At 61.6% G+C, this 53,572-nt stretch carries 60 protein-coding genes, 1 tRNA gene and 11 pseudogenes (2 of these 72 cut by a window edge); 49 read left to right on the forward strand and 23 right to left on the reverse strand.

Annotated elements, in window-relative coordinates; translation table 11 throughout:
* The 3 genes in view from ACQVLG_RS08870 to ACQVLG_RS08880 are tightly spaced (each overlapping or abutting the next) and all read left to right on the forward strand, a layout consistent with a single transcriptional unit that may run on beyond the window.
* Positions 1–143 carry the final stretch of a hypothetical protein gene (locus tag ACQVLG_RS08870; protein WP_474294047.1) on the forward strand. The gene continues 160 nt to the left of window position 1, outside the view, so 143 of the gene's 303 nt are visible here — the last part of the coding sequence; the start codon falls outside the window, past its left edge; the stop codon is at positions 141–143.
* The gene (locus ACQVLG_RS08875) at positions 133–1,566 is read left to right on the forward strand and encodes a pilus assembly protein TadG-related protein (protein ID WP_474294049.1); all 1,434 of its coding nucleotides are present in this window, start codon (positions 133–135) and stop codon (positions 1,564–1,566) included. Before ACQVLG_RS08870 ends, ACQVLG_RS08875 begins: the two co-directional genes overlap by 11 nt.
* On the forward strand, positions 1,563–2,045 hold the full coding sequence (locus ACQVLG_RS08880) for a TadE/TadG family type IV pilus assembly protein (protein WP_230540245.1): 483 nt from the start codon (positions 1,563–1,565) through the stop codon (positions 2,043–2,045). Before ACQVLG_RS08875 ends, ACQVLG_RS08880 begins: the two co-directional genes overlap by 4 nt.
* On the opposite strand, the gene ACQVLG_RS08885 is transcribed toward ACQVLG_RS08880, so the two are convergent.
* Positions 2,038–2,178 carry a hypothetical protein gene (locus tag ACQVLG_RS08885; protein ID WP_474295927.1) on the reverse strand — a complete coding sequence of 47 codons (141 nt, stop codon included), beginning with the start codon at positions 2,176–2,178 and terminating at the stop codon, positions 2,038–2,040. The two genes, ACQVLG_RS08880 and ACQVLG_RS08885, sit on opposite strands and share 8 nt — an antisense overlap.
* Between ACQVLG_RS08885 and ACQVLG_RS08890 the strand changes: the two genes are divergently transcribed.
* The 7 genes and pseudogenes from ACQVLG_RS08890 (at position 2,134) to ACQVLG_RS08920 (ending at position 8,300) form a co-directional block, all read left to right on the forward strand.
* On the forward strand, positions 2,134–2,379 hold the full coding sequence (locus tag ACQVLG_RS08890; RefSeq protein WP_474295587.1) for a hypothetical protein: 246 nt from the start codon (positions 2,134–2,136) through the stop codon (positions 2,377–2,379). The genes ACQVLG_RS08885 and ACQVLG_RS08890 overlap by 45 nt on opposite strands.
* Positions 2,319–2,642: a hypothetical protein gene (locus tag ACQVLG_RS08895; RefSeq protein WP_474294051.1), complete on the forward strand. Its 324-nt coding sequence runs from the start codon at positions 2,319–2,321 to the stop codon at positions 2,640–2,642. The genes ACQVLG_RS08890 and ACQVLG_RS08895 overlap by 61 nt, the downstream gene beginning before the upstream one ends.
* A 52-nt stretch (positions 2,643–2,694) precedes the next feature.
* A pseudogene (locus tag ACQVLG_RS08900) lies at positions 2,695–3,863 on the forward strand (CpaE/TadZ family protein).
* Positions 3,864–3,920: 57 nt separating this feature from the next.
* Positions 3,921–5,267, forward strand: coding sequence for a TadA family conjugal transfer-associated ATPase (locus ACQVLG_RS08905; protein ID WP_077408925.1), 1,347 nt, complete (start codon positions 3,921–3,923; stop codon positions 5,265–5,267).
* A gap of 14 nt (positions 5,268–5,281) precedes the next feature.
* Positions 5,282–6,262, forward strand: a complete 981-nt coding sequence (locus tag ACQVLG_RS08910) for a type II secretion system F family protein (protein ID WP_474294053.1) — start codon at positions 5,282–5,284, stop codon at positions 6,260–6,262.
* Positions 6,263–6,275: 13 nt separating this feature from the next.
* Positions 6,276–7,216, forward strand: a pseudogene (locus ACQVLG_RS08915) (type II secretion system F family protein).
* A 97-nt stretch (positions 7,217–7,313) separates the two neighbouring features.
* Positions 7,314–8,300: a LytR C-terminal domain-containing protein gene (locus ACQVLG_RS08920; RefSeq protein ID WP_474295589.1), complete on the forward strand. Its 987-nt coding sequence runs from the start codon at positions 7,314–7,316 to the stop codon at positions 8,298–8,300.
* A gap of 70 nt (positions 8,301–8,370) precedes the next feature.
* On the opposite strand, the gene ACQVLG_RS08925 is transcribed toward ACQVLG_RS08920, so the two are convergent.
* Positions 8,371–9,360 (reverse strand): EDSAP-1 family PEP-CTERM protein, encoded by a 990-nt coding sequence (locus tag ACQVLG_RS08925; protein ID WP_474294055.1) that lies wholly within the window; start codon positions 9,358–9,360, stop codon positions 8,371–8,373.
* 211 nt (positions 9,361–9,571) lie between these two features.
* On the reverse strand, positions 9,572–9,946 hold the full coding sequence (locus tag ACQVLG_RS08930; RefSeq protein WP_474294057.1) for a hypothetical protein: 375 nt from the start codon (positions 9,944–9,946) through the stop codon (positions 9,572–9,574).
* 161 nt (positions 9,947–10,107) lie between these two features.
* Between ACQVLG_RS08930 and ACQVLG_RS08935 the strand changes: the two genes are divergently transcribed.
* Entirely contained in the window at positions 10,108–10,419 is a 312-nt protein-coding gene (locus ACQVLG_RS08935) for a hypothetical protein (RefSeq protein ID WP_070289468.1), read from the forward strand.
* Between the two features lie 18 nt (positions 10,420–10,437).
* On the opposite strand, the gene ACQVLG_RS08940 is transcribed toward ACQVLG_RS08935, so the two are convergent.
* The 6 genes from ACQVLG_RS08940 to ACQVLG_RS08965 form a co-directional block, all read right to left on the reverse strand.
* Entirely contained in the window at positions 10,438–10,644 is a 207-nt protein-coding gene (locus ACQVLG_RS08940) for a dodecin (RefSeq protein ID WP_092798646.1), read from the reverse strand.
* A 141-nt stretch (positions 10,645–10,785) separates the two neighbouring features.
* Positions 10,786–11,502 (reverse strand): immunity 52 family protein, encoded by a 717-nt coding sequence (locus ACQVLG_RS08945; RefSeq protein WP_474294060.1) that lies wholly within the window; start codon positions 11,500–11,502, stop codon positions 10,786–10,788.
* 19 nt (positions 11,503–11,521) lie between these two features.
* A complete protein-coding gene (locus ACQVLG_RS08950; protein WP_474294062.1) occupies positions 11,522–12,109 on the reverse strand; it encodes a Tox-REase-5 domain-containing protein in 588 nt (195 codons plus the stop codon).
* Positions 12,110–12,146: 37 nt separating this feature from the next.
* Complete coding sequence (locus ACQVLG_RS08955; RefSeq protein ID WP_474294064.1) at positions 12,147–12,458, reverse strand: hypothetical protein; 312 nt, start codon at positions 12,456–12,458, stop codon at positions 12,147–12,149.
* Positions 12,445–12,948: a DUF4123 domain-containing protein gene (locus tag ACQVLG_RS08960; protein ID WP_474294066.1), complete on the reverse strand. Its 504-nt coding sequence runs from the start codon at positions 12,946–12,948 to the stop codon at positions 12,445–12,447. The genes ACQVLG_RS08955 and ACQVLG_RS08960 overlap by 14 nt, the downstream gene beginning before the upstream one ends.
* A 2-nt stretch (positions 12,949–12,950) precedes the next feature.
* A complete protein-coding gene (locus tag ACQVLG_RS08965) occupies positions 12,951–13,367 on the reverse strand; it encodes a PAAR domain-containing protein (protein WP_474294068.1) in 417 nt (138 codons plus the stop codon).
* 470 nt (positions 13,368–13,837) lie between these two features.
* Here ACQVLG_RS08965 and ACQVLG_RS08970 point away from each other — a divergent pair, with 470 nt between their 5' ends.
* The 10 genes from ACQVLG_RS08970 (at position 13,838) to ACQVLG_RS09015 (ending at position 20,668) form a co-directional block, all read left to right on the forward strand.
* On the forward strand, positions 13,838–15,145 hold the full coding sequence (locus ACQVLG_RS08970; RefSeq protein ID WP_465049477.1) for a tyrosine-type recombinase/integrase: 1,308 nt from the start codon (positions 13,838–13,840) through the stop codon (positions 15,143–15,145).
* Between the two features lie 114 nt (positions 15,146–15,259).
* The gene (locus ACQVLG_RS08975; RefSeq protein WP_474294070.1) at positions 15,260–15,721 is read left to right on the forward strand and encodes a hypothetical protein; all 462 of its coding nucleotides are present in this window, start codon (positions 15,260–15,262) and stop codon (positions 15,719–15,721) included.
* A gap of 208 nt (positions 15,722–15,929) precedes the next feature.
* Complete coding sequence (locus tag ACQVLG_RS08980) at positions 15,930–16,067, forward strand: hypothetical protein (RefSeq protein ID WP_474294072.1); 138 nt, start codon at positions 15,930–15,932, stop codon at positions 16,065–16,067.
* A 335-nt stretch (positions 16,068–16,402) separates the two neighbouring features.
* The gene (locus tag ACQVLG_RS08985) at positions 16,403–16,807 is read left to right on the forward strand and encodes a hypothetical protein (protein ID WP_465049481.1); all 405 of its coding nucleotides are present in this window, start codon (positions 16,403–16,405) and stop codon (positions 16,805–16,807) included.
* 112 nt (positions 16,808–16,919) lie between these two features.
* Entirely contained in the window at positions 16,920–18,437 is a 1,518-nt protein-coding gene (locus tag ACQVLG_RS08990; RefSeq protein WP_474294074.1) for a plasmid recombination protein, read from the forward strand.
* Positions 18,434–18,742 (forward strand): hypothetical protein, encoded by a 309-nt coding sequence (locus ACQVLG_RS08995; RefSeq protein ID WP_474294076.1) that lies wholly within the window; start codon positions 18,434–18,436, stop codon positions 18,740–18,742. The genes ACQVLG_RS08990 and ACQVLG_RS08995 overlap by 4 nt, the downstream gene beginning before the upstream one ends.
* 91 nt (positions 18,743–18,833) lie before the next feature.
* Positions 18,834–19,472 (forward strand): DUF6651 domain-containing protein, encoded by a 639-nt coding sequence (locus ACQVLG_RS09000; protein ID WP_474294078.1) that lies wholly within the window; start codon positions 18,834–18,836, stop codon positions 19,470–19,472.
* A gap of 111 nt (positions 19,473–19,583) precedes the next feature.
* A complete protein-coding gene (locus tag ACQVLG_RS09005) occupies positions 19,584–19,892 on the forward strand; it encodes a hypothetical protein (protein ID WP_474294080.1) in 309 nt (102 codons plus the stop codon).
* A 39-nt stretch (positions 19,893–19,931) separates the two neighbouring features.
* Positions 19,932–20,291: a DUF2280 domain-containing protein gene (locus ACQVLG_RS09010; RefSeq protein ID WP_474294082.1), complete on the forward strand. Its 360-nt coding sequence runs from the start codon at positions 19,932–19,934 to the stop codon at positions 20,289–20,291.
* A 53-nt stretch (positions 20,292–20,344) separates the two neighbouring features.
* On the forward strand, positions 20,345–20,668 hold the full coding sequence (locus tag ACQVLG_RS09015) for a hypothetical protein (RefSeq protein WP_474294084.1): 324 nt from the start codon (positions 20,345–20,347) through the stop codon (positions 20,666–20,668).
* Between the two features lie 1,461 nt (positions 20,669–22,129).
* Here the strand turns inward: ACQVLG_RS09015 and ACQVLG_RS09020 are convergent.
* On the reverse strand, positions 22,130–23,167 hold the full coding sequence (locus ACQVLG_RS09020) for a hypothetical protein (RefSeq protein ID WP_474294086.1): 1,038 nt from the start codon (positions 23,165–23,167) through the stop codon (positions 22,130–22,132).
* Positions 23,168–24,347: 1,180 nt separating this feature from the next.
* Between ACQVLG_RS09020 and ACQVLG_RS09025 the strand changes: the two genes are divergently transcribed.
* The 6 genes from ACQVLG_RS09025 (at position 24,348) to ACQVLG_RS09050 (ending at position 27,073) form a co-directional block, all read left to right on the forward strand.
* Complete coding sequence (locus ACQVLG_RS09025) at positions 24,348–24,623, forward strand: hypothetical protein (RefSeq protein WP_474294088.1); 276 nt, start codon at positions 24,348–24,350, stop codon at positions 24,621–24,623.
* Complete coding sequence (locus ACQVLG_RS09030; RefSeq protein ID WP_474294090.1) at positions 24,620–24,904, forward strand: hypothetical protein; 285 nt, start codon at positions 24,620–24,622, stop codon at positions 24,902–24,904. The genes ACQVLG_RS09025 and ACQVLG_RS09030 overlap by 4 nt, the downstream gene beginning before the upstream one ends.
* Complete coding sequence (locus ACQVLG_RS09035) at positions 24,901–25,131, forward strand: hypothetical protein (protein ID WP_474294092.1); 231 nt, start codon at positions 24,901–24,903, stop codon at positions 25,129–25,131. The genes ACQVLG_RS09030 and ACQVLG_RS09035 overlap by 4 nt, the downstream gene beginning before the upstream one ends.
* A gap of 105 nt (positions 25,132–25,236) precedes the next feature.
* Positions 25,237–25,587, forward strand: coding sequence for a hypothetical protein (locus tag ACQVLG_RS09040; RefSeq protein WP_474294093.1), 351 nt, complete (start codon positions 25,237–25,239; stop codon positions 25,585–25,587).
* Positions 25,584–25,901 carry a hypothetical protein gene (locus tag ACQVLG_RS09045; protein ID WP_474294094.1) on the forward strand — a complete coding sequence of 106 codons (318 nt, stop codon included), beginning with the start codon at positions 25,584–25,586 and terminating at the stop codon, positions 25,899–25,901. The genes ACQVLG_RS09040 and ACQVLG_RS09045 overlap by 4 nt, the downstream gene beginning before the upstream one ends.
* Complete coding sequence (locus ACQVLG_RS09050) at positions 25,898–27,073, forward strand: AAA family ATPase (RefSeq protein ID WP_474294096.1); 1,176 nt, start codon at positions 25,898–25,900, stop codon at positions 27,071–27,073. The genes ACQVLG_RS09045 and ACQVLG_RS09050 overlap by 4 nt, the downstream gene beginning before the upstream one ends.
* 130 nt (positions 27,074–27,203) lie before the next feature.
* Here ACQVLG_RS09050 and ACQVLG_RS09055 read toward each other — a convergent pair whose 3' ends face one another.
* Positions 27,204–27,974 (reverse strand): hypothetical protein, encoded by a 771-nt coding sequence (locus tag ACQVLG_RS09055; RefSeq protein ID WP_474294098.1) that lies wholly within the window; start codon positions 27,972–27,974, stop codon positions 27,204–27,206.
* 218 nt (positions 27,975–28,192) lie between these two features.
* On the opposite strand from ACQVLG_RS09055, the gene ACQVLG_RS09060 reads away from it, so the two are divergent.
* Positions 28,193–28,759, forward strand: a complete 567-nt coding sequence (locus ACQVLG_RS09060; protein WP_474294100.1) for a recombinase family protein — start codon at positions 28,193–28,195, stop codon at positions 28,757–28,759.
* A 41-nt stretch (positions 28,760–28,800) separates the two neighbouring features.
* On the opposite strand, the gene ACQVLG_RS09065 is transcribed toward ACQVLG_RS09060, so the two are convergent.
* The 7 genes and pseudogenes from ACQVLG_RS09065 to petA form a co-directional block, all read right to left on the reverse strand.
* Positions 28,801–29,094 carry a hypothetical protein gene (locus ACQVLG_RS09065; protein ID WP_474294102.1) on the reverse strand — a complete coding sequence of 98 codons (294 nt, stop codon included), beginning with the start codon at positions 29,092–29,094 and terminating at the stop codon, positions 28,801–28,803.
* Between the two features lie 166 nt (positions 29,095–29,260).
* Positions 29,261–29,336: transfer RNA gene (locus tag ACQVLG_RS09070), tRNA-Thr, on the reverse strand.
* 26 nt (positions 29,337–29,362) lie between these two features.
* Complete coding sequence (locus tag ACQVLG_RS09075) at positions 29,363–29,875, reverse strand: ClpXP protease specificity-enhancing factor (protein ID WP_474294104.1); 513 nt, start codon at positions 29,873–29,875, stop codon at positions 29,363–29,365.
* Between the two features lie 213 nt (positions 29,876–30,088).
* Positions 30,089–30,704, reverse strand: a pseudogene (locus tag ACQVLG_RS09080) (glutathione S-transferase N-terminal domain-containing protein).
* Between the two features lie 120 nt (positions 30,705–30,824).
* Positions 30,825–31,591, reverse strand: a pseudogene (locus ACQVLG_RS09085) (cytochrome c1).
* A gap of 36 nt (positions 31,592–31,627) precedes the next feature.
* Positions 31,628–33,042, reverse strand: a pseudogene (locus tag ACQVLG_RS09090) (cytochrome b).
* Positions 33,043–33,044: 2 nt separating this feature from the next.
* A complete protein-coding gene (petA, locus tag ACQVLG_RS09095) occupies positions 33,045–33,653 on the reverse strand; it encodes a ubiquinol-cytochrome c reductase iron-sulfur subunit (protein ID WP_034753009.1) in 609 nt (202 codons plus the stop codon).
* A 412-nt stretch (positions 33,654–34,065) separates the two neighbouring features.
* On the opposite strand from petA, the pseudogene mscL reads away from it, so the two are divergent.
* The 4 genes and pseudogenes from mscL (at position 34,066) to ACQVLG_RS09115 (ending at position 36,801) form a co-directional block, all read left to right on the forward strand.
* Positions 34,066–34,520: pseudogene (gene mscL / locus ACQVLG_RS09100) on the forward strand (large conductance mechanosensitive channel protein MscL).
* Positions 34,521–34,561: 41 nt separating this feature from the next.
* Positions 34,562–35,722 (forward strand): Do family serine endopeptidase, encoded by a 1,161-nt coding sequence (locus ACQVLG_RS09105; protein WP_230540256.1) that lies wholly within the window; start codon positions 34,562–34,564, stop codon positions 35,720–35,722.
* A 95-nt stretch (positions 35,723–35,817) separates the two neighbouring features.
* Complete coding sequence (locus ACQVLG_RS09110; protein ID WP_474294106.1) at positions 35,818–36,441, forward strand: DUF2461 domain-containing protein; 624 nt, start codon at positions 35,818–35,820, stop codon at positions 36,439–36,441.
* Between the two features lie 15 nt (positions 36,442–36,456).
* The gene (locus ACQVLG_RS09115; RefSeq protein ID WP_227742087.1) at positions 36,457–36,801 is read left to right on the forward strand and encodes a cupin domain-containing protein; all 345 of its coding nucleotides are present in this window, start codon (positions 36,457–36,459) and stop codon (positions 36,799–36,801) included.
* 18 nt (positions 36,802–36,819) lie between these two features.
* On the opposite strand, the pseudogene ACQVLG_RS09120 reads toward ACQVLG_RS09115, so the two are convergent.
* From ACQVLG_RS09120 to ACQVLG_RS09140, 5 genes and pseudogenes are all read right to left on the reverse strand, one after another.
* Positions 36,820–37,861, reverse strand: a pseudogene (locus ACQVLG_RS09120) (NAD(P)H-dependent glycerol-3-phosphate dehydrogenase).
* Positions 37,862–37,897: 36 nt separating this feature from the next.
* Positions 37,898–38,359, reverse strand: a complete 462-nt coding sequence (locus tag ACQVLG_RS09125; RefSeq protein WP_474294109.1) for an SH3 domain-containing protein — start codon at positions 38,357–38,359, stop codon at positions 37,898–37,900.
* Positions 38,360–38,443: 84 nt separating this feature from the next.
* On the reverse strand, positions 38,444–38,920 hold the full coding sequence (gene secB, locus ACQVLG_RS09130) for a protein-export chaperone SecB (RefSeq protein WP_474294110.1): 477 nt from the start codon (positions 38,918–38,920) through the stop codon (positions 38,444–38,446).
* Positions 38,921–39,080: 160 nt separating this feature from the next.
* A pseudogene (gene grxC, locus ACQVLG_RS09135) lies at positions 39,081–39,345 on the reverse strand (glutaredoxin 3).
* A 25-nt stretch (positions 39,346–39,370) separates the two neighbouring features.
* Positions 39,371–39,787: a rhodanese-like domain-containing protein gene (locus tag ACQVLG_RS09140; RefSeq protein ID WP_046681994.1), complete on the reverse strand. Its 417-nt coding sequence runs from the start codon at positions 39,785–39,787 to the stop codon at positions 39,371–39,373.
* Positions 39,788–39,893: 106 nt separating this feature from the next.
* On the opposite strand from ACQVLG_RS09140, the gene gpmA reads away from it, so the two are divergent.
* From gpmA to gspE, 17 genes and pseudogenes are all read left to right on the forward strand, one after another.
* Positions 39,894–40,640 carry a 2,3-diphosphoglycerate-dependent phosphoglycerate mutase gene (gene gpmA, locus ACQVLG_RS09145; RefSeq protein ID WP_034753030.1) on the forward strand — a complete coding sequence of 249 codons (747 nt, stop codon included), beginning with the start codon at positions 39,894–39,896 and terminating at the stop codon, positions 40,638–40,640.
* A gap of 177 nt (positions 40,641–40,817) precedes the next feature.
* Positions 40,818–41,867 carry a murein hydrolase activator EnvC family protein gene (locus ACQVLG_RS09150; RefSeq protein WP_474294113.1) on the forward strand — a complete coding sequence of 350 codons (1,050 nt, stop codon included), beginning with the start codon at positions 40,818–40,820 and terminating at the stop codon, positions 41,865–41,867.
* The gene (locus ACQVLG_RS09155; RefSeq protein ID WP_474294115.1) at positions 41,800–42,180 is read left to right on the forward strand and encodes a murein hydrolase activator EnvC family protein; all 381 of its coding nucleotides are present in this window, start codon (positions 41,800–41,802) and stop codon (positions 42,178–42,180) included. Before ACQVLG_RS09150 ends, ACQVLG_RS09155 begins: the two co-directional genes overlap by 68 nt.
* Before the next feature lie 51 nt (positions 42,181–42,231).
* Positions 42,232–43,724, forward strand: a pseudogene (locus ACQVLG_RS09160) (S41 family peptidase).
* An 8-nt stretch (positions 43,725–43,732) separates the two neighbouring features.
* Entirely contained in the window at positions 43,733–44,494 is a 762-nt protein-coding gene (locus tag ACQVLG_RS09165; RefSeq protein ID WP_474294117.1) for a HesA/MoeB/ThiF family protein, read from the forward strand.
* A 93-nt stretch (positions 44,495–44,587) separates the two neighbouring features.
* A complete protein-coding gene (gene gspG / locus ACQVLG_RS09170; protein WP_035823835.1) occupies positions 44,588–45,040 on the forward strand; it encodes a type II secretion system major pseudopilin GspG in 453 nt (150 codons plus the stop codon).
* A gap of 21 nt (positions 45,041–45,061) precedes the next feature.
* On the forward strand, positions 45,062–45,547 hold the full coding sequence (locus tag ACQVLG_RS09175) for a GspH/FimT family pseudopilin (RefSeq protein ID WP_474294119.1): 486 nt from the start codon (positions 45,062–45,064) through the stop codon (positions 45,545–45,547).
* The gene (gene gspI, locus ACQVLG_RS09180; protein WP_474294121.1) at positions 45,544–45,939 is read left to right on the forward strand and encodes a type II secretion system minor pseudopilin GspI; all 396 of its coding nucleotides are present in this window, start codon (positions 45,544–45,546) and stop codon (positions 45,937–45,939) included. Before ACQVLG_RS09175 ends, gspI begins: the two co-directional genes overlap by 4 nt.
* Entirely contained in the window at positions 45,939–46,574 is a 636-nt protein-coding gene (locus ACQVLG_RS09185) for a PulJ/GspJ family protein (protein WP_230540265.1), read from the forward strand. Before gspI ends, ACQVLG_RS09185 begins: the two co-directional genes overlap by 1 nt.
* Positions 46,571–47,545 (forward strand): type II secretion system minor pseudopilin GspK, encoded by a 975-nt coding sequence (gspK, locus tag ACQVLG_RS09190; RefSeq protein WP_474294123.1) that lies wholly within the window; start codon positions 46,571–46,573, stop codon positions 47,543–47,545. Before ACQVLG_RS09185 ends, gspK begins: the two co-directional genes overlap by 4 nt.
* 19 nt (positions 47,546–47,564) lie before the next feature.
* The gene (locus tag ACQVLG_RS09195) at positions 47,565–47,930 is read left to right on the forward strand and encodes a hypothetical protein (protein WP_474294125.1); all 366 of its coding nucleotides are present in this window, start codon (positions 47,565–47,567) and stop codon (positions 47,928–47,930) included.
* Positions 47,813–48,793 (forward strand): type II secretion system protein GspL, encoded by a 981-nt coding sequence (gene gspL, locus ACQVLG_RS09200; protein ID WP_474294127.1) that lies wholly within the window; start codon positions 47,813–47,815, stop codon positions 48,791–48,793. Before ACQVLG_RS09195 ends, gspL begins: the two co-directional genes overlap by 118 nt.
* Positions 48,790–49,323, forward strand: coding sequence for a type II secretion system protein GspM (gene gspM / locus ACQVLG_RS09205; protein ID WP_474294129.1), 534 nt, complete (start codon positions 48,790–48,792; stop codon positions 49,321–49,323). Before gspL ends, gspM begins: the two co-directional genes overlap by 4 nt.
* On the forward strand, positions 49,320–50,096 hold the full coding sequence (locus ACQVLG_RS09210) for a type II secretion system protein N (protein ID WP_474294131.1): 777 nt from the start codon (positions 49,320–49,322) through the stop codon (positions 50,094–50,096). Before gspM ends, ACQVLG_RS09210 begins: the two co-directional genes overlap by 4 nt.
* 11 nt (positions 50,097–50,107) lie before the next feature.
* Entirely contained in the window at positions 50,108–51,859 is a 1,752-nt protein-coding gene (gene gspD, locus ACQVLG_RS09215; RefSeq protein ID WP_474294133.1) for a type II secretion system secretin GspD, read from the forward strand.
* Positions 51,805–51,993, forward strand: a pseudogene (locus ACQVLG_RS09220) (hypothetical protein); the annotation flags it as partial. The gene gspD and the pseudogene ACQVLG_RS09220, both read left to right, overlap by 55 nt.
* Positions 51,994–52,350: 357 nt before the next feature.
* Positions 52,351–53,572, forward strand: a pseudogene (gspE, locus tag ACQVLG_RS09225) (type II secretion system ATPase GspE) (it continues 205 nt past the right edge of the window).

Here is a 53,572-nt window from a genome sequence, read left to right on the forward strand (position 1 = left end):
CCGTCAATCGCACGCCGGCCGATGGCCTCGACGGCGCCAGCGCGCACGCCGTCATGCAGCGCTACCGCGCCTCGTTTGCGGAACCGAACGGCCAGGCGCCCCAGCCCGTGCAATTCATGCTCGGAGGCGGCAATGGCAAGTAGACGCCAGGGCCAGCGCGGGGCGATGCTGATCGCCTTTGCCGTCCTGCTCATCCTGGTGCTGGGCTTTGTCGGCCTGGCGCTGGACGTGGGGCAAGTCATCGGCCGCCGCAAGACGGAATTGCAGAACCTGGCCGACAACGCGGCGATGGCGGCGGCGGCGGAACTGGTGGGCACGCCCGAAGGCTTGCTCGCTGCCGTGGACAAAGCCAAGCACAGTGCGGCCGACCGCAGCGCCTGGCGCCGCCGCATGGAGGGCGCCGTCCTGTCGGATGCCAGCATCCGCTTCGCCAGTGCGCCCGACGCGCCCGCCAGCGCATGGCATGCGGCGGGCAGTGTGCCCGATCCCGCCACGGCGCTGTTCGTGCGCGTCGATACGCAGGCCAATGACCCATCGCTGGGGCGGGTGGCGACGGCCTTCCTCGGTGCCTGGTCGCCCGCGCTGCGCACCCTGGACACGGGCGCGCGTGCCGTGGCGGGCCATACCAGCCTGCGCCTGATGCCGCTGGCCATCTGTGCCTTGTCGTCCAGTGCGGCCAGTCCGCGCACGAATACGGCATTGCTGCCGGCCGTCGAGCTGCTGGAATATGGTTTTCGCCGCGGCGTGGCGTATAACCTGTTGAAGCTCAATCCGCACGGCCCGGGGGCCGAACATTTCGTGCTCAATCCGCTGGGCCAGCCGGGCGTGGTGGGGTCGTCGCTGCAGGTCAGCGACGCGAGCGTGTTGCCGTTTGTCTGCAGCGGCATGGTGCTGTATCCGCGCATCGGCAGCGCCCAGGTGCACGTGCACCGGCCGTTTCCCGCCACCATGTGGCCGGCCTTCAACGCGCGCTTCAACCAGCATGCGGGCAGCGGCTGCGATCCTGTCGTGGCGCCGCCCGACACGAATATCCGCGCCTACCCGAACACGGCCGCGAACTGGTGGATGACGAACACGCCCGATGCGCCCAGCGCCCTGAGCACGGGCAACCCGCTGTTGTCCGTGGCCGATCCGGAATCGAACGCCACGCCACCCAGCGTCGGCAGTTATGGCCCGCTATGGTCGTTTGCCAGGGCGGTGAAATACAGCAGCCCGAAGCCGGCCGGCGGTTATCTGCCGTTTGCCACCAGCGACTGGCCCAAGCTGTATCCCGCTACGCCGGCGGCGCCGGCCGCCAAGTCCAATTATCCGACCGATAAATCGCCATACCTGACGCCAGCCTACCAGACGGCGCCGACCAGTAACACGGGCGTGGCGCAGCGCCGCCTGCTGCACATTCCCCTGCTGGCCTGTCCCGTGCCGGCCGGCAGCGACGTGCTGGCCCAGGTGCGGGGCATCGGCCGCTTCTTCATGACGGCGCCGGCCAGCAATGGCGTGCTGAGCGCCGAATTTGACGGCCTGGCGGCCGAGGGCACGCTGGCCGGTCCCGCGGAGCTGCTGCAATGAGGCCGCCCTGCCGCGCGGCGCGCCGCCAGGGTGGAGTCGCCGCCATCGAGCTGGCGCTGATCCTGCTGTTTTTCATGGCGCTGCTGCCCTTCGTGCTGCTGTTCGGTCGCGCGTTCTTCGCCTATACGGCCTTGCAGAAGGGCGCGCATGACGCGGCGCGCTACCTGGCGACCTTGCCGCTGTCGCAGATGGCCAACGGCGATGCTATCGTGCAGCACAGCGATTTTGCCCGTCAGCTGGTGCTCGATGCGATGGTCGAAACGGCGCCGCACATGAAAGCGCTCAGCGTCAGCCTCGATTGCATCTATGCCGACGATTTCTATAACTGCGGCAGTTATCCGAAGGCGCCGCTGCAGGTGCGCGTCAAGGTCACCATGGAAATACCCACCGGCTTTCTGCCTGACCTGACGCGCGCGTGGCTGCCGCAGCTGGCGTCCATCCCCTTGCGTGCGAATGCGACCTTGCGCTATGTCAATTAACCCGCCTCCACGCCGGCAGCGCCAGGGCGGCGTTTTCGCCGTCGAGTTCGCCATGCTGGCGCTGCTGTTCTTCCTCTTCCTGTTCGCCATGCTGGAAATGGCGCGTGCCGTGTACGTGTGGAACATGGTGCATGAAATCACCCGGCGCGCGGCGCGCGCTGCCGCCGTCACCGATTTCAGCAATGCCGCAGCCTTGCAGCCGTGCGCACGCAAGCCGTGCTGCGCGCCACACCGGGTGCGCTGCCGCTGGGCGGCGGCCTCGGCGACGCGCATGTGCGCATCGATTATTTGTCGGAGGACAGCGGTGGCGCCGCGCTGGCGGCGGTGCCGGTGACGGTGATGCCGGGCTGCCCGCAACGCAACCGCATCAATTGCCTGAACGATCCGCATGGCGCCAGCTGCATCCGCTTCGTGCGCGCGCGCCTGTGCCAGCCGGGTGTCGGCACGCGCTGCGAGAGCGTGCCGTACCGGCCCATTTTGCCGTTGCTGGGCGTGATGTTCCCCTCCGGCGCAGGCGCCATACGTTTGCCCAGCGGGATCACCATGGCGGTGGCCGAGTCGCTGGGTTATCCGGACAATCCCGGTTTTTGTCCATGAGCGCCGCTCTGCTGGCGCAGCCGAATGTATTGCCTTGAATGAAGGAGGGGCGATGAAAGCCTTGATGATTACCCGCGACGCCAGCTTGCACGACGAAATCGCGGCGCAAGGCGCGGCCCGCATGCCCGTGCTGCGGCTGCTGGAGCGGCGCAGCGGCTTGCGCGACGCCGTCGAGCGCATGCAGCCCGAAGCGCCCGAGCTGGTGATCGTCGACGCCAGCGGCATCGATGCCGACGAGGCCGACCTGCTCGAGCGCCTGGCGCGCCAGTATCCGCTGGCCGTGCTGATGCTGCTCACGCGGGGCCAGCAGCAGGATGTGCTGATCCGCGCCATGCGCGCCGGCATGCGCGAAGTGCTGCAGCTGCCGCTGGTGCACAAGGCCTTCCACGAGGCGATGGACCGGGTCGATATCCAGGCCGGCGTGACGCAGATGCGCGACGGCAAAGTGCTCGCCTTTATCTCTTGCAAGGGCGGCAGCGGCGCCACTTTTTTATCGACGAATTTTTCCTACGCGCTGGCCAGCCTGGCCGGCTGCAAGGTGCTGCTGATCGACCTGCACGGCCAGTTCGGCGACGCCACTTTGTATGTCTCGGACCAGAGCCGGCCATGACCCTGTCCGACATCTGCGCCCAGATCGCGCGCATGGACGGCGCCTTTCTCGCCTCGTGCCTGGTGCACGTGACGCCGAACTTTGGCGTGCTGGCGGCGGCCGACGACCCCGCGCACAAGGTCGACATGCAGCCCGAGCACATGGACCGCATCCTGGCCGTGGCGCGCCAGCACTACGACTACATCGTGCTCGACGTGGGACGCCAGATCGATGCGCTGTCGCTGCGCGCGCTCGACAACGCCGACACCATCTATCCGGTGCTGCAGCTGGCCTTGCCCGACATCCGCGACGGCCGGCGCCTGCTCGACATCTTCCGCTCGCTCGGCTACCCGGGCGAGCGTTTGCGCCTGATCGTCAACCGCTATGAAAAGGGCGGGCGGCTGCGCCTGGCGGACCTGGAGCAGGCGCTGGGCGCCGAAGTGGTGCACACGGTGCCCAACGATTACATCGCCGCCACCGATTCCGTCAACCAGGGCATCCCGCTGCTGCAGCTGTCGCGCACCAGCGCCGTGGCGCGCAGCCTGGCCGAGCTGGTGGAACTGGTGACGGCACGCCGCGTGACGGAAAGCCGCGGCCTGTTCGACCGCCTGTTCAGCCGCAGCGAGGCTTGACGGGGCGGCAGCTGAATTGTGTCAAGGCTCCCGCCGGGAGCCATCATGGGAGCCGAGATGACCTTACGCGAACGCCTGGCGGCAAATGAAACGGTGCGCCCCGCCACGAATGGACAAGGCGCGCTGGCGCTGCACGCCTACCAGGAACTGAAAAAGACCATGCACCAGACGATACTCGACCGTATCGACCTGGAACGCCTGAAACGCCTGACGGCCGAGCAGTTCAAGCACGAGCTGGCGCTGCTGGTGCAGCGCGTGATCGAGGAAGAGCGCATCGTGCTGAACCAGCACGAGCGGCATAGCCTGGTGCTCGACATCCAGCACGAGATGCTGGGCTTTGGTCCGCTGGAACCGTTGCTGGCCGACGCCAGCGTGTCCGACATCCTCGTCAATACCTGCGACAAGGTGTACGTGGAGCGCGGCGGGCGGCTGCAGCTGACGGACGTGACCTTCCACGACAATGCGCACCTGATGAAGATCATCGAAAAGATCGTCTCGCGCGTGGGACGGCGCGTCGACGAATCGAGCCCGATGGTCGACGCGCGCCTGCCGGATGGCTCCAGGGTCAACGCCATCATCCCGCCGCTGGCCGTCGACGGGCCGATCCTGTCGATCCGGCGCTTTGCCGTGCAGCCTTTGACGATCGCCAACCTGCTCGACTATAAAAGCCTGACGCCGCCCATGGTGCAGGTGCTGCAGGCGCTGGGGCAGGCCAAGGTCAACATCCTGATCTCGGGTGGCACGGGCAGCGGCAAGACGACCCTGCTCAACGTGCTGTCCGGCTTCATTCCCGGCAGCGAGCGCATCGTCACCATCGAGGATGCGGCCGAACTGGCGCTGCGCCAGCCGCACGTGGTGCGCCTGGAAACGCGCCCGCCGAATATCGAAGGCAAGGGGGAAGTAAGCCAGCGGGCGCTGGTGCGCAATGCGCTGCGCATGCGGCCCGACCGCATCATCCTGGGCGAGGTGCGCGGCGCAGAGGCGCTCGACATGCTGCAGGCGATGAACACGGGCCATGAAGGGTCGCTGGCGACCATCCACTCGAACACGGCGAGGGATGCGCTGGCACGGCTGGAAAACATGGTCGGCATGGCCAGCGTGAACCTGACGCCGCGTGCCACGCGCCAGCAGATCTGCTCGGCCGTGACGGTGGTGATGCAGGTGTCGCGCCTGACGGACGGCGCGCGCAAGCTGGTCAGCCTGCAGGAAGTGACGGGCATGGAAGGCGACATCATCGCCATGCATGAAATCTTCCGTTTCGAGCAGACGGGCGTCGATGCCGCGGGCAAGGTGCTCGGCCACTTTTGCGCCACGGGCGTGCGGCCCCGCTTCACTGAGCGCCTGCGCATGTTTGGCGCGCCGGTTCCGGACAGCGTCTTTGACCCGGACCGCATCTACGAATAGAGGGGGGACGCATCATGGATCTGGTCTTCTACGGCTTCGCCGTGCTGCTGTTCGCCGCCTGCATCCTGATGGTGGAAGGCGCCTGGCTGTGGTGGTCGGGCACGCACGGCAGCGCGGCGCGGCGCATCAACCGGCGCTTGCAGCTGATGGCGGCGCGCGGCGAAGCGGGCGGCGAGCGGGTCTCCATCCTCAAGCAGCGCCGCTATGCGCGTTCGCCCGGCCTGGAGCGGCTGCTGCGGCGCATGCCGCACATGGCGCGGCTGGACCACCTGCTGCTGCAATCGGGCTTGTCGTGGTCGGTGGCGCAATTCCTCGGCGGCGCGGGCGGCTTGCTGCTGCTGGCGCTGCTGTGGCTGGCCATCTGGCCCATGCCGCTGCCGGGCGCCTTGCTGCTGCTGGGGGTGGCGGGCGGCGGGCCGTACATGGTGGTGCTGCTGCGCGCGCGCGCGGCGCGGCTGAAGAAGATCGAGGCGCAATTGCCGGAAGCGGCCGATTTCCTGGCCCGCGCGCTGCGCGCCGGGCACTCGTTTTCGAATGTGCTGCAGATGGTGGGCGATGAACTCAATGAGCCGATCAGCGGCGAATTCAAGATGGCGCACGAGGAGATCAATTACGGCGTGCCGATGAACGAGGCGCTGCAAAACCTGGCCGCGCGCATTCCGCTGACGGACTTGCGCTACCTCGTCATCGCCGTGCTGGTGCAGCGCGAATCGGGGGGCAATCTGGCCGAGGTGCTGGTCAGCATCGCGCGCATCATCCGCGCCCGTCTGAAGCTGCTGGGGCAGGTGCGCGTGCTGTCGGCCGAGGGACGCATGTCGGCCTGGGTGCTGGGACTGATGCCGGTGGTGATGATCGGCGTCATGGCGCTGGTCAACCCGCAATACATCCGCCTGCTGTGGACCGATCCGAGCGGCATAAAACTGCTGTGGTACGCGGCCGGCATGGTGGCATTGGGTGTCGTCTGGATGCGCAATGTGATCCGCATCAGGATATAAAACCGGAGGTGGCATGAGCGGTGCACAATTGCTGTTCCTGTTGATCGTCTTCGCCGTGGTGGTGGCGCTGGCCCTGCTGGCGTGGCTGATCTTCTTTCCCGGCGCCCTGCGCCAGCGCCTGTTCGGTTCCATGGCGCCGGCCGCCAGCGACGCGGTGGTGGAAAACGGCTGGGTGGAGCGCGTGGCGCGCGTGGCGCAGCCGTTCAGCAAATTGTCGCTGCCGGAAGAGGGCTGGGAGCGCTCGCCGCTGCGCACGCGCTTCATGAACGCGGGCTGGCGCCAGGCCAGCGCGCCGGCCCTGTACTTCGCCGCGAAAACCGTGCTGGCCCTGCTATTCCCTAGCGTGCTGGGCCTGTATGCGGCCAGCGCCATGGCGGCGCAGCTGCGCAGCGTGTGCTGCTGTTGCTGCTGTGCGTCGGCGCCACCGTCGGCTATTACCTGCCGAACCTGGTGCTGGCCAGCACGGCCAAGCGGCGCCAGCGCGACATCTTCGAAAACATCCCCGACGCGCTCGACTTGCTGACCGTGTGCGTGGAAGCGGGCCTGAGCCTGGAGCGCGCGCTGGTGAAGGTGTCGGGCGAAATCCACATCAAAAGCGTGGTGCTGGCGCAGGAATTGCAACTGGTGCTGATGGAAATGCGCGCCGGCTTTTCCAAGGAAAAGGCGCTGCGCAACCTGGCCCTGCGCAGCGGCGTGGAAGACGTCGACACCCTGGTCGCCATGCTGATCCAGTCGGAGCGCTTCGGCACCAGCATGGGCGATTCGCTGCGCGTGCATTCGGAAAACCTGCGCGGCAAGCGCAGCCTGCTGGCCGAGGAGGCGGCAGCGAAGATCGCGTTAAAACTGCTGTTCCCGCTGATTTTTTGCGTCTTTCCCACCCTCATGCTGGTACTCATGGGGCCGGCCGTGATCGAAGTCTATCGCGTGCTCGTGCCGGCCATGGCCAACCGCTGAAAGGAGTCACCATGCGCTGACGCTTTCCCGCCTGGCCGCCGCCTGCGCCTGTCTTGGCCTGGGCGCCTGCGCCAGCCATACGGCGCACGCGCCGCCGCTGCCGCCCGACGCCGATGCCGCCTACGTCGCGGGACGCCAGTATTTTGACGCTGGCAACCTGCCCGCCGCGCAAGCGGCCTATGAACAAGCGCTGCGCCATGCGCCGCGCCACGTGAATGCGCGCAACGGCCTGGCCGTGCTGCACGCGCAGCGCGGCGAGCACACTGCCGCCATCGCCCATTGGCTGGCCTTGACGCAGGAGGCGGGCACGCCGCGGCCGCAGCAGGCATATCTGTTCAGCAATCTCGGCCGTGCCTATTATCTGAGCGGGCGCAATGCGCTGGCGTTGACTGCGCTGGAACAGGCGTGTCTGCTCGATCCGCTCAATGCGCTGGCCTGGCAGCACCTGGCGCAGGTGCTCGAACGCCTGGGACAGCATGAGCGCGCGGCCGTCATGCGGCGCCAGGCGGCCAGCTTGCAGGAACACGACCTGCGGCGCGACCTGGCCTTGTTGCGCGCTGAAGCGCCGCCGCAGGGCGTGCCCGCGCCCGCGCCGCCGCAGGAGGCGCCCGCCATGGCGCGCATCGAGATCACGCAAGGCGACGGCATGGCCCGCTTGCGGCGCGTGCCGGCAGCGGCGCGCGGCGCGCCCGTTGCCGCCCCGGCGTGGACCGTGACGGCGGCTGCCGTGCCGCGTCCGCGCCTGGAAATTGTGAATGGCAACGGCGTGCCGGGCATGGCTGCCGCGCTGGCGCGCAGCCTGGCTGGCGCGCCCGTGCAAGTGGTGCGCCTGGCCAATGAAATCAGCTTCCAGGTGGCGCGCACGCGCGTCGAATACCGGCCCGCGCAAGAGCAGGCGGCGCGCCAGCTGGCCCGCCAGCTGGGCACGCAGGTGAAGGCCCAGGTGCAGATCCAGGCCGCCGACTGCCCTGCCAGCGAACTGCGGCTGATACTGGGGCACGACCTGAGCGACCCTGCCATACTGCACCGCTATTATCTGCAGCAGCTGCAACTGGCGCGCCAGGCGCTGGCGCGGCTCGGTTAACACGCCTTGGCTGGCATGAAACAACACGCGGCGCCTTGGCGGGCGCCGCGTGTTGTTGGCATGCCGGTGTTTATTGCGGCTGGCGGCGGCGCGTGAAGGCCAGGCCGGCCAGTCCCAGGCCCAGCAGGAACAGGGTGCCAGGCTCCGGCACGACCAGTGGGTCGATGACGACGATATCGGTGCGCGTGGACTTGGAAAAATTCAGGGTATAGCTGCCGGCGGGCAGGGCGAAATTCGAGGTCAGGGAAAACAGCGCGAAGTCATTCGTGAAGGCGCGTCCGGTGGCGGGATCGTTGGTGCCGGTCGTCATGTTCAGGCTGAAGGGGTCGAGGCTGCCGGCGCCATGGTTGCCGTTGACGTCGCTGCCATTGCCGGCATTGCCATCGGGCGCGAACTGGAAGATCACGCCATCGGCATTCGCGTTCGACAGGCAGCCTGCTGGGCTGGCGGCATTGCACGAGATATTGAAGATATCCATGATCGACACGTTCGACTTGTCGCCCATGGTCGTCACGCTGGTGCGCAGGTCGCGCCGTCCCATGAAGCTGAAGGTGATGAAGCCGGCGCTCGACAGGGTCAGGTTGACGGAGCCGGTGAGCGTGTCGCCGGCCGTGGATGAGGCGGCGCCGACCGTGTTGCGCTGCGCTTCCGAGACGGCGCGTACGGTGGCGCCGCCATTGAGCATGTTGCCGAAGGCATGCGCATCGCCGCGCGCGAACTCCAGGGTGGAACTGGCGCTCGGGGCGTAGTGGTTCTGCGGCAAGCCGCTGCAGCCGCCGCCCGAACATACCTGCTGCACGTCGGCGTTGGCGGCCGGTCCCGTATTGACGGCACGCGGATTGACGGCCACGCCGCCTTCAAAGAAGGCGCTGTCGCTGGCATTGCGGTTGGCGCCGGCCAGCGACAGCGCGCCGGCGCTGGTGGTGATGCGGAAATTGTTCAACTCGTTGACGGCCAGGCCGTATGCGCCGGCCTGCGCCTGGCCGCTGGCCAGCAGGCTTGCCGCCGCCAGTGCGCCCAGCCAGCCCAAGGTCTTGCTTCGTGTGTGATCGACGTTCATCGCAGCCTCTTATCGTGGTCAGTCTCGGAAAATCCGGGGATGAGGAATCCAGGATGACTTGCCTGAATTCATCTCGTAGACAGGGATAAGCAGTTTGCATGCCACACAAAAAAAGCCCATGGAATCAACGATTTGTGCAAAGCGGACTGAACTGGATAGGGCAAAGTGTAAGAAAGGCCGACGCCGCTTGGCGGAAGGCGGCGGGGGCGCCTCAGGTGGCGCGGTGATAGCCCAGGTGGCCACCCGAATTGCGTGCGCAACCGCAACCGATGCGCGCCACTTCCTCCTCTTCCGTCAATTTCCAGTTGGTAATCGTCGTGCGTTCCCAGTCGATGTCGCTTTTCTTGACAGGTTTCACTATCAGCGTGCGTTGTTCCACATCCGTGTACTCCATCAGTTCCTCGTCGTCGGCGATGTCGAAATGGCGGTGGATCAGGGAAATGCCGAAGCGGTCGAGCGCGCCATAGCGTTGCAGCACGTCGCGCAGCTCGCGAAAGCAGGCGAGGTCGTCGGGCCGCAGCGGATCGACGGCGGAAATATCGGCGACGGGCTGCCATTGCATGGCGTGGATGTTCAGGCTGTGCATGATGTTCTCCTGTGCCCCTGGTATCAAGCCCAGGCTGCCGGAAGGGCGCCGGCACGCCTGGCGACATGCCCATCGTGGCCGCAAAGCCGCTGCGGCGCTTGCGCCATATCAAAGGTGCGGCACATCGCCTCTCGCCCGATCATTGCCCGGTAAAATAGGCGATGGCAAACAAAACCCCCACCTTCCCCGGCGCACGCACGGGCCGCGGCCAGGTCCTGGCCGTGCTGCTGTCGAACCGCGACCAGTCCGGCGCCGAACCGCTGCAAGGCCGCGTCTCGCTGGCCGCCATCGTGAAAGCGCTGAAACGCAAATACCACTGGCCGATTGAAACGCACAGTTTTCCCGCGAATACGCAAGATGGCCGCGCCAGCTGGGCGACCGTCTACAGCTTGCCGGAAAAGGTGATCGAGGCCGCGCTGGAGGCCGGCGGCCGGGAGTGGCTGGAGAGCCGGGCAGTAGCCGGGCGGCGGTGACGAACGCGCCGCTTTGCGCTATTCCAGCCGGAAGCCGACCTTGAGCGTGACCTGGAAGTGCGCCACCTTGCCATCGACGATATGGCCGCGCGATTCCGTCACTGCATACCAGTCCATATGCTTGACCGTCAGCGCCGCCTTGGCAATGGCATCGCGTATCGCCTGATCGCTGCTCTCGGTGGACGTGCCGACCAGTTCGATCAGCTTGTAAGTGTGTGCGGACATGATATTTCCCCAGGTAGGCAAGCCAGACATCGGGAGCCTGCTTTACGCAGGCACGTGCTCATCTTGCGCCTAAATGTGCTGATAGTCATTGCGCGGTGCAGCAATGCGTCGCGCATGCCGAGCGGGACGAGCTATCTTTCGTTAAATATCGACATAGCGAGGCAGCAAGTCCTGATCGACCAGGCGAATTTCAATGGCATTGGCAATCTTGACGTGCTCGGGGTTCTCATCAGAGAACGGCTCGTCGGTGACGCTGACGATGATGGTGCCGATCTGCTTGTCTTTACCTTGCTCGTCCATCGCCATCACGGGCACTAAAGCGCGTGCCTCGGGCACCTGTTGGACCGTGAGTATACGCGGCAAGTACAACATCCAGCCAACACCTGGACGATCCTTGAAAACTTGTTTTTCAAAATAATCGTTACGTGCAACCGTGATCAATACCGGCCGTAGGGAACCCGCGATAATGGACAGCAGCTCTTTCAATCCATCAAGACCGAGGCGCTTAACGTACTCGCATTCTCCGTCAATCTCAAAACTCCAAGATGGCCAGTCACTGTCGCTGAACCCAAGCGCAATACTCGCGCCATCACCGTCTCCGAGTTCGCCATTCCAGGCACTGAGATATCGAAATCTCTCACCCTTGAACTCGGCCTCGAGTACGGCTTCGGCCGCTGTGGTGAGTTCTCCCGAGGCATCGAAAACCGGATACAGAAATGACTCTGCTTCTGTCTCCTTCGACAGAAACCAATTCTTTCCAAACGCCTCAGTTTTTTGCAGGAAGCGGACAATCGTCGCGATTTTTTGGACGGTAGGTCGGAACGCAATGGATGTGTTCGCTGCATCGCGTTTGAACAAAGAGTTTATTATCATAATATTATGGAATGTAATAAGTGGTAATTCCGAAACGAGCTAATCTGGGCCGCATGTATTTGTAAGCGAGTGGCGTTTGGAAGTACCATGACAGCGAGGCTGGCGGGTTATCCTTGACAATGTTGGACTGAGCGGTGGCCTGTTTCAACACCATGTTCTGGAAGATATCTTTTTGGAAGCCGTATTTGAATCCGCCGCTTGCCTTGAAAAATTGGTCATAATCTGCTTTTGCTTCCTGCAACAAGCACAGGCGGGATTGGAAGCCGTCAAAGTCCTTTCCTTCAAACACCCATTCCATGCCAATCAAGAAGCCAGTAATCCGGGCTTGGTAATCGCGCGCGGCTGGTGACATGCTGTGTTTAACAGCCATAAGCATACCCTTGTCTGGCGGGCAACGGCATCTTTCCTTGGCTTCGCTTCGCGTCTCGGCACGCGCAATGGGCGTGACGCGGGCGTCTTTTGCTTCTTCTGCCTCTTTTTTGCGTTTGCGCAATGCCTCGTCCGTGATCACGGCTCCTGCGGCGGCGACACCCAAGGCTAACAAAATTTTCTCCACGACTGCTGGTAGAACTAATATCGGTAGCGCGGGCATTATTGCTCCCCTTCCAGTTTTTTATCCATTACCGCGATCAGTTCGTCGAACCGCTGCTCCGGCGTGGCGCCGGGCTTGCGCAGGTAGGCATCGACCAGCGGGTCGTCATGGATCCCGGGCGCGCGTCGGCTGACAGGTACATCAGATGTACGATATGCGGCGTGGACCTGAAACCGATTCGAATGGCGCAGGTGTACGCCGCCAGCATGCGCTCGATCACGGTCGCCCGGCCTGGCTGGCTTGCCATGTCGGCACGTTTGGCCAAAAATTGGTCCGCCACTGCGATGACGAAATCGCTCATGTCGCCCGTCTGGACGGCACGCCATTGCTCCTCGCTAAACGTCAGCATCGCGCCTCCCGATGATTGCCCGCTTGCTGTCGAGCAACAAGTGCCATTCGTGAATATGGCCAAACATCGCTTCCCGCTGTGCCGGCTCAAGTATTTGTGCCAGCTTCACCAACACGCGCGGATCCCAAAAGCGCAGCAGCGCTGCGCGGCCGTCCGGTAGCCGTGTTTCCAAGTGTAATTGCAGCAGTTGCGCCAGGCCACCTAGGTCCTGTACGGCGAACAGCCAGGTAACAGAAGGCGCCTCGTGCTCGAGTACGGCCAGATCCTCAACAAAGGAAGGCGTCGATCTCGCCACGTCGACCAACCACGGGCCAGCATGCGCAAGCGCCGCATCGGGTGTGCCGGTGAACAGCGAATGGCGCCTCGCATCCTGCATCAGGCGTGCTTGGCGGTGTGTCTCATATTGAACACCGTCGACCAGTGCGTACAGGCACAGCGCGGAATGATGTTGCTGAAGTTGATTCAGGCGTTCTGTGACGTCAAGCAACATTGTTACTCCCTGATAACGGTGGTCGCGCCGGCGGCCGCCGCAGACATCAAGCATTCGAGGCAAATGCCGGATTCGGTACTCACGGCGATCTTGCCGGCAGCCTCCATCACGTCGTCCGGGTCCACATCAGCCGGCTCGCCCATGCTGGACTGGTCCAGCCAGATCGTCGTGATCTGTCCTGATATGAGCCTGGCGCCGCAGGCCGTCGTGTCGAGGTGTCTGGCATAACCCCTGCCTGATCCGTCGACCAGGTCGTCGGCGGCGGAGTTGATCGGGAATGTCCCCTTGCATTTCGGACATACGGTCATGTCGCCGATTCTGGCCACGTACTTGCCGTTGATATCGACTGTCATGTCGGCGCTGATCACGGTGCCGCCATGATCGGTCTTGTCGCCAAGTACGATGAGTGGACGGGCCATTTGATCCTTCTGAGAATTGGAAAGCCACGGGGTTGGTTGCTAAATTATAACATATTGATATTTATGAAATGATGTTTTTTTTAAAACGAACGGGGCGTGTGTCGCGGTCGTTGCGCAGTCATGGCGAACACGTATAGCTGGCGTTTCGAGGTGGTTGGACTGCTGGTCGGGCGGGCCAGCGGCGAGATGGCGTCCAGAAAGCAAAAAGCCCAATCCTGAGGATTGGGCTAAGTGCTTGAATTTATTGGTGCCGACTGCCGGTTTCGAACTGGCCACCTGATGATTACAAATCGCTGGGATTTTGGTTTTCCATGGTTTCCTTTTGAGGTCGAAAAGTGCCACTCTCATAGGGGGGAATTGCCGATTTTTGTCATATTGGCAGCGACTGGACTTGCCGATACTTTCCCTTAGTTTGATAGAATCTGCCTACACAGTGCCTACATGGCGCCTACACAGGGGAGAACAGATAAGTGGCGAAGGTGAATTTCACGGCCGACCGGGTGGCCGTATTTCAATGCGAGGCCGGCAAGCAGCAGAGCATTATGTGGGACGCGAAAACGCCAGGCTTGGGACTTCGCGTTACCGCCGCCGGCGCGCGTTCTTACATCTTTGAAACTCGCCTTGAGGGCAAAACCATCCGCATCACCATCGGCGATGTCCGGACATGGACGGTAGGCAAGGCCCAGGCGGAGGCCACGCGCCATAAGGCGCAGACCGACCAGGGCATTGACCCGCGCCAGGTGCGCGCCGAACAGGTTGCAGCGCAGGTGGCAGTAAAGGTCGAAACAGCGGCCGCTGCGTTGCGGGACTCCGTCACCCTTGGCGCTGTATGGCCTGTTTATGTTGCGGAGCGTACACCACACTGGGGCGAGCATCAGATTTCTGCGCATCGAAAAATCATTCAGGCCGGCGGGGAAGGGCGCAAGCGCAGCCCCAAGCCGACTAAGCCGGGGCCGCTTTCCGTTCTCGCCGCCGAGCGCCTTGTCGACTTGACCGATGCGCGTATTGAGGCTTGGGCGAAAGTCGAAGCTCAGACGCGGCCGTCCAGCGCGCGCCTGGCCATGCGTCTGTTGAAAGCCTTCTTGAACTGGTGCACGGCCCACCCGCACTATTCCGGCATCGTTACCAGAAACGCGGCCAAAAGTGCCAAGGCGCGCGAAATACTAGGCAAACCGAAGGTGAAGCACGACCTGTTGCAGCGCGAGCAGCTCAAGGCATGGTTCGGTGAGGTTCGCAAGATAGGCAATCCGGTCATCGCGGCCTACCTGCAAACCCTGCTAATGATTGGGGCTCGCCGCGAAGAGGTGGCTGGGCTGCGCTGGGCCGACGTCGATTTTCAGTGGGGCAGCATGAAGCTGGGAGACAAGGTAGAGGATTTTCGTATGGTGCCGCTGACGCCCTATGTTGCGCACCTGCTGGCCGCCCTGCCGCGCCGCAATGAGTGGGTATTCAGCAGCCCCAGCGCCGAGTCGGGCAAGCTGGCCGAGCCTCGCATTGCCCATAACGAGGCGGTGGCCGCCGCCGGCTTGCCGCACCTGACCTTGCACGGCCTGCGCCGCAGCTTCGCAACATTGAGCGAGTGGACCGAGACGCCGGCAGGCATCGCCGCGCAGATTCAAGGCCATGCGCCCCAGGGCGTCCGCGAACAGAACTATATCCGCCGCCCACTGGACCTGCTGCGGAAATGGCACGTTAAAATAGAAGAGTGGATGTTGGAGCAAGCGGAAATCCAGTTCCAACCAGCGCCAGCAGGATTGCGAGTAGTATCGACTGCCTGACCGTATCGGGCACGATTTACGCTGCAGCCTACCTTTAGCGGGGGAAAAGTCGGCTCCTTCACCGACCTGGTTGCAGCACCTATTTTATGAAGGCGGACACCTGAAGGGGTGCACATGCCAAAATTTGAAGCGAAAGACTATATCCGCGTCGACGGCCCTGGTCAGCAAACTATCACCAGCCTCGCTTACTGGCTTACACCCGATGGCATAAATCCGATTAGCGCCGAACTGATTCAAAAAGCCATCGACGAAGATGATGATGCAGAGTTTGCAGAGGCTTTTGATGGTGCGTCCAAAGTTGATGCCCGTGCGTTCCTCGAAAAGTGGGAACTGAGCTACATGCCCTACTGGTCCGGGGAAGAGGTTGCGCGTGTTATTGCGATGTCTGGCAGCACCAGAAACGCAGCCACAGCATTGAGGGCAATTACCCTTGCCCAGCAAGCTGGCGAGTTAGCGCAGGCATTCACGCCGCGCCAAGGCGTGTTGTGGGCGATGGCGCGCGGTTATATGCTGGATGGTGACATCTGCCAGCTTGCTTTTGTGTGTGCAGCCAGGCCAATATGGGCATCCACATAACTCTCTAAGCGAATCAGTGCAAGTTATTGAACCATCGACGGTTCAGTCTGATACCCAAGTAATCCCTCCACCTGAGCTGGTCCTCGGGGCGAAAGTCCATAGGACAAAAACGCGCATACGCCTACTTGATTCGGAGATTACGCGTGCTTGTGAAAACGTAGGCAACAATGACTATCATGCTGTGTGGACTGCATTGACAGAGATGGCCTTGGCGGCTACGCCACCCTTTACCGGCGAAGTGGATGCCCCGGAAGGAATCGCTTATAACAAGGAGGGGAAAGTAGCTTATTTCTCCAAGGATGCATTGCGTCAGCGGATCAAAAAGTTGGTCGATAGCGGTCACTAATGGTCTGTATCGTTCGATAGCGGTCAATAGCGGTTCGTTCTATCGGAGAAAATCAATAAGCCGGAAATGATGCACTCATACCGTGAAAACGGGCTCACAGGAGTGCATCAGATGCTAACAGTTTTCCCTTCCTCCGGCGCTGGCCGCCGTCGCTCAAGGCCGCGACGCGACCACATCACCACCGCCGAGTTTGCGCACGCCATGTGCCGCGCCACCCAGACTGTCCTGAAAAATCACTGTCTCACCGGCGAGTGCTACGGCGTGCGCCCCATCAAGCGCGGAAAAATGTTGATGTGGCCATTGGCCGGCGTTGCCCGCGCGCTGAGCTCGGAGGCATGATGGACCGCTCGCCACCGGGCGACCGCCCAAAGAAAAAGTCCGGCCGCCGCCAAGCAGAACCGGACCTCTTTGAAACAGCAGTACCTGCTGCGCACTCTACCACACCTGTTCGCTTCGCTGGCACAGACAACCCGCGCTATCTGCGCGCGCTGCATGCACTCCTGCTGCGTCCGGTACCGCGCGAGCATCTCGACCGTGTTGCCGGCTGCAGCAATGGCCCGGCCCTGATTGCTGCGCTGCGCGACTTGGGTTTAGGCATGTTCGGCCTGCCATGCACAATGATTCCCGACCACGACCGGGATGGCCAGCCCATCCGGCGCGGCGTCTATCACCTGGCCGAGACTGGCCGCCGCGCTATTCATGCGTGGATGCGCTCGCGCGACAAGCTGGCGGGTGACTGATGCTGAAGACTGTTTGCACGCGTCTGTTGCTGGCGCTGCCCTCCTGCCCACCACCGGCACCTGTTGCCGCGATGGCTACGCTACTGGTCTGCGTTGCAGCGCGGGGATGCGCATGACACACGCGCATTTCTTGCGGATGAAAGGTTTGAAGGGCAAGGCCATCATCGTGACAGCGGCTAAGCACAACCTGCGCGAGATATTGACAGAACTGGACGGCAACCAGGGCGCTGCCATCGACCCGAGCCGCACGCCGCTGAATTGCATCCTGCGCGGCACGGCAACCGCCGCCGGCGTGGCCAGCGAGGCGCGCGCGCTCATGGCCGCCGCTGGTATCGCCACGCTGCGCAAAGATGCATTGCGCGGTCTCGAAATCATTTTCAGCCTGCCAGCCGGCACCGCCGTCGACCAGCGCGGATTCTTTGATGATGCCCTGGCATGGACCGAGCAGTGGTTTTCCGTGCCCATCCTCAGTGCCATCGTCCATAACGACGAAGCGGCACCGCACTGCCATGTAGTCCTGCTGCCGCTGGTCGACGGCCGGATGCGCGGCAGCGAGCTGATGGGCAACCGCATGAAAATCATGGCGATGCAGGGCGACTTTCAGGCGAAGGTAGGGCAGCGTTACGGACTAGTGCGCCAGGCAGCGCCAGCACGCCCCAGCGCCGCGCGCCGACAGCAGGCAATAGACGCAGCACTTTCTGTGCTTGAAGCGAATAGCGGACTGCAGGGCGGGTTGCTGCGCGTGTTACTGGAACCGCACAAGGCCAACCCGGAACCGCTCTTGCTGGCGCTGGGCATCGCCATGCCAGCGGTGCAGCCGAAGACAAAGCGCGCCGACACCTTCGTCGGCATCATGACGCGGCCATGTAAGCCTGAGCGGAAGCCTATAGGGGTTGCACGTTCAAAGCCTATAGGGTTCGCGTCGGACGGCATGCCGAAAAGCGACCAACCCCTATCCTGTGTAGGGGTTGCCGAAGTCGCGGCTCTCAAATCCACCGATTTCCAGCACCAAGTTGCAAGCGGTAGCACCGGCACCCAGCAGGCAATCCAGCCGACCAGCGCCAGGCCAGTCCCGCACATGCCGGGCAGCGCGCCAGCGGCATCGAGCGCCAGCAGGCCGCCCGCTTCAAGCAGAGATGCGCTGAAATCTGAGCGCATCTCCTGCGCCGACCAGCGCCACCCGCCCACTGGCGAACAAAAGCCGCTGGGCGCCCTGGCCGCGTCCAACGCGCTGGCCGATATCGACGCCGCGTCGACACCCGATTATTTCCAGACCGCCAGTTTGGCGCAGCACCAGGCCGAAGCAGAAGCGGGAAATTTTTCCGGCATCCCATCGGCGCCGAGCATTGAGCCCGCCGAAGTGGTGTTCTCGGTGCCCGAGTGTGACCTGGTGCCCAAAGGCCCGCCCCGCGCGGCACCTGTTCGACGCGCCAGCACCAGCCCGGCCGCCCACGACGTGCCCGGCAACTACACCCGCCAGCGTGAGGCCGACCAGCCCGTCGAGCATTGGGACAGCGAGCGCGGCGAGTTCATGCCGGCTACCGGCCCGCCCAGCGCGCGCACCCTGCGTACAGCCCTGGAATCCATCACACCATATCGCCCGGCCACCGGGCAGAAAGTCGAAGCATGAGCATAAAGACCATTGAACCCGACGCCAATACGCCTGACGGCATGCTGCTGGCCGCCGCTGAGGCGCTGTACGGCTGCCCGGATGACCTGACACCGGAGGCGCAGCAGTTCGCCCGCAATCTGATTGATGGCGTATTGGCAGCGGCCGGCGCCCAGCGTTTCCCGCAGGTCGACATCTTGGCAACGCTGCTGGCCAGGTGCGAAATCACCGCGCGAACTGCACACATGGCACGCCGCGCATGCGATGCAGCAGGGCACGTGGCAATGCGTCGGCTATGCGAACGCATCGGCTTGGCATTCGGATAAACGAATCTCGAATCTCGCCCGTCGACCAAGTGCCGGCCGGGCGCGCAGTAGCAGAAAAAATGCAAATCACACTTCAACGAAAGGCAACATCATGAAACTGAAATTGAACAAGGACGGCTCGGCCGTCGTCAAGGATGGCAAACCCGTGTACGTGCACGCTAACGGCCGCGAAGAAGCATTCGACGCCCCTGCTGCATGGAAGCTGGCGCTGGGTAAGCACTTCGAGACCTCGCCGACAATGGCCGGGCTGAAAATCCCGCACGACCTGGCTGCCGCCGCGTTCTCTGATGCATTCCGCATCGAGGGTGGCAAGCTGGTGGCGGTGGACCAGCACGGCATGCAGCTGTACTCACCTACGCGCCATGGTGAGGTTGCGAACTTCGATGAGGCGTTCGACAAGCTGGTTGATGGCTACCCAAACAAGGCCATGATTCAGCGGGAAGGCGGTGCGCCGGCCGGGCCTGGTCCTGGTGCTGCCGGCGATGCGGTTCAAACTGGCCAGCGCGGTACCGCGGTCGGCGCGGTCAGCCGCCAGCAGTTCGACGCCATGAACCCGCAAGAACGCATGAGCCACATCAAAGACGGCGGTACCGTCGCAGACAGCGCTAGCAATCCAGCGCCAGCTACGCACGCGCACGGCGCCAAGGTGCTGACGCGCGTGCAGTTCGAGCAGATGCCTCACGTCGACCGCGCCGCATACTGCAAATCGGGCGGCACCATCGAAGGTTAAACAAAATTGGCCCGCTGAGCGGCTGGCGCTGCTTGGCAATGCCAAGCATCAGGCGAGGGCCGTTCGTGCCACCACGGCCCGATTCCGGCCCTTCCCGCAGAGAATGACGAGATGAACAACGACCGAGAACTAACACACGCCGCGTTACAGTGGCATACCGCTCACGTGCGCCGGATGGCCATCGGCACCGCAAAGCGAAAGCTGGACGCCCAGTTGAAGGCCCGGGGCGATTGCGGGTGGGCGTTGCAACTGTATTCGCAACAGTGCGAAACAGCGCGCCAGCTCACCGAGGCCAAGCGCAAGGAGCTGGCAGCCCTGCGCCTGCTGGCCAAGGCGTGCGCCAAACAGCGCGGGCACTTGGAGCTGTCCGACGTCATCGACTTGGACAGCGCCATAACCCTGCTGCCGGCCGTCGTATGAGTGCCGCCTTGCTTGACCTGCCTTGACGGATTAGAACTGATGGCGACCCTTCCAACCGCTGTAATCATGCACATTGTCATAGAGCTGGCGTGCTTCGACACGCCCGCGCAGGTGGCTACCACTGTCAAGGAGAAATTCGGCCTGGCCTTGTCGCGCCAGCGCATCGAGGCTTATCACCCCGAGCGGCGGGCTGGCGCCAAGCTGGGCGTCAAGTGGCGGGCCGTCTTCTACGACACCAGGGCGCGGCTGCTGGCCGAGCTGGACGATATCCCCATTGCCTGCCAGGCGTACCGCTTGCGCGTATTAGAGCGGGTAGCTGCGAAGGCTGAGAGCATGGGCAATCTGCTGCTGGCCGCGCGCATCATTGAGCAGGCAGCGCGCGAGGTGGGGGAAACATAGCGCGACGTTGTCGTTGTATCATTCATCCGCCAAATCACAATGCCGGAGCCCCCTTGAAAACCCTTGCGCTTCTTTTCCTGTATGCAACCCTATCGACCAACTTGCAGGCTGCTGAGGATGGCAAGGATAACTATTGCATCAAAATTGCGGCAACATATGGAAATGCCCTTGTCGCGCGCGATGCTGGCCTTGAGCCTATCCAGGCTTTAGGAATGTCGGACTTCAAGGAAATACCATTGGAGGTGCGCAAGAGCATCATAAATCAGGTTTATTTTGACCCCGCATTGTCAGCAATGCGCGACAGCCGAGACCTAAGATTCGATTTAATCCAAAACTGCTTGCATGGGCCGAAAAAGCCACCTGAGCGATTAAAGTAGGTAACTGTACGATAAGAATTTGGGTAGGTGCGCGGTTGTAAGTGCTCCTATCGCAAGAAAAATAGGTTCGCAGCATTGCGACAAAAAATGTCCCGGAGAGCCTTTCGTGGCGCGCTTTCTTGCTCGGCGTAGGCTTGCATTGCTAAACGTTTGGTGCGCAGGTAGGTGCGCAGTTGTGCGCCAATAAGTGCGCGCTCGGAGTAGCCTTGGCTGGCGCTGGAATCACCCGGCGACGGAGGTCATCATGGCAAAGAGTGGCGGAAGCGGATGCGGCGGCGCCAGCAAGGGCGGTTCCAGTTCTGGCGGTGGAAAAGGAAGCAGTGGCGGCGGTAGAGGGTCGGGCCAAGGCAATGCAGGCGGCTGGCCAAGCACTACTGGCCAGGTATCGGGCGGCAACAGGTCGAACGCGCCGCCTGCTGGCAAGTAAATTCCCATGCCATCGGTGCCGATGAGGCCTGGCGGGCCTTTTGTGCACCAGGCAGGAGATAGTCTGAATGTTCCTGCCATCACAATTCTCATTGTTTATGACTTCAAATCCAACTTGAAGAATGATGAGGGAGGCAGCAGTTCGCTAAAGTCCACCAACATCATAAAAAATTACGAGCGAAGGTATCGTGAATTCCATGCCTCTTCTAATTTTTTCAGCCGCATTTTATTTAAGCCACGCCCATATCGGAATTTTTTCCATTCTGAGTGAATGAGAAACCGACTTAGTCTCCACGGCCTGTACCATGCCCACCACTCACTTAGTCTACGGGTCTCAACCCGTATCCTTAAACGATTCATATAGCCAGTTAAAACTTTTGAGTTTGCAGCGAGTGTAAGGTCCGAGGGAGGTAGGTCTTCAAGTCGTGCAGATTCCGCCCACAGTAAGTCGAGCATTATCAAACATCGCCGACGTATCCCATCATGACAAACCAACCAGGTGGTCATCTGGCTTCGTAGCCAATCGTGCTTCGCCTCCTCATCTGTCGGTCCCTTAGAGCCATACGCTCGAAGAAAATCGGACTCTCCATCAAGGAGGATTCGTAATGGAGCGCCCTGTCTCAGTAATTCTGTGCCGAATATCGGGTAAATATCCTTCACTTGTAAGTCGCCCTGTAGAATTCGAGAACAGAGGTCACTCAATAATCCGCAAACATTGCGTATTGACGCCTGCGCCCAAGATAAATTTTTCTCATGAGAATCGTTATTGGTTGCGTTGCGAAGTTGTTGAAGAGTATCGTAGTGCGCAACTTGATAATATTCAGATGAGCGGCGACCTAAAAAGACTACTACGGCCCAGTCGCCTTTGAGTTCAATCCACCGTTGGCGATATCTCTCCGCCCAGTCAAGCCGCTGCTGATGTCGTTGAGCGAGCAGAACTAAAAACTGAGCGAAGCCGATAAAAACTAGGAGCGCGGTAGCTACCGCCGTTAGCTGAACATCATTCATATAAGCTTAGATTCATTCACTGAAGGTCTAATTTACGCGCAACGATATAGTCCCGCAATTTTCGAAGTCGTCGGTAATAGGCCAACAGCATTCGTAGCTGCGAAACGGGGTGATAGCTAATTTATTGAAATGAGAAGCGTAACTTTGCCACCCAAAAATATCAAAAAACTTCGAGATAAAAAATTTTAAATCTTGTATCTGATGGGGCATTAACTCCTTTGCCACTATCGCACGTTCGTCTTCAAGCCCGGATATTTCATGTTCCTTGAAGTACGAATAAATCTGTCTGTAAAGATTTTCAGCACTAGAAAAATCATTATCCCCAATGACTTTGCTCATTGCAGTTTTAATGCGCTGGGAAAGAAGAGGCAATAAACTCATTTTGATTACGCCAGGGGAGTTATAGCGCAGTTCAACAACCCGAGCCCGATGTATAGATGGTGTGACAGTTTTAAGCCCGCTAAAAAGGTTTACAGCCCCAATACCGCCATGCCAATCGGACATTAATTTCTGTACAGCATGGCTGACTGCGGGACGCGAAAGATGCTCCATCCCGTAGTGGAACGAATAGAGCTGCTGGTAAAGTTTCGGGATTCCTTCCAAATCCTCCAAGTAAATTTCTTCTCCCACCAAAACCAAGGTTTCCTCTTGTGCGGGGTCGTCTATCAGCTTCTTAGCGGCAGCCGTAGATATCTCTGGAGTTAAAAAAGAGTCGGAATCCGGAAGGTAAAAGTCGGGCAGTTTGTTAATTTCGGTGAACGTCCTCCGACTAGCTGTTGGCCCAGTATTAAAGACGTAAATTGACGGCAGTGCCAAAATTAGAGCTCGCAGCGCGACTTTCCCTGAGAGGTAATCCCATAGCTCGCTCCGAGTTACCGGAATAACACACCATCTGTTTCTGGTGGTATCACAATCCAGCCAAACAAAAAGCGCGTCAAGACCATCGCTTTGTTTGAACAAACTAAGTAACGGGCCATCGTATGCGATTAAGTCCGCATTCCACGTGTATTTGGGCAGGTCACCCGCATTGAGCTTTTTTCCGCTAAGTACTGGCATCCGGTTCATGGTATTGCTTTCGGAGCTTGGAAGGGGGCCGGGAATACGGAGGTGCTGTAAGGATGCAAATCAAAATGACCGTAATGGTCGGATGTCGTGGATAGCCCATGGCTGGGCGCTAGCCGAGCATACGCGACTGCTGACCCGATGGTACTCCGAATTCGTTTGAAGGTCTTTTCAAGAGCTTTGAAGGCTGCGACACTTTGTGCTTCCGTGTCGTGCATGGAGAGTGCCCAGCAGGAGCACTGTTTCGTAGGGTCATCTTCGCTATGGAGCCGCCGAGGATTTCGCATCGCGACCGGATGAAAACATTCCGGCGTCATGGGAACATTTACCCATCGCCAGGCGTCTCGGGCAGTTGCAGTTGCGGACGCAGGAGGGCACTGGTCACCCGGGACTACCACCAGGCTGAGCTGGCCGTGGTATGCAAGCATTTTTGTCTCGTTAATTTATTTGCAGCGAGTCTAGCATTCTATGCTTCCAAGCACTAGCAACTTGTTAACTATTTCTCATGAGGAAACAATCGGTTTCGGCTCATATGTGCATAAAGACGCCTGGCTTGTGCCTCGTGCGAGTTCACTATCAATCTCGATTGTTGTGCCATATACCACCATTGGCGCCGCAGTTGCGTTCAAGCCCGACCATCGTTTCCTCTGCAGTGTACCGCTTCGCCCTGTACGCATCGACAGCCACCTGGACGTACGCGCGGCAGTTCACCGGCATTCCTGTGGCCTCTCCATACACTGGTTTGTCGTTGTCGTCGCCACCGCATCCTGCCAGCAGTATAGCTAGCGCATATGCGCTGGCGACCTTCAAAATTCTCCTGCCCATGCTTACCTCCAAAGTTTCCGATGCTAATAGAGCATTTATTTTAATGCAACTTGAGCTTGCCGCTGGTAGACTACGCCGGACGAAAACGCCTTGACGGTTTCCCCCAGCTGGCCTATCCTAAAAGCGTCCTCGATAAAGAGGGGCACGGGTTTGGCGACTCGGAATACACCGGCGGACGACCGCCACTAGGCGGCTTTTTTTTGTCCGTTGCACCATGACGTCCTCTATGAGCGGCAGTGGTGGGGATACCTTCGGGTATGCCGGTTTCCGTGTGTACCGGTTCGCCAACCCCACCATTTGCTGCTCACCCCGTTTGGCGACGGGATGTGCGGTTTTACAAACCACACCGGAGGCAACCATGCCAGGCACCACCACACCTCAACATATCCCAGCAGCAGCCACGGCCCTGTTCGTCGACCAGCTCTATCAAACCGCGTTTTACAACGGCCGCACCCCGCGAAGCCAGGAATGCATGGCTGGCGCACGCATGGTGCTTGAGCACCGCATCGAGCGCAAAGACTTCGACATGCCGTATCTGGTCGGCACGGCCGCCGCTGATGCTTTCTTTGCCGGAATCGAAGATGGAAAAGCCATCTGGCGCACAGCTGCGGCAAAGATTGGCGGTGCGGCATGAGCGCCGCCCTCAGTACGCCGACCAGCGCCAGCAGTCGAGTGTTGAACAGCGACGCTATCCGCCAGCATGCCTCCGATATCAGCGCGCACGCGGCCCGGTTGGAAATTCTGCTGCTGGAAGTCTTCGACAAGCTGGACGACATCAAACCTAAGGACGAGGCCACGCGTGGCGCAGTCGACGCGGTGGAGTGCTTCACCACCTGCGCGCTGCGCAACGGCATGTTGATGCGCGACGCCGCAGACCAGATAACCGCACTGGTGGCGGAAGGCGGTGAAGCATGAAAGCGCCATCGAAGGACGAAGCCGCCGCCCTCGCGCTGGTGCCGCTTGTGCTGACCACCGACGAGAACAGGCTGCTGCAGCGCTACCGTGCCACGGTACCGCACTGGCGCGCCGACATCGTTGACTTCGCCAACACCGTGGCAAAGATGTTCCCGCTGGAGAAGCCTACCGCCGCGCCGGCCGCTATCCACTTGGTCCGCACCGACAACCAACGGGGGCAGAAATGAACGCCCCGCGCGCGCCACTCAATGGCGATACTGACGAGCCGCTGTACGATGTGCTCACTGAGCGCGGCGAAGTGCTGGCGCTGGACCTTTCACTTGATACCGCCCATGAATTTGCGTGCGTGCAAGCATCAAGCCGCAGCGGATTACCCTGCGTACGGTGAGTTATCAATCCGCTCGGTGCGTATTCGCCACCAGAGCGAGCGGCTCGCCGCCAGCCGTTACTCGCTGCCCGAGCCTCCCGAAGTGGGCCCGCCGCCTGCGCTGGTTTATGGCGGTGGAACTCTTGGCCTTGAGGATGCCAGCAAGGTGACGATTCAAGCGCGCGCGTCTGCCGGCCTGGTGAGTATGAAGCTTGAGGAAGCGCTGCGCCTTATCGACCACTTTGCCGAACCTGGCCGCAGCCGCATCCTGCTTGTGCTGCCCTACCACTTCGACATGCCTGGAGGTAGCGTATGAGCACCCTGGCGGAACTGGCGCGCATACGCGCCGAGTATGGGCTGGCGCCGGTGGGCGGCGTGCTATGGCTGGGCGTCGGCATGCTGCCGCCCAAACGCAACGCTATCGAAATCGACCCGGCCAACCTGCCCACCGCGCTGGAGTGCCGCGCGGTGGCCGGCCTGGACGTGGTGCTGATATTCCCCGGAAATCTGACCAGGTACGGCGCGCTGCGCACGCTGTCCGACCGGCTGTATCAGGCCAGGCCGCGCCGGCTGCTCTTGGTCGACGGTGACCACAAACGCACGGCCTTTCTCAAACTGGCGGAATCATGATGACGGACAAACACACAGATGGCCAGATGGCCGGCTTCACGCTGGGCAGGGAGGAGGATGCCGCCCGAGCTGCGCGCATCGAGCTAGACCGCCAGGGCGAAACCTCAAGTCCTTTCGACCGCTCGATGCAGCGGGGTGAACGTGTGGTGAAAATCCGCTGTGGTGCCGATATCAAGCCGCTGCCCATCACCTGGCTGTGGCCTGGCTGGGTGCCGGCTGGAAAGTTGACCATCCTCGCCGGCGCCGCCGGTACCGGCAAGACCACCCTTGCTCTGGCGCTGGCCGGCGTCATCACGACGGGCGGCCGCTGGCCAGATGGTAGCGAGTGTAAGGGCGGCGGCAATGTCCTGATATGGTCTAGCGAGGACGTGGCCGACGATACGCTGGTGCCGCGGCTGATTGCATCCGGCGCCGACCTGGCGCGCTGCCACTTCATCGAGGGTATCGCGCAGGATGGCGAAAGCGTGCCGTTCGACCCGTCGCAGGACATAACGGACCTGCGCCGCGCGGTCGATGCCATTGGTGGCGTGAGCCTGCTGCTGATAGACCCGATTGTGTCGGCCGTCGCCGGAGACATGCACCGGGCCAACGACGTGCGCCGGAGCCTGCAGGCGGTGGTGGACTTCGCGGACGCTCACGGCTGCGCGGTCATCGGCATCACCCACTTTGCCAAGGGCGGCGCCGGCAAGGCGCCACAGGACCGCGTTATCGGCTCCCAGGCCTTCGGCGCGCTGGCGCGCATGGTGCTGGTGACTGCGAAGGAAGAGGGCAGCAACCGGCGCGTGATGGCCAGAGCCAAGTCGAACATTGCCCCGGATGATGGTGGTGTCGCCTACTCGCTGGAGCTGGCCACCATCGCCGGCGGCATCGGGGCGACGCACGCTGTATGGGCCGGTGCCATCGAAGGCACGGCACGGGAAATCTTGGGGGACGTGGAGCACGACGACAGCAATGAGGACGGCGACGCCCGGCAAGACTTGGAGCGCATGCTGGTTGATACACTGCGCGAGGTGGGCGGCAAGATGGCCACGAAGGCGTTGCAGGCAGAAATCCGGGATGCAGGCCATTCATGGGATGCTGCAAAGCGGGTCAAAAAATCGCTCGGAATCGAAGCCAAAAAACTAAGTATGGGCGGCGCGTGGCTCTGGTGCTTGCCGGAAACGGATTTGTGAAGGGAGCGTAGAAGGGAGCAAAGGGAGCGCAGAAAAAACAGTGCTCCCTTCGCTCCCTTCGGGGATTAAAGAGGAGGTTCATGCCTCTTGAGCGACAAGTCAGGCTTGCTGCGAGTCATACACAACCGCGTTACATTAATTCATACGGAGTTAAAACCCCACATATTCCGTTATGTTGGTCGGCAACCAGCCACAACATAGGGCTGTCACCTTCTTGCGCAGCCGCCAACAGCTCCGCTACGTTGTCCTCAGAATTGACTGGAGCGGATGGTATCAGCCTCAAGCCTTCTCCGTGCGCTTCTTCAATTGACTTCGCAAGTGAGTACGGTCTGTTTCCGCTATTATGCAAATATTGCACCATGGCTATTTCAGAGACCAAGTGCCACCCACCTATGTAGACGGGTAAGTACGTGAAGGAGTGGGTTAGCATTAGTTGGCGTGCATATGCAACTGGTTGCCATGGCTGAAGAATAACCGGCTCCTTTACCATGAAGTCGGCGACCGACGTCCTGCGGGTTGTTTGCTCCTTCATCAATCCTTCCTCCAGTCCTATACATAATTCAATCGCTGCTTTTGTAGCGTGGCGAGCGTACACACCCGTATGCATTACATCATTTCGTGCTCGTTTAACCGTGGTATACAGGGCGTCGAATGTGGTAAAAAGCGTTGGGAAAATTGCAGTTAGTTCAGATAAAACCGTAGAGTCTTGTGCCAGTGGCCTAAGTTTTTCGTGATAGGAACTTAAAGTGCCTTCCTTCTCGCTCAGTCGTAGCCCTAATGCTTCCATTGCAAAACACATTTCGCTAAAACCCTCTGAGTCAGCAAGTGCGGCATAACGGGCAGCTCTAAACCTGTCTCGATAGTGCAAACGTTCATCCCACTCCAATGTCGGACCTTTCATGCGTGCTTCCCACCCATCTCTCAATCGCTCCTCGATTATGGTTCAAGCCATATTGGCCCTTTGATAATATCCTATATTAAGAAGGTGTTGGAAAACGAACGATTTCTAACATCTACAAATATCAACACAAATCAATGTCGGAAATATAGGGCTTGCCATTTCTAACAGGTCGATATATTCTAACAGTGTTTTCTAACAGTCTTAACCGGAGAAACACCATGGCAATCTTCGCATACGGCCGCGTCAGCACCAAAGAGCAAACCGCAGACAACCAGAAGATGGAAATTGAAGCGGCCGGCCATCAGGTCGATTACTGGTATGCGGACACCATCAGCGGCAAGACCAGCGCCAGCGAGCGCCCGGAGTTCGCCGCACTGCTGGCGCAGATTCGCAACGGCGAAACGCTGGTGGTGGCGAAGCTGGACCGTCTGGGCCGCGATGCTCAGGACGTCGGCGCCACGGTCAAGCTGCTCGCCGCCCGCAAGATTGCAGTCATCGTGCTGCAGTTGGGCAAGCTGGACCTGACCTCGCCAGCCGGCAAGATGATGATGACCATGTTGGCCGCCGTGGCCGAGATGGAAAGGGATTTGCTGGTGGAGCGCACGCAAGCTGGTTTGGCTCGGGCAAAGAACGAAGGCAAAACGCTGGGCCGGCCGTCGAAGACGACCGCCGAGCAGCGCGCCGACATAATCGCCAAGTATGCCACCGGCGAGAGCGTCAGCGCGTTGGCGCGCATGTACGAGGTATCACGCGCTAACATCTTAGGGGTAGTCAAACCCGTTTAAGCAACCCGCCCTCAAGCCCAGCTTTTCCGCTGGGCTTTTTATTAAAAGGTAGGCAATTTGCCGAGATTATCCTTAGTTTTGTCATTGCGGTCGGTCGACAGGAATGTGTCATCCACCACATGCACCAAGGCACCGATGCTCCAATTCTTGTCAGCGGTGTTCTTAGTGATGGTCTTAAACGTGGCTTTGTTCAAACGAATAAGGTCGGCTAAGAACTCACGTGGAACGATACGAGCGGCGGCAAAGCTCGTGCCGGTATTTTCATGTACCTTGAGAAACTGGATGTGTTGCTCATTGTCATCGTATTGCACAGCTGAAATGTAGAAATCGGACATTTTTTTTCCCTAGTGAATGGCAAAGTGCCATCTAGTAAATATGGTGAATTATTTAAAATTCAAGTCCTTTGATGAGCTGCGGGCGTGAATGCCTACATAGTGCCTACATGGCTTCAGATAACAAAAAGCCCAGTCGGTGAGGACTGGGCTAAGTGCTTGAATTTATTGGTGCCGACTGCCGGTTTCGAACTGGCCACCTGATGATTACAAATCAACTGCTCTACCAAATGAGCTAAGTCGGCAAAAACTGCGCGTTGCGAATTATACGCTATTTAATGCGTGTCAGGGTCGGGCGGCCGCCTTTTTTTGGTGGCTCGTCGTCGCCGGGCGTGGCGGCATCGCGTTGTTCGGGGGAGCTGGTCGGCACGGACGACAGGGTCGGAGCGCTGCTGGCAGGGGCGAGCACGGGCGGCGGAACGTCGGCGGAGGCGGGGCTGTCCGTCGGTTGCGCGTCGGGATCATCGTTGCCCAGCACGGGCTCGAAGGCCATGCCCTGGCCGTTTTCGTTGGCGTAGATGGCCATTACATTGTCGACCGGCACGTAGATTTCGCGCGAGACGCCGCCAAAGCGGGCGTGGAAGCGGATGGCGTCGTTGTCCATCTTCAGGCCGCTGGTGGCGCCAAAGCTGATATTGAGCACGATTTCGCCCTTTTTCACGTATTCCATCGGTACCGTGGTGCGCGAATCGACTTTGACCGCGAGATAAGGCGTGTAGCCGCTGTCGGTGCACCACTCGTAGATGGCGCGCAGCATATAAGGTTTGGTTGAGATTTCAGACATGGTAGGCACTGTGAGGCGGGAGCGCCCCCCCGTCAGGCATGAGGCGGGCGCACCGGTAATTCAATGAAACAGAGCAACTGGAAAGAATCCAAGATGCCCCAGAAAGCGTCGCGAGCAAGCCCGATATCGGCTTGAGTAACGCAGCCGTACTTCAGTACGGCGAGTAACGCCAAGTCGAGAGCGGGCTGCGCAGCAGCTTTATGGGGATATCTTTTAGCGGCGCATGACCTTTTCGGAAGGGGTCAATGCCTCGATGTACGCAGGACGCGAGAAGATGCGTTCGGCGTATTTCATCAGCGGTGCAGCCGTCTTCGACAGTTCGATGCCGTAGTGATCCAGGCGCCACAGCAGCGGCGCGACAGCCACGTCGAGCATCGATCGAGAATTCGTCGCCCAGCATGTACTTGTTTTTCAGGAACAGCGGCGCCAGGGTCGTCAGGCGGTCGCGGATTTCCGCGCGTGCCTTGTCGTGGGCCTTGTCGTTGCTCTTGGCGCGTTCGCTTTCCAGCACGTGCACGTGCACAAACAGTTCTTTTTCGAAATTGAACAGCATCAGGCGCGCGCGGGCACGCATCAGCGGATCGGCCGGCATCAGTTGCGGATGCGGGAAGCGCTCATCGATGTACTCGTTGATGATGTTCGATTCATACAGGATCAGTTCGCGTTCGACCAGGATAGGTACCTGGCCATACGGATTCATGGTCGAAATGTCTTCCGGCTTGTTGAACAGGTCGACGTCGCGCACTTCGAAGTCCATGCCTTTTTCAAACAGGACCAGGCGGCAGCGTTGCGAAAATGGGCAGGTTGTACCCGAATAGAGAACCATCATTTTTTATAGTTCCTTAGAAACAAAGGGGGTGAAGCCGCGAACGGCTCACCCCAGGTCGCTTGTCCACTCATGCGGACAACGCAGAAACAGGCATAAACCGGCCTATGGCCGGCGCCTCACTTATTTGACTTCCTTCCAGAACGACGCATTCAAGCGCCATGCCAGCAGAGCAAAGACCGACAGGAACAGCAGCACCCAAACGCCCAGGCGCTTGCGTGTTTGCTGTGCCGGTTCGGCCATCCACTCCATGTAGCCGACCAGGTCGGCTACCGCATTGTCGTACTCGATCTTGTTCAACGTACCTGGCTTGACCTGCTCGAAGCCGGTAAATTTGTGGATCTTCTTGCCAGCTTCGTGCGGATCGTTCTCTTCCACGAACTTGGCAGTCTGGACACCTTGCAATTCCCATAATGCATGCGGCATGGCAACATTCGGCACGACCATGTTGTTCCAGCCGGTCGGACGAGTGTCGTCTTTATAGAACGTACGCAGGTAAGTATACAGGTAGTCGCCGCCTGTGCCAGCGGAAGAGATGATTTCGCGCGCGAAATTACCGACAAATCCGGCGGTACGACGCCAAAGAAGGCCTTGGCGTCCTGCGGTGCCAGGCTGGTCGTCATCAAGTCGCCCACTTTATCGCCGGAGAACAACAGATTCTCCTTGATCTGGATTTCCGTCAAGCCCAGGTCGCGCAGGCGGTTGTAGCGCATCGACACGGCAGCGTGGCAATTCAAGCAATAATTGACGAACAATTTGGCGCCATGTTGCAGCGCTGCCATGTTCGTCTGGCGGTCAGGAGCCTTGTCCAGCGGAAAGCCGCCTTCGCTGGCGAGAGCCATGGCAGGCACGAAGGCCAGGATGGCGAGCAGTTTTTTTGCAATCTTCATATGATGTATGTCCTTTGAGCGTGGCGTGAGAGCGGCTTAGTGCGGGTGAAACGTCACACGCGACGGCACGGTCTTGAACTTGCCCATGGCACTCCACCATGGCATCAGCAGGAAGAAGCTGAAGTAAATCAGGGTGCACACTTGCGACACGATGGTTTTTTCGCATCCGTTGGCGCCTGGGTACCCAGGTAGCCGAGGATCAGGAACGACAGGCCGAAGATGGCGTACACATATTTGTGCCAGGTCGGACGGTAGCGGATCGATTTCACGGGCGAATGGTCGAGCCATGGCAGGAAGGCCAGGATCACGACGGAACCGCCAAAGAACACCACGCCCCAGAATTTCGCGTCCAGCACCTGCGGCAGCATGCCGATGATGGCGACGATGGCGATACCGGCGATGGCGGACTTGACCGTCGTCGACAGGCGCGACTTGAGCCAGATGAACACCACGTAGGCGGCCACGACACCCATCAGCACGTACATGAAGTCGGCCGTGGTGGCACGCAGCACCGAGTAGAACGGCGTGAAGTACCAGGTTGGCGCGATGTGCAGCGGGGTCTTCAGCGAATCGCCCGGCAGGAAATTGTTGTATTCCAGGAAATAACCGCCCATTTCCGGCGCGAAGAAGACGACGGCGCTGAAAATGACGAGGAAGATCGAGACGCCGAACAGGTCATGCACGGTGTAGTAGGGATGCGAAGGGATCGAATCGACGGGGTGGCCATCGGCGCCCAGGTTTTCCTTCACTTCGATGCCGTCCGGATTGCTCGAGCCCACTTCATGCAGGGCGATCAAGTGCGCTGCAACCAAGCCCAGCAGTACCAGCGGGATGGCGATCACGTGGAAGGCGAAGAAGCGGTTCAGGGTCGCGTCGGAAACGACGTAGTCGCCGCGGATCCACAGCGACAGGTCAGGGCCGATGAACGGGATGGCGCCGAACAGGTTGACGATCACTTGGGCGCCCCAGTACGACATCTGGCCCCATGGCAACAGGTAGCCGAAGAACGCTTCGGCCATCAGGCACAGGAAGATGGCGAAACCGAACAGCCAGATCAGTTCACGTGGCTTGCGGTAGGAGCCGTACAGCAGGCCGCGCGTCATGTGCAGGTAGACGATGATGAAGAAGGCGGAGGCGCCCGTCGAGTGCATGTAGCGCACCAGCCAGCCCCACGGCACTTCGCGCATGATGTACTCGACGGAATTGAAGGCCAGGGCCGCATCCGGTTTGTAGTGCATGGTCAGGAAGATGCCGGTGACGATCTGCAAGACCAGCACCAGCATGGCCAGCGAGCCGAAGATGTACCAGAAGTTGAAGTTTTTCGGGGCGTAGTACTTGCCCCATTGGTCGTTCCACAGCTTGGTCAGGGGAAAGCGGTCATCGACCCAGCCCAGCGCTTTTTCGGCGACGGGAGCGTCTGCCGGGAATTTCGTTTCTTTGAAAGCAGCCATGATCAAGCCTCGCCTTTCTCGTCTTTACCTATCAGCAATTTGGTGTCGCTCAGGTACATATGGCGCGGCACTTGCAGGTTGTCCGGCGCCGGCTTGTTCTTGAACACGCGGCCTGCCATGTCGAAGGTGGAGCCATGGCAAGGGCACAGGAAGCCGCCTTCCCAGTCATCGGGCAGCGACGGTTGCGGGCCGGGGGCAAATTTCGAGGAAGGGGAGCAGCCCAGGTGGGTGCAGATGCCGACGGCGACGAGAATTTCAGGCTTGATCGAACGCGCCTCGTTCATGCAGTATTCAGGCGTGAATTCGGCGGGATTGCGCTGGGAATTGGCATCGGCGACTTTGCCGTCGGTCTTTTTCAGCGACGCGATCATTTCCGGCGTGCGCTTCAGGATCCAGACCGGCTTGCCGCGCCATTCGACGGTGCGCATTTCGCCGGGTTGCAAGGTGGTGATGTCTACTTCGACCGGCGCGCCAGCCGCTTTCGCGCGCTCCGACGGCTGGAAGGTGCTTACCAAGGCTCCCGCGGTTGCCAATCCAACTACACTGCCCGCCGCGCACGTGGCGACGAGCAAGCCGCGACGGCCTGAATCGACCTGCTTTTCGTTACTCATGCAAACCCCAATCAGTCAAAATGCGAATCTTTATTATGAGTGGCAGCCGCGAAAAACCGTCGCCGAAGCTCTTTCCCACTGATTGCCGCAACCCGCATCTTTGTACGGTAAAGTGGCAACATCCCTGCGGAACTTCGGCCAATGGCGCAGCCCGTGCCAGTTTCTTGTTGATTATCCGGAAGTGAAAAAGCCACTTCTGGCAACCGCAAATTATAAGTGAAGCAAACAACGAATAAAACAAAAACGTTGCTTGTACCATAATTTATATACTTTTGCAGGAGGTGGCTAGTTCTTTCGAACTAGATGCGCCCGGCTGTGCACGAATTGGTCTCGCCAGCAACCACAAGTTGGTGGCACTGGGAATCAATAGTATGATCGGCATGTTTTTTATACATATCCGAAGGAGAAATTCATGGCAATGATGCAAGAATTTAAAGAATTTGCAATGAAGGGCAACGTCGTCGATCTGGCGGTCGGTGTCATTATCGGTGGCGCCTTCGGCAAGATTGTCGATTCCCTGGTGCAAGACGTGATCATGCCGCCCATCGGCCGCATTTTCGGCGGCCTCGATTTCGCCAATTACTACCTGCCCCTGAATGGCCAGGCCAGGCTACAACGATGACCCTGGTGGAAGCGAAAAAAGCGGGCGCCGTGCTGGCCTACGGTAACTTCCTCACCATTTTGCTCAACTTCATCATTCTTGCTTTTATCATCTTCCAGATGGTGCGCCTGATGAACAAGGCCCGCCGCAGCGAACCGGTCGCGCCAGCCCCGGCACCGGCCACGCCGGAAGACATCGTGCTGCTGCGCGAAATCCGCGACTCTCTGCAGCAGAACGCACGCAACAGCAACAATCTGGCAAAATAAGCCGTTCCGGCACCGGCCGGCTGACCTGGGCTGAGAACTGTATGCGACGATTCTGGTTATTGTTTGCGCAAACCGTGACGATCGCGTTGGCGCTGTACTTTGTGTACGGCGCGCTGCGCCCGGCCAGCCGGGTACAGCAGCTGGGCTCTCCCGCCAAGCCGGTGCCCGTGGTGGAAACGGCGTCGAGCAGCCTGGCGCCCGGCTCCTACCGCGACGCGGCGGCGCGCGCCATGCCCGCCGTCGTCAACATCCTCACCCTGCAAGTGCCCAAGCGCGGCGCCCATCCGCTGGCGCGCGACCCCTTCTTTAAACGTTTCTTCGGCGACCGCGACCCGGACGGCGAGGATGACGATGACTTGAAAAACAGCCTCGGCTCGGGCGTCATCGTCAGCCATGAAGGCTATGTGCTGACCAACAACCACGTGGTCGAAGGCGCCGACGAAATCGAAGTGGTGCTGACCGATGGCCGCAAGGCGCCCGCCAAGGTGGTGGGCCTGGATCCGGAAACGGACCTGGCCGTGATCAAGATCAACCTCGACAAGCTGCCCGTCATCGTGCTGGGCCAGTCGGAACTGGCGCGCGTGGGCGACGTGGTGCTGGCCATCGGCAACCCGTTCGGCGTGGGCCAGACGGTGACCATGGGCATCATCTCCGCCCTGGGCCGCAACAACCTGCACATCAACAGCTTTGAAAACTTCATCCAGACGGATGCGGCCATCAACTTCGGCAACTCGGGCGGCGCCCTGGTCGATACGCGCGGCAATTTGATCGGCATCAATACGGCGATTTATTCGCAAAGCGGCGGCTCCGTCGGCATCGGCTTCGCCATTCCCGTCTCGACGGCGAAAACCGTGATGGAAGCCATCATCAAGGATGGCCACGTGGTGCGCGGCTGGATCGGCGTGGAAACGCAGGACATCACGCCCGAGCTGGCGCAAAGCTTCAACTTGCAGCGCACCAGCGGCGCCATCATCGCCGGCGTGGTGCGCAACGGCCCGGCCGACAAGGCGGGCATCGTGCCCGGCGACATCCTGCTGACGGTCGAAGGCAAGCCCGTCGGCGACACGACGGAAATGCTGAACCTGATCGCCCAACTGCCGCCTGGCGGAAAAGCTAAAATGACGGTGCTGCGCAAGAATCGCGAAGCGGCACTCGACGTGGTGGTGGGCAAGCGCCCCATCCCGAAAGAGCTTTCCAAATAGTTGCTGATCGGAATTTGACACATGCATGTGCGTGCGTGATTTGGACCCAATTTTTACGTGAACTGAGCGACAACAACAACCGTCCCTGGTTTGTCATGAACAAGCCTCGCTACGACATCCTGCGCGAGGAATTCCTCGCCTTGGTGACGTCACTCATTGCTGAACTCGGCAAGTTCGATCCGGCCGTGAAGTACTGCAATCCGAAGAAGGCCTTGTTCCGCATCAACCGCGACGTGCGTTTCGCGCACGACAAGAGCCCGTATAAGACGCGTTTTTCGGCCGCCATCGCGCCGAACGACATGCGCCGTCCCAGCAAGGCGGGCGGTCCCACGTATTACCTGCAGATCGATGGCCAGGGCAATCTGCTGTTCGGCGCCGGCGAATACATGCCGCCACCGGGCCGCCTGAAGGCGCTGCGCGAGCACATGGTCAACGATGCGCCAGGTTTTTCCAAAGTGCTGAAAAATAAGCGTTTGAAGGCCCGTTTCGGCACGATCCAGAACGAGGGCAAGTTGCAGCGCCCCCCCAAGGGCTTCGAGGCGGATGCCGAACATATCGAATTCATCAAGCTGAAGAGCTTTTTTGTCTGGACCGAAATACCGCTGCCCGTGAACGCACCGGAAAAACTGCTGCCGACCCTGGCGGAAGGCTTGAAGGATGCGTGGCCGCTGGTCGAATGGATGCGCGGCGCGAAAGAGCCGGAGGAAGTCACCGAGTAATTGCCGAAGGAGCACATGATGGCACTGGAGCACGCAAGTTCAGGACAGGTGATCGAGGTGCTGCGCAGGGATGGCGACGACTTGTCGCAGTTTTCCGCCATCGCGCTGGCCAGGACGGATGAACTGGAATTGATCCGCATGTGCATGCCCAAGGGCAAGACCATGCCTGAGCATCATGTGCTCGGTGAAATCACCCTGCTGTGCCTGCAAGGGCAGGTGGCGGTGACGGCGCATGGCGGAGAGCACCTGCTGGGGCCGGGGCAGATGCTGTACCTGCTCGGCGGCCAGGCGCACGCGCTGGAAGCGCGCGAAGACAGCCTGTTGTTGCTCACCATACTCATGCACAAGGCGGGACGCTAGGCGCCACCCGGTTGATTCTCAGGCTGCCTCGGCGCGCGGATCGCGCGACAGCAACTGCTGCACCATCACGTGCGGCACATCGCCGTCGAACAGCACGCCGGCCACGGCATTCGTGATCGGCATGTCGACGCCCATGCGGCGCGCCAGTTCGCGCACGGCCTTGGCGCACGGCACGCCTTCGGCCACGTGGCCCAGTTCGGCCACGATGGTGTCCAGCGCCTTGCCTTGCGCCAGACCCAGGCCGACGCGGCGGTTGCGCGACAGGTCGCCCGTGCAGGTCAGAATCAAGTCGCCCATGCCCGTCAAGCCCATGAACGTTTCCGTCTGGCCACCCAGAGCCGTGCCCAGGCGCGTGATTTCCGCCAAACCACGCGTGATCAGCGCGGCGCGCGCATTCAAGCCCAGGCCCAGGCCATCGGCCACGCCGGTGGCAATCGCCAGCACATTCTTGACGGCGCCGCCCACTTCCACGCCCACCAGGTCGTCGCTCGCATACACGCGGATGGTGCCGCCATGCAAGGCCGAGACGACGGCGGCGCGCAATGGCGCGCTGTGCGAGGCGATGGTCAGCGCGCACGGCAAGCCGCGCGCCACTTCCTGCGCGAACGAGGGGCCGGACAGGGCGCCGCCGGGGATCTTGTCGCCCAGCACTTCCTGCACGATCTGGTGCGGCAGCAAGCCCGTGCCGCCTTCAAAGCCTTTACAGAGCCACACCAGGTTGCCGATGGCCTTGTCTTTCAGCTGCTGCAGCATGGGGCGCAGGCCCGCCACGGGGCAGGCGGCGATCAGGATGCCCTGTTCCCCGCTGGCGTGCGCGACGGCGGCGTCGAAATCGGCGCCGATGCGCAATTGCGGCGGCAAAGGGAAGCCGGGCAGATAACTGTTTTCGCCGCTGGCGGCCATGGCGGCCATGGCGTCGCCGTTGCGGCCCCACAGCAGCACGTCGTGGCGGCCGGCCAGGGCCATGGGCCACGGCCGTGCCCCAGGCGCCGGCGCCCAGGATGGTGATCTTGCGGGCGGCAGGAATGATATCGGGAGTGACTTCAGGAGAAACTTGCATGCAACCTCAATGGGGCAGGGGGAACGGGCGCGGTGCTTACAAGCCCCACACTTCGCTGGTCTTGACGTAGCCGCTCTGGCCATCCTTGTGGCGCACCTTGACCCAGCCGGAGCCGGGCTGTTCGCTCATTTCCAGCAGCACGCCCTTGTCGACGAGGATGATGGGCGAGGCGTTGTCGTCGGGGCTGGCGCGCACCTTGAGGTTCGCGGCGCGCGCCACGACGTTGCGCTTGGCCGACAGGCCCTTGGCTTCCGTCCAGGCCATTTCGCCGCTGGCGTCGCGTACCTTGACCCATTCGCCATAGCTGAGCACGACTTCCAGCGGCATGCCGCGTGGCGCCACGTACAGCTTGCCGCCCTTGCTGGATGGCGCGTCGTACAGGATCACGGGGTTTGCTCCCACTGTTTTGAAATCGACGGCGTGGCTGGCGGCGGTGGCCAGCAGCAGCACGGCGCCGGCGATCCAGCGGAACTTGCTCAAGAGCGCACTTTTCAACATGATATTTTTTGAACCTTAACGAAACACGGCGGCCAGGCCGCCGTGTCAGGCCAGCCATGACGGCCGGCGGGGTCTTGCAAGAGCTTAGTGCGTTTCGCTGGCTGCTGGAGCTGCTGCAGCGGCGTCAGCAATAGCTTGCAGACGTTGTTGGTAGAACACTTCGAAGTTGATCTCGGCCAGGTGCACTGGCGGGAAGCCGGCACGGGTGATCACGTCGGCGATGTTGGCGCGCAGGTAAGGGTAGATGATGTTCGGGCAGCCGATTCCCAGCAGCGGATCGAGTTGATCGGCAGGAATGTTGCGTGCTTCGAAAATACCGGCTTGCTTGCCTTCAACCAGGAAAGCGACTTTTTCGCCGACTTTGGCCGTCACGGTGATGGTCACGGTGGCTTCGAAGATGATGCCGTCGGCCAGAGGCGCAGCGCCCACGTCCAGTGCCACTTCGATGGCTGGTGCTTCTTGTTCCAGGAAAATAGCTGGGGAATTTGGTTGTTCCAGCGACATGTCTTTCAGGTAGACGCGTTGGATTTGGAAGACTGGTTGCAGATTTTCGTCAGACATGGAACGCTTTCGTTGTAAAGGACAAGAACGGCACACCGTTCAAATATGGTGCTTGCGGTATTCAAACCGCGCCGGATAGGCGCGGCCAGATCAGGTGCGAGGGCAATTGTATCAAAACAATACGACAAAAAACCAAGCAATTTCTCGAACCCGCTTTATATCAGGCTGCCGTGCCATTTAACAAGGGGTCCAGCTTGCCGGCTTGATCGAGCGCATACAAATCGTCGAATCCGCCCACGTGGGTATCGCCCACATAGATCTGCGGCACCGTGCGGCGGCCCGTGCGTTCCATCATCTTGATGCGCTCTTCCGGGTCGAGGTCGACGCGGATCTTTTGCACGGCCACGCTTGGCTTCCAACAGGCGCTCGGCGCGCACGCAATACGGGCACACGGCGGTGCTATACACAATTACTGGTACGGTCATGTCGATTCCTTCAGTTAAAGCCGGCTTATTTCGCCAGCGACAGGGTTTTCAATGGCAAACCCTGCTTTTTCCATTCGTCGAGGCCGCCTTCCAGGCTTGTTGCCTCAGCGAAACCGGCTTTGCCCAGCAGGCCAACGGCGGTTGCCGAACGCGAACCTTTCTGGCAAACCACTACAATGGGGCGCGTTTTGAATTTTTCCAGCTCGCCCAGGCGTTTTGCCAGTTCCGGCAGCGGAATATTTTTTGCGTCAGGCAAGTGGCCCGTGGCGAATTCTTCCGCACTGCGCACGTCGACGATGATGGTCTTGCCACGGTTGATCAGTTGCGTGACTTCCAGCACGGTCGCGCGCTTGCCGCGCATCGACAGCAGTGGCCAGAGGAGGGCGCCGCCGGAAATAATGACGATGGCAAACAGAAAAATGTGGTCGATAATGAATTTCACGTAGGGTCCAATGGTTTAAGTCAATCCGCGCATTATAAAATAGAAGCTGGACGAGGTCTTTTTACGTTTTGCTTTTTTGATTTGAACCCCTTGAGAAGATAGAACTATGTACAAAATCGTTTTCATGCGTCACGGCGAGTCCACCTGGAATCTCGATAACCGCTTCACCGGCTGGACCGACGTCGATCTGACGGAAAAGGGCGTCAACGAAGCCAAGGCCGCTGGCCAGATCCTCAAGCAGGAAGGTTTTACGTTCGACGTGGCCTACACTTCCGTCCTGAAGCGCGCCATCCGCACCCTGTGGCTGGCGCTCGACGAGATGGACATGATGTATTTGCCGATTAAGAACGACTGGCGCTTGAACGAGCGCCACTACGGCGCCCTGCAAGGCCTGGACAAGGGCGAGACGGCCGCCAAGTATGGCGACGAGCAAGTATTGGTATGGCGCCGCAGCTACGACACGCCGCCGCCGCCGCTGGCGGAAGACGACGACCGCGCCTCGTTCAACGATCCGCGCTACGCCGGCTTGCCGAAAGCGTCGATTCCGCTGACCGAATGCCTGAAAGACACCGTGGCGCGCGTGATGCCGGCCTGGGATGAAGAAATCGCCCCGGCCATCCGCGCCGGCAAGAAAATCATCATTTCGGCCCACGGCAACAGCCTGCGCGCGCTGATCAAGATGCTCGATGGCATCAGCGACAGCGACATCGTCGGCCTGAACATCCCGAACGGCCAGCCGCTTGTGTATGAACTGGACGCCGACCTGAAACCGATTCGTCATTACTACCTGGGCGACCCGGCAGCGATTGCGGCAGCGCAAGCGGCCGTGGCGAACCAAGGGAAGGCCAAGTAACTTGTCGTCTTTCTTCCGCGGCACAGCCATCGCCCCCTCTGCTGAACGACCCCTGCCGGCGTGGCGCGCCGGTGCCATGCTGTGCCTGGCGCTGCTGCTTTCCAGCGGTGCCGCGCAGGGCGCCAACCCACCGAACGCAGCAAGCAGAAGGCGGCCGCGGAAGCACAACGTGCTGGATTGCAACAAAAGCTGACGGCGCTCAAGCGCGACATCAGCCGCACGGAAAGCGCCAAGGATGACGCGGCCGATACCCTGGCCGAGTCGGAAGAGGCCATTTCCAACGCCAACCGCGCCTTGCGCGACCTGGCGCAGGAGCAAAGCGAGACGGGCGTGAAGCTCAATGCGCTGGGGCAGGAACACCAGCAGCTGACGGCCACGGTCGAGAAACAAAAGACGCAGCTGTCGAAGTTGCTACGTGAACAATATGTCGCCGGCAACGAAGACCGCATCAAGCTGCTCTTGTCGGGCGACAATCCGAACCGCATCAACCGCGACCTGCAATTGATGGCCTATGTGTCGCAGGCGCAGGCGCGCCTGCTGGAAGCCTTGCGCGCCAACTTGCTGGCCGTGGAGAAAAACCAGGCGGACGTGCAGAACGCCAAGGATGAGCTGGAAGAAATCGCGCAGGAAGAGCGCGACCAGAAGGCCCTGCTGGTGCAGGAGAAGGCGCGCCGCGCCGCTTTGCTGACGAGCTTGTCGCAGCGCCTGGTGGCGCAGCGCAAGGAAGTGGGCAATGTCGAGCGCGACGAACAGCGCATGGGCAACCTGGTCGACAAGCTGGCGAAACTGATCGAAGAGCAGGCCGCCGCCGCCGCGGCCGAAAAGAAACGCCAGCAATTGCTGGCCGAACAGCGCGCCGCCGCGAAAGCGGCCGCCGACGCCAGGATCGCCGCGGAAAAACGCGAACGCCTGCTGGCCGCGCGCGCCAAGGCCGCCCAGGCGCAGGCCGAGCGCGAACGCCTTGCAAAAGAGCAACAAAACAAATCGGGCAAGATCAAGCCGCAGACGCCGCCAGCGCCGCCTGTGAAACTGGAACCGATCGATGACGACGAGCCGCCGCAAGTGGCCAAGGTGGCGACTAAGCCCGAACCGAAGCCGGAACCGGAGCCGGAACGCCCAAGCCTGGGCCCCTGCCGCGCCGGCCGGCGCCTTTGCCAGCATGAAAGGGCAGCTGCGCGCGCCTGTGGCGGGCAAGATCGCGGCCCGCTTCGGCAGCAAGCGCGGTGACGGCCCCAGCTGGAAGGGCGTGTTCATCCGCACAGGAGAGGGCAGCGAGATCCACGCCATCGCCGGCGGCCGTGTCGTGTTTTCCGACTGGCTGCGCGGTTTCGGCAATTTGATCATCGTCGACCATGGCGGCCAGTACATGAGTATTTATGGCAATAACCAGTCCTTGCTGAAACGCGTGGGCGATGCCGTCAAGGGCGGCGACGCCATTGCCAGCGCAGGCAACAGCGGCGGCAACGAGGAATCGGGGCTATACTTTGAATTGCGTCATCAGGGCCGCGCCTTCGACCCCGCCACCTGGGTGAAGTTTTAATTCAGTTCCCACCATTGCTGCGGCAGCGAATTTGTAGATTGCGAAGAATACATGGGTATCAAAGTCAAAAGTATCGGCCTGATCGGCTGGGCGTCCTGGCCGGCATCGGCATGTCGCTGCAGTTCCCGGCCGTGGCGCAGAAAATCACGAATGCCCCGCTGCCGCTCGACGAGCTGCGCCAGTTGTCCGACGTCTTTGGCCTGATCAAGTCCGATTATGTCGAGAAGGTGGAAGACAAGAAACTCTTGACGGAAGCCATATCCGGCATGGTCTCGTCGCTGGACCCGCACTCCGTGTATCTGGATAAAAATGCCTTCAAGGAAATGCGCGAAAGCGTGCAGGGCAAGTTTGTCGGCATCGGCATCGAAGTGAGCATGGAAGACGGCTACGTGAAGGTCGTCTCGCCCATCGAGGACAGCCCCGCCGCCAAGGCCGGCATCCTGGCGGGCGACTTCATCACCCGCCTCGACAATCTGCCGCTGAAGGGCATGCAGCTGGAAGAAGTCATCAAGAAGATGCGCGGCCAGCCGGGCACCAAGCTGGTGCTGACGATGTCGCGCAAGGGCGAAAGCCGCCCGCTGGTGTTCCCCATCGTGCGCGAGGAAATCCGCGTGCAAAGCGTGAAGGCCAAGATGGTCGCGCCCGGCTATGCCTGGCTGCGCATCGCCCAGTTCCAGGAACCGACCGTCGATGACATGGTCAAAAAGATCAACGCGCTGTATGCGCAAGACCCTAAGCTCAAGGGCCTGGTGCTGGACTTGCGCAACGATCCCGGTGGTGTCGTGCCGGGCGCCATCGGCGTGGCGACAGCATTTCTTCCGGGTAACTCCGTGATCGTTTCCACCAAGGGCCAGTTGCCGGAGTCGCAACAGGTGTTTTATGGCCGCCGCGAATTCTATGCGCCGCCGGGCGCCAAGGCCGACCCGCTGGCCAAGCTGCCGGCCGCGCTGAAAACCGTGCCGCTGGTGGTGCTGGTCAATGCCGGCTCCGCGTCCGCCTCGGAAATCGTCGCCGGCGCCTTGCAGGATTACCAGCGCGCCACCGTCATCGGCACGCAAACGTTCGGCAAGGGTTCCGTGCAAACCTTGCGCCAGATCACGACCGATACGGCCGTCAAGCTGACGACGGCCCGCTACTACACGCCGAAAGGCCGGGCCATCCAGGCGCGCGGCATCGTGCCCGACCTGCTGGTCGATGAAACAGCCGAAGGCGACGGCTGGAACAGCCTGCGCATCCGCGAGGCGGACCTGGAAAAACACCTGAGCAGCAACGACGGCAAGCCGGAAGCGGCCAAGCCGACCATGGAAACCATGCAGTATCAATTGGAAGAAGAGCAGCGCCTGATCGCCACGGCGAAAAAGCGCAAGCCGCTCGAATACGGCGCCAAGGATGATTTCCAGCTGCAACAAGCCTTGAACCACTTCCAGGGCTTGCCGGTGCAGCTGGCGAAGGCCGACGCCAAGGACGAGAAGATCGGCGCCAAGCCGGAAATCGCTTCCGACATCAAGGCCGATGACAAGAAGATTCCGGTGCAAAAACCGTAGTCGCCGCCATGAACGACCATCAACTGCTGCGCTATTCGCGCCACATCCTGCTGGACCAGATCGGCATCGAAGGCCAGCAAGCCTTGCTGGACGCGCACGTGCTGGTGATCGGCGCGGGCGGGCTCGGTTCGCCGGCCGCCATGTACCTGGCCGCCAGCGGCGTCGGCAAGCTGACCCTGGTCGACGACGACACGGTCGACCTGACCAATCTGCAGCGCCAGATCGCCCACACCACGCAGCGCGTGGGCCAGCCGAAAGTGCTGTCGGCACGCGAAACCTTGACCGGCATCAATCCCGAGATTGAAATAATTGCTTTGCAGGAGCGTCTGGACGGCGCGCGCCTGGCCGAACTGGTCTTGTCAGCCACGGTGGTGCTCGACTGCACCGACAACTTCGCCACGCGCCATGCCGTCAACCGCGCCTGCGTGGCGGCCAGGGTGCCGCTGGTGTCGGGCGCCGTGATCCGTTTCGACGGGCAAGTGAGCGTATTCGACCCGCGCGCGGGCACGCAGCCGTGCTATTCCTGCCTGTTTCCGCAGGAGCAGCAGTTCACGGATGAGGCGTGCTCGACCATGGGCGTGTTCGCGCCGCTGGTCGGCGTGGTGGGCGCCATGCAGGCGGCCGAGGCGCTGAAACTCATCATGGGCGTGGGCGAATCGCTGGCCGGACGCCTGCTGCTGCTCGATGGCTTGCACATGGAATGGAGCAGCATGCGCGTGGCGCGCGACCCCGGCTGCGCCGTTTGCGGCGAAGTGGTCTTGCCGGCCTGACAGACGCCGCACAAATTTTTCCCCATATGACAAGCTTTGTCATATTTCCGCTTTATACTCTGCTCTCATTACTCACCTTCTTCTCTCTTTCATATGCAAAACGCAGCAAACCATCCGATACGCCAGCGCCGCGCGCGCGGCTTCACTTTGATCGAAATCATGGTCGTGGTGGTGATCATGGGCATCCTCGCTTCGCTGGTGGTGCCCAAGCTGATCGCCCGCACGGGCGAGTCGAAAGTGGCGGCGGCGAAAGTCGACATCGCCACCGTGATGCAAGCCTTGAAACTGTACCGCCTGGATAACCAGCGCTACCCGACCACCGAGCAGGGCTTGCAGGCGCTGATCGAGAAACCGACCACGGGACCGGCCGCGAATGGCTGGAAAGCGGGTGGCTACCTGGAAAAGATGCCGAAAGATCCGTGGGGCAATCCCTACCAGTTCCTGTCGCCGGGCGTGAAGGGCGAAGTCGACATCATTTCGCTGGGCGCCGATGGCCAGCCTGGCGGTAGCGGCGACGATGCCGATATCGGCTCGTGGGAACTGTAAGTTTTTCTTTCCATGAACACCATGAGCAGGCGACGCATGGCATGCCGGCAGCGCAGCGGCGGCTTCACGCTGATCGAATTGCTGGTGGTGATGGTCATCATCGGCGTCACCCTGGGCCTGGTGTCGCTGAACGCCATGCCGAATGGCCAGCAAGCCTTGCAAAAGGAAGCCGAGCGCATCGCCCTGCTGCTGCAGCTGGCGCGCGATGAAGCCATCGTGCGCAGCCGGCAGGTGGCGTTCGAGGCTGACGAAAATCAATACCGTTTCCTGGTCCTCAATGAAAAGCTGTGGCAACCCGTGACGCAGGACGATTTGCTGCGCGAGCGCAGCTTCAGCAACACGCCCATGCTGCTCAGCGTGCAGCCGTCGAACAGCGTGGCCCAGCCGCTGCGCATCATCTTCGGCCGCGAACCGGTCGACAAGCCTTTCGTGCTGACCCTGGCCAGCGGCGAACGCAGCGTGGCCATCCGCGCCGACGGCATCGGCCATTTTACGGTCGAGCAATGATGCGGCTCCCACGTCATGGCCGCCAGCGCGGCTCGCAGTCCGGCTTCACCTTGCTGGAAGTCCTGGTCGCCCTCGTCATCGTCGGCACGGCCCTGGGCGCCTCGCTGCGCGCCGTGGGCAGCCTGACGCAGAACAGCGACGGCTTGCGCAGCGCCATGATGGCCACCTGGTCGGCGGAAAACCACCTGGTGCGATTGCGCCTGGCAAAAACCTTCCCGCAGACGGGCAAGCGCACGGTCGACTGCCCGCAGGGTGACTTAAAACTCATCTGTGAGGAAGAAGTGGTGGCCACGCCGAATCCCCGCATCCGCCAAGTGCGCGTCAACGTATATGACGTGCAATACCCGGCCCGGCGCATCGTGCGTCTGGTCTTGCTTTCTTTTAACGACTGATGGCGCGCCGCAAGCTTTCCACCGCTGGTTTCACGCTGATCGAGCTGCTCGTGGCGATCGGCATCCTGGCCATGGTCGCCGTGCTGGGCTGGCGTGGCCTGGACAGCATCGTGCGTTCGCGCGAAGTGCTGACCAGCCAGCTGAACCAGGCGCGCGGCATGCAGTTGGCGTTTGCCCAGATGCAGAGCGATTGCGACCACCTGGCCGGCGCCGGCCAGAACAACAACCTGCTGAATGGCCGCATCAACCTGTCGGCGGAAAATGACCGCCTGACCCTGGTGCGCCTGGCCGCATCGGAGCAGGAGCCGCAACAGTTGCAAGTGGTCACTTACCGCCTGCGCGGCGGCGTGCTGACGCGGCGCGAGTCGAACGGCACGCGCGACCTGGCCGTGCTCGACACCCTGTGGCAGGCGGCGCGCGACGATACCGATACTTCCAGCGCCGACGTGGCCCTGATGCGCGGCGTCGACAGCATGGTCATGCGCGGGCAAAAGCGTCAAAATTCTCCGAATCCCGAGTGGATCACCATGCTTGCCGGCACAAAAACAGATGATTTTGTCGGCCTGGAAGTGACCCTGCAGATGCCGGGCCAGGATGCGGGCCTGTCCAAAGTCTTTTTACTGGGGCCGGGATGAAGCCGTTCATTCACCCAGCGCGCCAGCGCGGCGTGGCCGTCATCACGGCATTGCTGCTGACGGCGCTGGCCATTACCGTCGTCGCCAGCCTGTTCTGGCAGCAGCAGGTGCAAGTGCGCTCGATGGAAAACCAGCGCCTGCGCCTGCAGACGCAGTGGGCCATGCGCGGCATGGTCGATTTTGCCCGCTTCTGGTTGCGCCAGGACAATCCCACGCTGACGGCGCTCGACGGCGTGTGGGCCACGCCCATCGAGGAAGCGCGGCTCGACGATTATGTGGACCGCGAAAAGGTCGATACGGAAAAATTCGACGCCACCGTCTCGGGCCGCGCCCTCGATGCGCAGGCGCGTTTCAATATTACCAACCTGGTGGACGCCACGGGCCCCATCAATCCGAAGCAGGTGCTGGCTTACCAGCGTCTGCTGTCGAACCTGCAGCTCGACAGCGGCTTGGCGCAGGCGACGGCCGATGCCGTGCTGCGCGCGAAGCCGAAACCGCGCGCCGTGGATGGCGGCAGCGACGGCAAGACGCCCGCCGCCACGCCCGCATCGGGCGGCAGCAGCGAGCCGGTGGCGTTTACGCAGGTCGAGGATTTGCTGGCCGTGCCCGGCTACACGCCGCAAATGATCGAGAAACTGCGCGATTTCATCATCGTCTTGCCGGAGTTGACGCCGGTCAACGTGAATACGGCCCCGGCCGAGGTGCTGGCGGCCGTGACGATGATGTCGCTGTCCGAGGCCAGCGCCTTGACGTTGAGCAATCCGCGTAAAAAGTTTGTCGATAAGTTAAATTTCCAGAATAATATTAATGCTGCACTGATTGAAGGCGTGGAACTCGATGTGAAGAGCCGTTACTTCCTCACGGTCATCCGCGTGCGGCTGGATCGCGCCGCCCTCGATGCCGTGGCGCTCGTCAATCGAAAAATGGATCCGCAGCGCACCACCAGCCTGGTCTGGTTGCGGGAAAATTAACCCCTGAAAGCGAGTCACTTTGACAACTTTGTACATCCGCCACCCGGCCAAGGCATCCACCGACGGCGCCCCTGCCTGCTCCTTCGTGCTGGCCGGCGACGGCGGCGCCTTGCTGCAGCAGGGCAGCGCGGCGCTGGGCAGCCTGGGCCAGCTGATCGCCGGCGCGAAGCAGGTGGTGCTGCTGCTGGCGGCGGCCGACGTGACTTTGCTGCGCCTGAAATGCCGCCGCTGGCCGGTGCCCGCCTGCGCGCGGCCCTGCCGGGCCTGGTGGAAGAACATATTCTTGGCGACGCCCAGGATTGCCTGCTGGCCGCCGGAGCGCCCGACGCTGCCGGCATGCGCACGGTGGCCGTGGCGCAGCGCGCCTGGGCCGAGGTGCTCGTGAAAGCCTTGCTGGCGCAGGGCGCGCGCAAGGTGGCGCTGCTGCCGTCGCAGCTGTGCCTGCCCCTGCAGCCGGGCAGCGTGACGGCTTCCCTGCAAGCGGCCGGCGATGGCCTGGAACTGGCCTTGCGCCAGGCGCCGCAGGAAGGGCTGGGCCTGGTCTTGCCTTTGCTGCCGCAGCAGGCGCTGCTGACGACGCGCGCATTTGCCGGCGACGTGCCCCTGACAATCTACGTGGCGCAGGCCGAGCTTGCGCAATATCAAGAGTTGGCCGCCGGCATGGACGGCGTGACGCTGGAGCCTGATCACTGGGCGCACTGGATCGTCGGCGCCCGTGGCGCGGGGCTGGACCTGGCTCCCGCGCTGGGCACGGCGACGGGATTGGCCACCGAATGGCGCCGCTGGCGCTGGCCCATCCGTCTGGCGCTGCTGGCCGTGGTCGTCAACCTGGCGGGCATGAATATCGAATGGATGCGCCTGAAGCGCGAGGCGGCCACCGTGCGCACCTCGATGCAGCAAACCTTCAAGGCCGCGTATCCGAACGAAGCGCCCGTGTATGGCCTGGAAGCGGAGCAGATGCGGCGCAATATCGCCGCCGCCCGCCTGCAGGGCGGGCAAGCGAGCATGGATGATTTTACGAGCATGAGCGCGGCGCTGGGCGAGGCGCTGGGCGGTCTGGCCGGGCGCGGCGTGGTGGCGTCGCTGGAATACCGCGAGCGCAGCCTGATCGTCCGGCTGAAACCGGACATGGTCGACGCCAGCGCCCAGGCGCAGGTGCGCGACGGCCTGGCCGCGCGCAAGCTGGCCTTGAATGAAACGGCGCCGGGCGTGTGGAAGATCACGCCGGCCACGGGAGCAAAAGCATGAGTGCAGCAGTGAACAAGGCGCGCGCCGCGCTGGTGGGCCAGCAACAGGCCGTGCAGGCTTTCTGGGCCGAGCGCACGCCGCAGGAGCACAAGCTCTTGACCCTCGGCGGCGTGGTGGCGGGCCTGGCCCTTGTCTACGCCGTGTTCTTCGAGCCGGCCTGGACGGGCCGTATCGCCTTGCAAAAGAGCTTGCCCGAGCTGCGTCAGAACGCGGCCCAGCTGCAGGCGCTGGCGCGTGAAGCGGGCGAGCTGGCGCGCCAGGCACCCGTGCAGGTTGCTCCCATGGGCCGCGACAGCCTCGACGCGTCGCTGAAAGCGCGCGGCCTGGCGCCGCAATCGCTGTCGCTGATGGGGGAATATGCGCGTGTGCAGCTGAATGGCGTGCCGTTTGCCAGCGTCATGCTGTGGCTGGACGGCTTGCGCCGCGAAGGCCGCATCGCCGTGCAGGAAGCGAAGATCACGGCGCAGGGCAAGGCGGGGCTGGTCGATGCCAGCCTGACCCTGCACCAGAGCCCGGGCGCGGCGCGATGAGGCGCTTGCTCGGCTGGCTGCTGGCCATCATCGTCAGCGTCTGCGTCACCCTGCTGGTGTTTTTCCCGGCCGGCTGGGTGGCCAGTCTCGTGGAAAAGCAGACGGGCGGGCGTTTGACCTTGGGCGACGCGCAAGGTACCCTGTGGCGCGGATCGGCCTTTATCGGCGGGGCGGCCAGCGCGAACGGCGCCGTGACGCCGCTGCTGCCGGGGCGTTTCAGCTGGCGCATTTCGCCGTCGGTGCTGTGGGGCGCGGCGGACGTGGAGCTGCAGAACCCGCAGGCGCTGTCGCAGCCGGTCAACCTGCGCGGCTCGTGGTCGCACTGGCAAGTGAGCCCGGCGGCCCTGCTGCTGCCGGCCGATGGCCTGGGAGGCCTCGGTGCACCGTTAAATACCGTGGCGCCGACGGGCAGCATGCGCCTGTCGTGGAGTACGCTGGAACTGGCTTTGGAGCAGCGGCAGTTTTCCGCCGTCGGCCGCACCACCTTGCAGATGACGGACATGGCGTCGCGCCTGTCGTCCCTGCGTCCGCTGGGCAGCTACGAGCTCGATTTCGATTGGCAGGGGCAGCAGGCGACGTTGACCTTGCGCTCCATCAAAGGACCGCTGCTGCTCGACGGCAGCGGCAGCCTGAATCAGGGGCGCATGCAGTTTTCCGGCCAGGCCCAGGCCGCAGCAGGATATGAAGAGACCTTGGCGAGTTTGTTGAATTTGCTGGGACAGCGCCGTAGCAATAGCGAAAAAAACATCATCGCCTTAGAGTTCAGACAATGAAAAAACCATCCGTGAGCCCAATTACCTCCTCCTTCTCGCTGCGCCGCCTGTCGGCTGCCGCCTTGCTGTGCTGTTCCGTGGCCGGCATGCCGGCGCCCGTCTGGGCCGCGCCCGGCGATGAAGCGGCGCTCAATTTCGTCGGCGCCGACATCGAATCGGTGATCAAGGCGGTGGGGCATTACACCAACATCAATTTCGTCATCGACCCGCGCGTCAAGGGCACGATCACGCTGGTGTCGGAAAAATCGATCAGCAAGACGCAAGCCTTCGGGCTGCTGGCCTCCGCGCTGCGCCTGCAGGGCTACGCGGTGGTCTCCGGCGACGGCTATGCCAAGGTGGTGCCGGAAGCGGACGCCAAGCTGCAATCAGTGCCGACCCAGGTGGGCAACGGCGCCAGCCAGGTGAAGGGCGACCAGATCGCCACCCAGGTGTTTTATTTGAACTACGAATCGTCGGCCAACCTGCTGGCCGTGCTGCGCCCGCTGATTTCGCCAAACAACACGATCAACGCCAACCCGGGCAACAACTCGCTGGTGATCACCGACTACGCGGATAACCTCAAGCGCCTGGCGAAGATCATCGCCGCGCTCGACGTGCCCGCCTCGACGGACCTGGACGTGATCCCCGTGCGCTATGCGATCGCTTCCGACCTGGCCTCGATGGTGAACAAACTGATGGAGGGCGGGAATGCGGGCGGCGCCGCAGGGGCCGACGCGGGCAAGGTGTCCGTGCTGGCCGACCCGCGCACCAATTCGCTGGTGCTGCGCGCGCCGTCAGCGGCGCGCGCCAATCTGGCCAAGTCGCTGATCTCGAAACTGGACCAGCCCACCACGCAGCTGGGCAACGTGCACGTGGTGTACCTCAAGAATGCGGACGCCACCAAACTGGCGCAAACCCTGCGTTCGGTGGTGACGTCGGACGGCACGGCCGCCACGGCGCAGCAGGGCGTCGGCAACCAGAATACGAACAACCAGATCAGCCAGAACAACAGCGGCATGAGCAGCACTGGCCTGGGCGGCAATACGCAGAGCGGCACCACGGGCGGCGCTTCGCTGAGCAACGGGCCGCAGCAGCTGTCCTCGGGCGGCGCGGCCGGCTTCATCCAGGCCGACGCGTCGACGAATACCCTGATTTTGACCTGCAACGAAGCCGTCTACCGCAACCTGCGCGCCGTGATCGACCAGCTCGACGTGCGCCGCGCCCAGGTCTACATCGAGGCGCTGATCGTCGAAGTGACGTCGGCCAAGGCCTCCGAGTTCGGCGTGCAGTGGCTGGGGCTTTCCGGCGACAGCAGCAGCAGCTACCGCGTGGGCGCGCTGCAGTCGTTCGCCGGCGGCACCGACAACAATATCGCCAAGCTGGCGCTGGGCGGCGGCAAGGTGCTGCCGACGGGCGGCCTGACCCTGGGTATCTTCAAGCAGATCAACGGCGCGCTGGGCCTGGGCGCCGTGGCGCATGCGCTGGAATCGGACGGCAACGCCAACATCCTGTCGACGCCGAACCTGATCACCCTGGACAACGAGCTGGCGACCATCAAGGTGGGCCAGAACGTGCCTATCCTGACGGGCCAGTACACCAGCACGGCCGGCACCAACACGAACCCGTTCCAGACCATCGACCGCAAGGAAGTGGGCCTGACCCTGAAGGTGCGTCCGCAGATTCCGAGGGCGGCACCATCAAGCTGGGCATCTATCACGAGACATCGAGCGTGGACAAATCCACGTCGACGGCCGTCAGCGGCATCACCATCAACAACCGCGTGATCGAAAACAATGTGCTGGCCGACGATGGCCAGATCATCGTGTTGGGTGGTTTGATCGAGGATAGCACGGGCGACAACGCGGAGAAGGTGCGCGGCCTGGGCGACATCCCCCTGATCGGCAACCTGTTCAAGTACCAGACGCGCGAGCGCAAGAAAACGAATCTGATGATCTTCCTGCGCCCTGTGATCGTGCGCAACAAGGAGCAGAGCGGCAGCCTGGCGGCCGACCGCTACGACTACATGCGCTCGGCCGAGACGGCTGCCGTGCCGGCGTCGGGCAACCTGATGCTGAAAGACCTGGGCACGCCCGTGCTGCCGGCCCTGCAGGATGGCCAGCCCGTGGGCGGCAGCATGGTGACGCGCCCCGTGCCGCCGGCGCCGGTGCCGCCGCCAGGCGCGCGCGGCCAACGGCCAACGCGGCCACGCCGCCGCAGTCGCTGCTGCAGCAGTATCAGCAACAGCCGCAGCAGCCGCAGAAGTGATGGGACAGTCATGAGTAATCTGCTTCCCTACGCCTACGCGCGCGATTTCGGCTTGCTGGCCCGGCCCGGCGCCGTCGACGGCGCCCCCGTCGAGGTGCTGGTGGCCGCATCGACGGCGCCGGCGGCGATTGCCGAAGTGTCGCGCCGTTTCGGCCAGATTCAATTGACGGTGCTGCCGCGCGGCGACCTCGATGCGGCCATTGCCGGCGCCTACGCGGGCGGCGGCGGCGACGCGTCGCAGATGGCCGATGAATTCGATGCCGACCTGGATCTGACCAAGCTGCTGCAGGACGTGCCGGCCATCGAGGACTTGCTCGAATCGTCCGATGACGCGCCCGTCATCCGCATGATCAACGCCTTGCTCACGCAGGCGCTGCGCGAAGGCGCGTCCGATATCCACATCGAGCCGTTCGAGCAGACCTCCGTCGTGCGTTTCCGCATCGCATCGACGGCAGCCTGCGCGACGTGGTGCGCCCCCGTAAAGCCATCCACGGCTCGCTGATTTCACGCATCAAGATCATGGCGCAGCTCGACATCGCGGAAAAACGCTTGCCGCAGGACGGCCGCATCACCCTGCGCGTGGGCGGAAAACCCGTCGACGTGCGCGTCTCGACCCTGCCCACCGGGCATGGCGAACGGGCCGTGCTGCGTTTGCTGGACAAGGAAGCGGGCCGCCTGGACCTGCAGCACCTGGGCATGAGCGCGCCCATGCTGGGGCAGTTCGATGGCCTGATCACGCAGCCGCACGGCATCGTGCTCGTCACGGGCCCCACCGGCTCGGGCAAGACGACGACTTTATACGCGGCGCTGTCGATGCTCAACGCGACGACGACGAACATCCTGACGGTGGAAGACCCGATCGAGTACGACCTGGCCGGCGTCGGCCAGACGCAGGTCAATCCGCGCATCGACATGACATTTGCCAAGGCGCTGCGGGCGATTTTGCGGCAAGATCCTGATGTGATCATGATCGGCGAGATCCGCGACCTGGAAACGGCGCAGATCGCCGTGCAGGCTTCGCTGACGGGCCATCTGGTGCTGGCGACCCTGCACACGAACGATGCGTCGGCCGCCGTCACGCGTTTGCTCGACATGGGCATCGAGCCGTTCCTGCTGTCGTCGTCCCTGCTCGGCGTGCTGGCGCAGCGTCTGGTGCGCAAATTGTGCGGCGCGTGCAAGACCTTCGATGGCGAGTACTGGCAGGCGGTCGGCTGCGAGCATTGCGGCCAGAC

The organism is Janthinobacterium sp. TPC_1 (assembly GCF_056037845.1).

What these genes read in the sequence shown, in the direction of transcription:
- ACQVLG_RS08875 (WP_474294049.1), top strand. Translation starts at nt 133, where the DNA reads ATGGCAAGTAGACGCCAGGGCCAGCGCGGGGCGATGCTGATCGCCTTT.
- ACQVLG_RS08880 (WP_230540245.1), top strand. Translation starts at nt 1,563, where the DNA reads ATGAGGCCGCCCTGCCGCGCGGCGCGCCGCCAGGGTGGAGTCGCCGCC.
- ACQVLG_RS08890 (WP_474295587.1), top strand. Translation starts at nt 2,134, where the DNA reads ATGCTGGAAATGGCGCGTGCCGTGTACGTGTGGAACATGGTGCATGAA.
- ACQVLG_RS08885 (WP_474295927.1), bottom strand. Translation starts at nt 2,178, where the DNA reads ATGCACCATGTTCCACACGTACACGGCACGCGCCATTTCCAGCATGGC.
- ACQVLG_RS08905 (WP_077408925.1), top strand. Translation starts at nt 3,921, where the DNA reads ATGACCTTACGCGAACGCCTGGCGGCAAATGAAACGGTGCGCCCCGCC.
- ACQVLG_RS08910 (WP_474294053.1), top strand. Translation starts at nt 5,282, where the DNA reads ATGGATCTGGTCTTCTACGGCTTCGCCGTGCTGCTGTTCGCCGCCTGC.
- ACQVLG_RS08925 (WP_474294055.1), bottom strand. Translation starts at nt 9,360, where the DNA reads ATGAACGTCGATCACACACGAAGCAAGACCTTGGGCTGGCTGGGCGCA.
- ACQVLG_RS08930 (WP_474294057.1), bottom strand. Translation starts at nt 9,946, where the DNA reads ATGCACAGCCTGAACATCCACGCCATGCAATGGCAGCCCGTCGCCGAT.
- ACQVLG_RS08935 (WP_070289468.1), top strand. Translation starts at nt 10,108, where the DNA reads ATGGCAAACAAAACCCCCACCTTCCCCGGCGCACGCACGGGCCGCGGC.
- ACQVLG_RS08940 (WP_092798646.1), bottom strand. Translation starts at nt 10,644, where the DNA reads ATGTCCGCACACACTTACAAGCTGATCGAACTGGTCGGCACGTCCACC.
- ACQVLG_RS08950 (WP_474294062.1), bottom strand. Translation starts at nt 12,109, where the DNA reads ATGCCCGCGCTACCGATATTAGTTCTACCAGCAGTCGTGGAGAAAATT.
- ACQVLG_RS08955 (WP_474294064.1), bottom strand. Translation starts at nt 12,458, where the DNA reads ATGCTGACGTTTAGCGAGGAGCAATGGCGTGCCGTCCAGACGGGCGAC.
- ACQVLG_RS08960 (WP_474294066.1), bottom strand. Translation starts at nt 12,948, where the DNA reads ATGTTGCTTGACGTCACAGAACGCCTGAATCAACTTCAGCAACATCAT.
- ACQVLG_RS08965 (WP_474294068.1), bottom strand. Translation starts at nt 13,367, where the DNA reads ATGGCCCGTCCACTCATCGTACTTGGCGACAAGACCGATCATGGCGGC.
- ACQVLG_RS08975 (WP_474294070.1), top strand. Translation starts at nt 15,260, where the DNA reads ATGCCAAAATTTGAAGCGAAAGACTATATCCGCGTCGACGGCCCTGGT.
- ACQVLG_RS08985 (WP_465049481.1), top strand. Translation starts at nt 16,403, where the DNA reads ATGATGGACCGCTCGCCACCGGGCGACCGCCCAAAGAAAAAGTCCGGC.
- ACQVLG_RS08990 (WP_474294074.1), top strand. Translation starts at nt 16,920, where the DNA reads ATGACACACGCGCATTTCTTGCGGATGAAAGGTTTGAAGGGCAAGGCC.
- ACQVLG_RS08995 (WP_474294076.1), top strand. Translation starts at nt 18,434, where the DNA reads ATGAGCATAAAGACCATTGAACCCGACGCCAATACGCCTGACGGCATG.
- ACQVLG_RS09000 (WP_474294078.1), top strand. Translation starts at nt 18,834, where the DNA reads ATGAAACTGAAATTGAACAAGGACGGCTCGGCCGTCGTCAAGGATGGC.
- ACQVLG_RS09005 (WP_474294080.1), top strand. Translation starts at nt 19,584, where the DNA reads ATGAACAACGACCGAGAACTAACACACGCCGCGTTACAGTGGCATACC.
- ACQVLG_RS09010 (WP_474294082.1), top strand. Translation starts at nt 19,932, where the DNA reads ATGGCGACCCTTCCAACCGCTGTAATCATGCACATTGTCATAGAGCTG.
- ACQVLG_RS09020 (WP_474294086.1), bottom strand. Translation starts at nt 23,167, where the DNA reads ATGAACCGGATGCCAGTACTTAGCGGAAAAAAGCTCAATGCGGGTGAC.
- ACQVLG_RS09025 (WP_474294088.1), top strand. Translation starts at nt 24,348, where the DNA reads ATGCCAGGCACCACCACACCTCAACATATCCCAGCAGCAGCCACGGCC.
- ACQVLG_RS09030 (WP_474294090.1), top strand. Translation starts at nt 24,620, where the DNA reads ATGAGCGCCGCCCTCAGTACGCCGACCAGCGCCAGCAGTCGAGTGTTG.
- ACQVLG_RS09035 (WP_474294092.1), top strand. Translation starts at nt 24,901, where the DNA reads ATGAAAGCGCCATCGAAGGACGAAGCCGCCGCCCTCGCGCTGGTGCCG.
- ACQVLG_RS09040 (WP_474294093.1), top strand. Translation starts at nt 25,237, where the DNA reads ATGAATTTGCGTGCGTGCAAGCATCAAGCCGCAGCGGATTACCCTGCG.
- ACQVLG_RS09045 (WP_474294094.1), top strand. Translation starts at nt 25,584, where the DNA reads ATGAGCACCCTGGCGGAACTGGCGCGCATACGCGCCGAGTATGGGCTG.
- ACQVLG_RS09050 (WP_474294096.1), top strand. Translation starts at nt 25,898, where the DNA reads ATGATGACGGACAAACACACAGATGGCCAGATGGCCGGCTTCACGCTG.
- ACQVLG_RS09055 (WP_474294098.1), bottom strand. Translation starts at nt 27,974, where the DNA reads ATGAAAGGTCCGACATTGGAGTGGGATGAACGTTTGCACTATCGAGAC.
- ACQVLG_RS09060 (WP_474294100.1), top strand. Translation starts at nt 28,193, where the DNA reads ATGGCAATCTTCGCATACGGCCGCGTCAGCACCAAAGAGCAAACCGCA.
- ACQVLG_RS09065 (WP_474294102.1), bottom strand. Translation starts at nt 29,094, where the DNA reads ATGTCCGATTTCTACATTTCAGCTGTGCAATACGATGACAATGAGCAA.
- ACQVLG_RS09075 (WP_474294104.1), bottom strand. Translation starts at nt 29,875, where the DNA reads ATGTCTGAAATCTCAACCAAACCTTATATGCTGCGCGCCATCTACGAG.
- petA (WP_034753009.1), bottom strand. Translation starts at nt 33,653, where the DNA reads ATGAGTAACGAAAAGCAGGTCGATTCAGGCCGTCGCGGCTTGCTCGTC.
- ACQVLG_RS09105 (WP_230540256.1), top strand. Translation starts at nt 34,562, where the DNA reads ATGCGACGATTCTGGTTATTGTTTGCGCAAACCGTGACGATCGCGTTG.
- ACQVLG_RS09110 (WP_474294106.1), top strand. Translation starts at nt 35,818, where the DNA reads ATGAACAAGCCTCGCTACGACATCCTGCGCGAGGAATTCCTCGCCTTG.
- ACQVLG_RS09115 (WP_227742087.1), top strand. Translation starts at nt 36,457, where the DNA reads ATGATGGCACTGGAGCACGCAAGTTCAGGACAGGTGATCGAGGTGCTG.
- ACQVLG_RS09125 (WP_474294109.1), bottom strand. Translation starts at nt 38,359, where the DNA reads ATGTTGAAAAGTGCGCTCTTGAGCAAGTTCCGCTGGATCGCCGGCGCC.
- secB (WP_474294110.1), bottom strand. Translation starts at nt 38,920, where the DNA reads ATGTCTGACGAAAATCTGCAACCAGTCTTCCAAATCCAACGCGTCTAC.
- gpmA (WP_034753030.1), top strand. Translation starts at nt 39,894, where the DNA reads ATGTACAAAATCGTTTTCATGCGTCACGGCGAGTCCACCTGGAATCTC.
- ACQVLG_RS09155 (WP_474294115.1), top strand. Translation starts at nt 41,800, where the DNA reads ATGAAAGGGCAGCTGCGCGCGCCTGTGGCGGGCAAGATCGCGGCCCGC.
- ACQVLG_RS09165 (WP_474294117.1), top strand. Translation starts at nt 43,733, where the DNA reads ATGAACGACCATCAACTGCTGCGCTATTCGCGCCACATCCTGCTGGAC.
- gspG (WP_035823835.1), top strand. Translation starts at nt 44,588, where the DNA reads ATGCAAAACGCAGCAAACCATCCGATACGCCAGCGCCGCGCGCGCGGC.
- ACQVLG_RS09175 (WP_474294119.1), top strand. Translation starts at nt 45,062, where the DNA reads ATGAGCAGGCGACGCATGGCATGCCGGCAGCGCAGCGGCGGCTTCACG.
- gspI (WP_474294121.1), top strand. Translation starts at nt 45,544, where the DNA reads ATGATGCGGCTCCCACGTCATGGCCGCCAGCGCGGCTCGCAGTCCGGC.
- ACQVLG_RS09185 (WP_230540265.1), top strand. Translation starts at nt 45,939, where the DNA reads ATGGCGCGCCGCAAGCTTTCCACCGCTGGTTTCACGCTGATCGAGCTG.
- gspK (WP_474294123.1), top strand. Translation starts at nt 46,571, where the DNA reads ATGAAGCCGTTCATTCACCCAGCGCGCCAGCGCGGCGTGGCCGTCATC.
- gspM (WP_474294129.1), top strand. Translation starts at nt 48,790, where the DNA reads ATGAGTGCAGCAGTGAACAAGGCGCGCGCCGCGCTGGTGGGCCAGCAA.
- ACQVLG_RS09210 (WP_474294131.1), top strand. Translation starts at nt 49,320, where the DNA reads ATGAGGCGCTTGCTCGGCTGGCTGCTGGCCATCATCGTCAGCGTCTGC.